The sequence below is a fragment of the Acinetobacter sp. ANC_7511 genome (genome assembly GCF_056779975.1).
On the sequence record NZ_JBWYIY010000013.1, the window covers coordinates 55,518 to 110,278 of the forward strand.

Genomic DNA, 54,761 nt, shown 5'->3' on the forward strand with positions numbered 1-54,761 from the left:
TGATTTTAAATATTCATAACAACTTCCGAACCCTTCACCAGCAATATGCTGAAAGTAATGCACTTTTAATGGCTTCATTTTCCAACCCGAACTTTTCTTATATTGCACTAGCAGTTGCAAAAATGAAGCCAACCTATAGGTTGTTAAATAATTTTAAACAAAGCACAGCTATGCAGTTTTTTAGTAGTATGTTTTGTTAGTTATAAAATGACGGTTTATACAGGTAAATTGTGAAAATAAATACGCAAACTCAACTCATACATAGCCCTAGAAAAGCACCTCAACTTTTAAATAGTATTCAACCCCCTATTTATCGTGCATCAACGATCATTTTTGAAAATACCGATGCTCTTTTCAATCGCCATTGGACCGATGCTTATGACTATAGTTACGGAACGCATGGCACCCCTACCACGTTTACGCTAGGCGACAATATTGCACAATTAGAAGGCGGAGAATACTGTCTACTTGCACCAAGCGGACTCTCTGCAATCAACTTGGTGAATTCTTGTTTTTTAGCACATGGTGATGAAGTTTGGGTCGCGGACAATATTTACGGTCCAAATATGGAGCATTTGCGAAACCTAGAATCACGTTATGGGATTGCCGTTAAGGTCTATAACCCAATTGATGTTGAGAGCTTTAAACCCAGTGATAAAGCTAAGTTAATTTGGTTAGAGGCTGCAGGATCTGTAACACTCGAATTTCCAGATTTAACGAATCTGGTCAAAAAAGCTCAAACGCATAAGATCCTTACCGCACTTGATAATACTTGGGGAGCGGGTCTAGCTTTTAATGCTTTTGATTTTGGTACAGAACACTTAGCAGTCGATATTACCGTCCATGCACTCACCAAATATCCAAGCGGTGGTGGTGACATTCTCATGGGGAGTGTCGTAACAAAAAACAAGGATTTATACCACAAGCTATTTCGCATGCATGCAATTCAAGGGATTTCTATATCAGGCGATGACACCGCACAGATTCAGCGCAGCCTATCTTCAATGGAACTCCGTTATACGCACCAATCTAAATCAGCGCTAACTTTATTAAGCTGGCTTCTACAGCAAAATGAGTTTGCACAAGTATTGCACCCTGCCAATCCAAAATCTGCAGGTCATACTTTTTGGAAAGAAGTTTGCCTATCAGAATTGAGCGCAGGTTTGATCAGTGTAATTTTTGATAAAAAATATAATCTTCAAGATATACGCAATTTTTGTGATGCGCTTAACCTGTTTAAATTAGGTTTTAGCTGGGGTGGCCCAGTGAGTTTAGTAATGCTCTATCAAATTGATCAAATGCGTGAGCTTGCACATACACATTTACAAGAAGGAATATTGGTTCGTTTTTGTATAGGACTGGAACATCCTCACGATTTGATAGAAGATATTCAACAAGCACTCAAAATAATGCAACAACAAAAGATCGAATAAAAAGGAATAATTATGAGCACACCAATTGTCATCGCAAAAAAAACCTCAGATACATCCCAAGAGATTGTTTTACATTCGCAACTGGCAAACCGACATGGCTTGATTGCCGGCGCAACAGGAACAGGAAAAACAGTCACTTTAAAGGTCTTGGCAGAGAGCTTTTCTCGTATTGGTGTGCCGGTATTTTTAGCCGATGCAAAAGGTGATGTCTCTAGCCTTGCCAAAGCAGGTGAAAATAATTCAAAATTTGATGAACGCATCAAGAGCCTCAATATTGAATCAATCCCATTTAGCGCATCACCTGTGGTTTTTTGGGATTTATTTGGCGAACAAGGTCATCCGATTCGGACTACAGTATCAGAAATTGGTCCATTGCTTTTAGCCCGAATGCTGAATTTGAATGACACCCAAGAAGGTGTGCTTTCTGCGATTTTCCGCATCGCGGATGATCAAGGTTTATTACTGATCGACTTTAAAGACCTCAAGGCGATGATCACTTATGTGACTGAGCATGCAGCTGACTTTAAAGCAGAATACGGCAATCTTTCTCCTGCCAGCTTGGGTGCAATCCAACGTAATTTGCTAGCACTGGCCGATCAAGGCGGTGATCAATTTTTTGGTGAGCCTGCATTAGACCTCATGGATTTTATCCAAACCGATACACAAGGACACGGCAATATTAATTTGCTCGCTGCCGACAAATTAATGAACACACCAAAGCTTTATGCGACTTTCTTACTCTGGATGCTTTCCGAACTGTTTGAACAATTACCTGAAGTCGGCGATATGGATAAACCGAAATTGGTATTTTTCTTCGATGAAGCTCATTTACTGTTTGACAATGCCAGCCCTGCTTTGCAAGAAAAGATCGAACAAGTGGTACGCTTAATCCGCTCTAAGGGAGTAGGTATTTATTTTGTCACCCAAAATCCTCTGGATTTACCTGAAAGTGTTTTAGGACAACTGGGCAACCGTGTTCAGCATGCACTTCGAGCCTTCACACCAAAAGATCAAAAAGCAGTAAAAACTGCAGCTGATACTTTTAGAGCAAATCCTGCATTCAAAGTACAAGATGCTATTACGGAGCTGGCAGTTGGTGAAGCGCTGATTAGCTGTCTAGATGAGCAAGGTACGCCACAAATAGTTGAACGCGGTTGGGTTATGCCCCCATATTCATCTTTTACACCTATCACGCTTGAAGAGCGTAAGACGCTCATGACAAACAGTGTGGTTGCAGGTGTTTATGAGCAAGTACTTGATCGAGAAAGTGCTTTTGAAATGCTGCAAAACAAAGTAGTTCAGCGTCAACAACAAGCCGAACAAGAAGCGTTAGCAAAACAACAAGCTAAGGAACAAGAGGCCTACGCGAAGCAAATTGCTAAAGAGCAAGAAGCTTTCGCAAAACAGCAAGCCAAAGAACAAGAACGCCTTGCCCGTGAACAACAAAAAGAAGCAGAACGTGCAGCCAAACAACGCGAAAAACTCACCCAAGATATTGTCGGTACGTTTGCTAAAAGTGCTGCACGAAGCCTCGGCGGAAGCACTGGGCAAAAAATCGTCCGCGGTCTACTGGGCTCATTATTTGGAAAAAAATAGCCCTCCCTTTACCCATCATTTTTAACTTCATTATGGGATATTTTAATATCCCATAATTATTTTAAGGTTTTCTATGCAAGTCATATTGCAGCTCGACCCTAAAAGATGTATTTTAAATATATCTTTTAATAAAACTAAAGTTGAAGCTCATGACGCCACAACATATTGAACTTGTAAAAGCGACTGTTCCCGTCCTGCGTGAGAATGGTGTTGCCCTTACAACCTATTTCTATAATCGCATGCTGAACAACAACCCCGAGTTAAAAAATACATTTAACATGGATCATCAAAGTACTGGTCGTCAGCCACGTGCTTTAGCTGCTGCTGTTTTGGCATATGCTGAAAATATTGAAAATCCTACAGTTTTGGCAAAAGCGATTGAGCGAATTACCACTAAACACGTAAGTTTAGACATTCAAGCGGATCAATACTCGATTGTGGGTGAAAACCTTCTGCATTCAATCAGCGAAGTATTAGATGTGCCAATGGACTCTGATCTGATTGCTGCTTGGAAAGCCGCGTATATGCAATTGGCAGACATTTTAATTGGTGTCGAAAAATCAAAATATGAAGCTTTGACTGCACAAAATGGCGGTTGGGCTGGCTGGCGTGAATTTAAAATTACAGCGATTGAAGCTGAAGCTAACGCCAAAACCTTAACTTTAGCTGCCAAGGACGGTCAAACCATTGCGACGGCTGAAGCAGGTGAATATATTTCGGTACGAGTCCAAGTACCGGGGCAAGAGATGCGCCAACCACAACAATTTAGCTTTGATGCTGCACAAGCTGACCAGTATCAAATCACAGTAAAAGCGGTAGATGAAGCAACTGAATATTCTGTGGCAAATATCTTATTAAACCACTATCAAGTAGGTGATGTGGTTGAGGTGTCTGCACCACTAAAAAATTAATTCATCTAAATCTTTAACCTAAATAAGATTTTAAGAGATCATTGAAAGCTCCGTTCACTGGGCTTTCAATGTTAAGATAGAAATAAGCTATCTTTTATGACGATCTATGCAACTGAATAAATTTACCGACTATGCCCTGCGTATATTGATGTATGTCGCACAACCTCGTGACTTGCCTTATACCATTGCAGAACTGGCAAACCAATTGCAGGTCTCAGAAAACCACGCCATGAAAATCGTTCACTTTATGGCAAAACAAAATTGGCTAATGACCACTCGAGGCAAAGGTGGCGGTATACGTCTAGCCCCTCAAACTCTGAATATCTCATTAGGGACTTTAGTGAGAACACTTCAAGGCGATCAGCAAATTGTAGAGTGTCATAACCCACCATGCGTATTAAGAAGTGACTGTGGCTTAAAAGGCATTTTAGATCATGCAGTCAAACAGTTTTATCAGCATTTAGATCAATTTAAACTGAAGGATGTTATACCCACCTCAGGTACAAAATTCAATTCAGATTCACCCATTCCTTTCATTCAAGTTACACCATAGATTGACTCAATTCGATTGAGTATTCGCTTGCATGCGCGACTTCCTTTATAATAGCTGATTGTAAATTGAGTTATTGAAGTTGAGCTATGCATCACAGCAGAGGAAAGTCGAAAAACAGTAAGGCGTCAAATGCCCCAAAGCAAAAGATCAGCTATGAGAAAAAAGCCGATCCAGCGATTACTGAATATTCGGTTCAAGCGCTCAACTGGTTGCGCAAAGCCGAATTCTTAATGAGTGCACCAAAACTGAATTTATGTGTAGAAGACACAGGTTATGAGATTGCTTTTGCAGGTCGCTCGAATGCTGGTAAATCGAGTGCGATTAATGCATTAACCAATCAAAAACAACTTGCACGTGCGTCTAAAAAACCTGGTCGCACACAAATGATTAACTTTTTTAGCATGGGCAATGCCGAACAAAGATTAGTTGACCTTCCTGGATATGGCTATGCTGCTGTACCTGAAAGCATGAAAATCGTTTGGCAAAAAGAGCTTGAAAACTACCTCATTCATCGTGAAAGTTTACAAGGGCTTGTACTGTTAATGGACATACGACACCCTTTACAACATTTCGATGTTATGATGTTAGAATGGGCTTATTCACGTAAATTATTTGTCCATGTTTTATTAACAAAATCAGATAAGTTAAATCGTGGTCCAGCTTCCAAAGCATTGCAAGAAGTCAAAGCTCAATTAAAGAAAATGAAGCTTAACTTCTCTATCCAATTGTTCTCATCCCTCAATAAGCATGGTCTTGAAGAACTCGCAAGCGTTATTGCTGGTCGTTTAAATTTTACGCTTGAGCAGCCTAACGGATTTGATCTAAGTGCAATTCCTGAAGTAAGTGAATCAGACATCGATGAAGATTTTGATCATGTTATTCAAGAAGATGATGAATCACCAAGCGAAACAACCGAACTAAAATCCAACAAAGCCGAATAGTATCTACCCTACCGAATGGTTAAATCATTACATTCACTAATTGATATATCAATGTCCTCAAATGCTAAGGTTATTTGAGGGCATTTTTTTATACTGAAAAATGATAATCACAACAAAAATTCAGGAAAGTGTGATGAAATTATTGTCTCGATTAAGAAATAGTAAGATTGGATCTTCTATTGAGTATCACATCAAACCTCGTAAAGTTAAATTTGAGTGGGCGGATACACCAGTAGATTGGGTTCCAAATCAGCCTTTCGTTAGTTATTTTATCAATGAAATTAATAACATCTTACCAGCAGGCGAATTTTGGTTTTGTCGTCTGTACAACAAAGTTTTGCCGAAAATTACTGATGAAAAACTTGCAGAAGATGTGAAAGCTTTTATTCGCCAAGAAGCAATGCACGCTCAAGCACATAATTCAGCAAATAAAGAATATCTCAGCGCACGTCATATCGATATTCAACGTAACCTCGATATCATGGACTTTCTTTTTGGAAAACTTTTAGCGGATAAACCTTTAGGTCTAAACATCCCAAAAGCCTTAGATCATCAGTGGGATTTATTCAGATTAGGTATTATTGCTACTGTTGAACATATGACTTGTGTCCTCGGCAAATATGCCTTGTACAACAAAAAATGGGGTGAATTGGGCGCTGATGCCAATATGCTCGATCTCGTAAAATGGCATGGAGCTGAAGAAATTGAACACCGTACCGTTGCATTTGACTTATATCGTCATCTCGGCGGTGGTTATATTTCTCGCTATTATCAAAGTGTAGTTGTGATTGCTGCTGTATTAGGTTTATGGGTTGATGGGGCTGCTCATATTATGGGTCAAGACCCTCGCTTTAAATCAATTAAACCAGCTGTTTACAAACCTTGGATTTGGCGTGAATGGGCACGAATTGCCCAAAAAGACAATGGTTTACTACCTCACCCATTCTGGCTTGTTTCTCAACAACTCGGCTATTTAATGCCTTGGTATGACCCTGTTCATGAAGCAAAAACTGAAGATGCGATTAACTATCTAAATCAATCACCAGCAGCAGAACGCGCAGCACTGAAAGTTGCATAATGTATTTAATAAAAAAGCAGGGTGATCCCTGCTTTTTTATATCTGATCTAATCTTTTAAGCTGTATTTTTTTCAATGGGTTCATGATCAGGATTCGTGTAACGATCTACAACAACACTAATCATCATATCCCCCTGCACATTAACCACTGTTCTGACAGTATCTAACAAACGGTCAATCGGCAATAATATCGCGATTGCTTCTGCTGGAAGTCCAACTGATTGTAAAACCATAATCATGGTAACCATACCTGCGCTAGGTATACCTGGTGCCCCTAAAGATGCAATCATTGCTGTCGCACACACAATCAATTGTTGTCCTAACGTTAAGTCAAGCCCCATTAAATTCGCAATAAACAGCGCCGCCGCAGCCTCATATAATGCCGTCCCATCCATATTCAACTGTGTCCCGAGAGGGATCACAAATCCTGCAGTCTGGGGTCTTACTCCTAAATTTTCCTGAGCACACTTCATTGATAGCGGCATGGTTGCGGAACTTGAGCTGGTAGCAAACGCCGTAATCAAGGCTGCTCGTGTTCCCTTAAAAAATGTAATTGGATTCATTCTCCCGAAAATCCAGAGCAACAAAGGCAAAACAACAAGACCATGAAAGATGGTCGTTCCCGTGACTACTGCTGCGAATTCTGCTAATCGACTCAGAACGGATAGGTCCTCCGTCGCGATTAACTTTGCCAGTAACGCAAAAATCCCTATTGGTGCGAGCTTCATCACCCAACCAATCATCAACATCATGATTTCAAAAAATTGCTGACTCAACGCTTTCACTGTTTTAAATTTTTCACCACCTTTAACGAGAGCCACCCCAATTAAAAGTGCAAAAACGACAACGGCTAACACATTACCTTCAGCAAATGCTTTAAACGGGTTTATTAGTGTATTTTGGATAAAGTTGGTAAAAAAACTCGAGGGCGTCAAAGTATCAGGCGTCTGATGCTGATTCATGGTCTCTTGAAAAATGGTGATGTCTACACCCTTCCCGACCTCGAAAAGATGCGCACACGCAAGCCCCAAAATCAGTGCCAAAGTTGTGGTTGTGACACAACAAGCGAGGGTAATTTTCCAAGTTCTACCAAGTTGGCCACCAGTCTGTAGATTGGAAACTCCGACAACAATAGAACTAAAAATGAGAGGAATCAGTAATAGTTTAAGTAGACCAATAAAAATACTACTGGCAATCCCTAAGCCATATAAACTTCCGTTAAAAAATGCTGTATCAGGGAATACATTTAACAAGAAGCCAAAAGCCACACCTAGAATTGCAGCAATTAAAATTTGCGTATTTAGACTCATGTCCTGTGCTTTTCATTTTGATTTATTAGTCGCACTATGCCATGAGCGACTTCAAGAATCGATCATTTTTTCTTGTTAGCTTTGCAACCGAAACGAATAATTTATAAATACAAATATGAAGTAAAAAAGCCAAATCTGAAGATTTGGCTTGAAGCATAGATCAATTATCTTATTGCGTTTCGATTTCACGAATTCGAATTAGACCTTCTTGTACTGTACTACAGACCAATTGGCCATTTTGCCACATTCGTCCAAAGTTCAATCCTCTAGAACTTGCACTAATCGTTGCTTCCATGTCATAGAGCATCCAATCATCTACACGAAATGGTTTATGAAAGTACATGGTATGGTCAATGCTGGCACATTGTAAACTCGGTGAAATATAACTGAGTCCGTGTGGTCGTAGTGCAGTTGTCATCAAAGTAAAGTCTGAATAAAAAGCAGCGATCGCCTGATGTAATGCATTTTCATCTACATCATCAGCCAAACGATCGTGTGTACGAATATAGTGCGCGTAAGACGGCGCTTCAGGTTGTGGTTGGAATGGATTGACTGGCATTACAGGCTTAATTTCAACATGACGATCACGCATAAAGCTGGCACGCACATTCTCTGGTACGAAATCGACAATCATTTTCTTGAGTTCAGCTTCAGATTTTAGCCCATCTACTGGCGGGTATTCTGGTTCAGCAACTTGATAATTGAGACCCTCTTCTTGGTCTGCAAAAGATACCATACACATGAATATCGTCTTGCCATGTTGAATCGCACGAACTTGGCGACTCACGAAACTACGCCCATCTCGGATTCGATCTACTTCATAAATAATGGGTGCATTAACATCCCCACCAAATAAGAAATATGCATGCAATGAGTGTGCAGGGCGATCAGTTGTATATGAAGCAGCACGTAACGCTTGACCTAGAACTTGCCCACCAAAGACACGTTTGCCAACCAAATTTTGGCTTTTGCCTCTAAAAATGTTTTCTTCAAGTCTTTCTAGCGTGAGTAAATCTACGAGTTCTTGCGTGAGCTGATTCATATCGGACCTATATATTTCATTGCTACGACATTAAATTGGGCCTGTTGAATTTAAACAGATTTTCCAATTTAATGACTCAATCTTTATATTGCCATAATTTCCGAGTAAACAACTAAACTTTGCTTGACTATATTGTCATAAAACAAATTTGATATTTTGGCTAAAAATACGATTATTAACGAAAATTCATCCAAATTCTGTGCATTTTGTTAGAAAATGACATATTGTTTTGATCACAGATTTAAGAAAATAATTGCCTTCATTCGCGTCATGCGAAATTCGTCTTTGGCTAGGAGTATGTATGTCCAAGAATGGCTTTGGTCAAATGTATCGTCGACTTTCCAGTAAGTTGCTTGACCTCGTAGTAACACCGCATGTTCTTGGAGAGGTTCCTACTGAAACCCAACCTTCAACACCACCCACTGAAAATAATACGACTCACAAAAAAGTGGTGTGCTATGTATTACAAAATTACTCGCGTAGTAATGCGTTAGTGGTTGACGGCGAAACTCGTCGATTAAATCTCGCGCCAGCACTTGACCCACTCATGATCGGGGACCATAAAGAGAAAGCTGCTGTATTATTTTTACAACACCAAGATGAAACAAACTTACTTAATCCGCCACCCCATGCATTTCCACCTCGTCTCCTCAGATTGATCGAGATATTGGATAAGCATCCAGATACTGACATTGAACTTATACCTGTGACTGTATTGTGGGGCCGCTCACCGGACAAAGAAGATTCATTATTTAAATTGCTATTTACGGACACTTGGGCAACGCCAAGTACTGTTAAACAACTGATGAATATTGGTTTACATGGTCGCCAATCTTTTCTTGAATTTCATGAACCAAAATCACTGCGCGAATTGGTAGATTACGCACGTGTAACACATCCAAACTTGTCTCCTGCAACATATATCGTCAATCAACTCAATGATTATCTAGATCGTCAGCGTGAAGTTGTATTAGGTCCAGATTTGTCAGATCGTCGAAACGTGATGCAATCATTGATTAAATCTCAAGATGTTCAGGACGGAATTCGCAAAGAAAGTATTCGCTCTAAAATCAGTTTGATTGAAGCTGAGCGCCGTGCGATCGGCTACGTGAATGAAATTGCATCAGACTATTCTCATGCAACCGTACGTTTTGCAGAACAAGCCCTGACGCGTCTTTGGACTCAACTCTATGACGGCGTAGAAGTACATAATTTCAATACAGTTCGTGAATTAGCGAAAGACTACGAAATTATTTATACACCTTGTCATCGTAGCCATATTGACTACCTATTACTCTCTTATGTGATTTATAAGCGTGGGATGATGGTACCGTACATTGCTGCAGGTGATAACCTGAATATGCCATTCGTTGGACAGCTTTTACGTGGTGGCGGTGCATTCTTTATACGTCGAACCTTCCGTGGAAATGCGTTATACACCACTGTATTCAAAGAATATCTATACAGTATCCTATCGCGCAACACGCCATTAGAATACTTTATTGAAGGTGGACGTTCACGTACTGGACGTTTATTACCGCCGAAAACAGGTATGTTGGCAATGACTGTGCATAGTCATTTGCGTGGTCGTGCTAAACCTATTGTATTTGTCCCGACCTATTTTGGTTATGAACGCCTGATGGAAGGTGCAACTTACGTCGGTGAAATGAATGGTAAGCCTAAAGAGGCCGAATCTATCTTTGGTATTTTACAAACCTTAAGAAAGATTGAACGCATCTTCGGTAAAGTACACGTAAACTTTGGTGAACCCGTCTTCCTTGATGAGATTTTGAAACAGCATGGTGCTGAACATATCAAAATTGAGAAGAATGATGACCCGATTCCTCAAGAAGTTTCTGATGCAGTCAACACCTCAGCAAATGCAATTCTTGAAAATATTAACCGTGCTGCTGTTATCAACCCAGTTTCGTTATTGTCACTTATTCTTCTATCGACTTCCAAGCACACGCTTGATGAAGAGATTTGTATTAAACAGTTAGATACCTATCGCAATCTTCTAACAGCTTTACCTTATGATCATCGAGTTCAAATCACACCACTGTCTGGTAAAGAAATCATTGCTTATGGTTTAAAACTCAAGTTGATTAAGCGTGTAAAACATGTCCTTGGCGACATCATTGCGATTGAAGATGGTCAAGCAGTATTACTGACATATTTCCGCAATAATATTTTGCATGCTTATGTCTTGCCATCACTGATTGCTGCGATGGTCGAGCACAATGGTAAAATTTCACAGGGCGATTTGATTAATGTCATTCGTACACTTTATCCATTCTTGAAAGCTGAACTTTTCCTTAAGTGGAATACGGATGAGCTTAAAGAACAGATCTGTAACTATGTTCAAGGTCTGGTAGAAGCACAGTTGATTACGATTGATGAACATGGAAATTTATGTAGCCCTGCACCTAACTCTGAACAACACAATCAGTTAGTCGTGCTTGCTGCTCCAGTGAAGCAAAGTATTGAACGCTACTACATGACACTTGCCCTAATTACTCAACGTGGCTCTGGAAATATTACGACCAAGCAGGTCGAAGATTTAAGCCATCTATTAGGTCAGCGTTTATCTGTACTTTATGAGTTCAACTCACCTGAATTCTTTGATAAAGCGCTCTTCCAAAGTTTTATCAAAGTTCTGACTCAACAAGGCTATATCAGTAATAACGAAGAAGGCGCAATAGTCTTTGATGCACAATTCAAAGAGGTTGCTCAATATGCCAACTTGGTACTAGATGATGTAACCTTACAAATGTTGCAACATATCACTTCATTTAACGATGAAGAGCTCAAAGAAGCTTTGGATGCAGTTGCTGATCAACAAGCCAAAAAACGCTTAAAACGCAAGAAAAAATAGTATCTAAAACCCTCCCCAGCGAGGGTTTTTTTATGCCTAAATGAGTTCTCGATAATCCTTAAAAAATTGATTATGTTTCAATTTAAAACCAGTGCTTAACATTCGAGAGGCATAAATTTTCTTTCCATGCTGTGCCTCACTCAATAATTTTAATGGAAGGATGTTTAACTGCTTTTGGAACCACAGAATAATTTCATGTAATGGAATGGGTTGATTATTACTACAAATATAAGTTTTTTCTGGATGTTCCACGTGAAGTAAATGGACAAGAAAACCCGCTAAATCTTCGATATGAATTCGATTCGACCAATGCACATTGGGATAGGTCATTGTATTTTGAGCAAGCTGCATCATTCTCTTCACGGATACGCCATAAATACCAGTGGGTCTCACAATGATACATTGCTGTGGGAAGGCGTCTTGCCAAAGTTTCTCCATTGTGGCTAACACTAATGCTTTCTCATCTTTCGGATTGATCTCTGTTTGGTCATCAATCTCCTCCCCTTGATCTTGTCCGTAAACGCGTGTTGATGAGACAACAATAATCTTTTGGATGGGATGCAATGCCAGCTGATTTCTCATATGTGGAATCGCATCTATGAAAGCAGCTTTATACCCGTCTAGTGATGGGTCTTTGGGTGCAATCAACACGTATACTGCATCAATAGGCGACAATGTCGATAAATCAAGTTGGTGTATATCTTGTTGAAGATGCATAGCACCTGCTTGATCTTTCCTGCTTAAACTGACTGTGGTAATTTGATGTCTTTGTTGAAATAATTGTTTAGCAACATGTTGGGATGTTTTACCATAACCGATAAATAGAATATGCATGTAAGACCTATTCTCTAGTGTTATAAAGTCAATTTAAGCAAAGTTGAGGGGACATGACTGCAGTCCATCAGTTGCAAGGTGTAGGAAACGCCGCTGCCGCTTTACTCGAAAAATTAAATATCTGGAATACGGATGATCTTTTGTTTCATCTGCCTCGAGATTATGAAGATCGCAGTACTATTGTGCCCATGAATCAACTTCAAGTAGGTCGAAGCTATTTACTTGAAGGCACTGTCGCATCAATGGATATGCCGCCCGGTAAACGCAAATCCATGGCAATATTATTACAAGATGATTTTGGAAAAGTCACCTTACGTTTTTATCATATTTATAAAGCATTGATGGATCGCGCAAAGCCTGGAAATCGTTTAAGAGTGTTTGGTGAAGTCCGAGTAGGCGCTCGTGGCCTAGAAATGTATCACCCAGAAATTCAATTGATTACGGAGCATACCCCACTTCCAAAAACGCAGCTAACCGCAATTTACCCATCAACGGAAGGACTCACTCAACCTAAACTGCGCGAATATATTAAACAAGCTTTAGCACAACATGCCCATGATTTACCAGAACTGATTCCTGCAAAATTTACCAATGGGTATGCTTTAAAAGAAGCACTAGAATATATTCATCACCCTCCCACCGATGCCAATATGTTGCAACTGGCTGAAGGGCAGCATCCTGCGCAGCAACGTCTCATCTTTGAAGAATTAGTCAGTCATCAAATTAGTTTGTTGACTCGTCGTGCATACATTCAACAGATCTCCGCACCTGCATTTTCAGCCAGTCGAACATTTGCCAAACAACTTCTCTCCACACTTCCCTTTGAAATGACGAATGCTCAAAAACGTGTTTCAAATGAAATTGTGAAAGATCTTAAACAAAACAAACCGATGCTCAGACTGGTGCAAGGTGATGTAGGCGCAGGCAAAACCCTAGTAGCAGGCATTGCGGCATGTCATCCACTCGAAGAGGGATGGCAAGTTGCTCTTATGGCACCGACTGAAATCCTCGCAGAACAACATTATTTAAATTTTAAAAAATGGTTCGAACCACTCAGCATCCAAGTTTCTTGGTTATCAGGCAAACAAAAAGGGAAAGCACGCGCTGCTGCAGAACAGCAGATTAGAGAAGGCTCTGCCCAATTGGTCGTCGGCACTCATGCACTATTTCAGGATAACGTCCAGTTTCATAAATTGGGTCTTGTCATCATTGATGAACAGCATCGGTTTGGAGTTGACCAGCGTCTAGCATTACGAAATAAAGGGGCACAGGATACGACACCACATCAGTTAGTAATGACCGCCACCCCTATCCCACGTACGTTAGCAATGTCAGCGTACGGAGATTTAGATACTTCTGTGATTGATGAGTTACCCCCAGGGCGTACCCCAATCCAAACAGTCACTATTCCACTCGATCGTCGTGAAGAGGTCCTGCAGCGTATTGCGACAAACTGCGCTGAAGGTAAGCAGGCTTATTGGGTCTGTACATTAGTGGAACAATCAGAGACGTTAGATGCCCAAGCTGCTGAAGCGACTTATCAGGAGATTAAAGAACGCTTTCCGCACCTCAATATTGGTTTGGTTCATGGCAAAATGAAAGCTGATGAAAAACAAGCTGTCATGCAACAGTTCAAAGACAATCAATTACAACTGCTGATCGCAACAACTGTGATCGAAGTTGGAGTGGATGTACCAAATGCATCCATCATGGTCATTGAAAATGCGGAGCGACTGGGTCTATCTCAACTACATCAATTAAGGGGGCGTGTGGGTCGAGGTGCTAAAGCAAGTTTTTGCGCATTATTGTATAAAAGTCCTTTATCGCAGAATGGACAAGAGCGTTTACGCATTATGCGTGAAACCAATGATGGCTTTTTAATAGCAGAAAAAGATTTGGAAATCCGTGGCCCAGGCGAACTGTTAGGAACGAAACAAACTGGAGACATGGGCTTTCGCGTGGCTAAATTGGAACGTGATGACCATCTGTTAACTCAAGCGCACTATGTCGCGACTCAAATTTTAAAAGATTACCCACATCAAGCGGATGCTCTTCTTAAACGATGGTTACCAGAAGCACCTAGATATGCGTATGTTTAATATGTTCCTTAATCAACGAGCTCAGCTATAATCATAGGTACTCACAATAAAAATAACTTGAGCCATGATGCTGAGCCCTATTCATAACCTCTATCACACATTATTATCACGACGCGCTTGCCAATTATGTGGATTCTCTCCAACTCAAACCCACAGATTATGTGATGACTGTTGGACAATGCTCCCATGGAAAAGCCCTTCACTCATTCATCGACATGAAAGAAATATTTATGCTTGTTTCGACTATAGCTTTCCTATAGATCGCATTATTCACTTATTCAAATATGAACAACAACTTCATTATCAAACTTTTCTAGCACACACATTGCTAGAACTTAAACTGAAACGTTTTCAAGCGATTGTACCTATGCCTATTTCAAACGAGCGCTTGAAAGAGCGTGGTTATAATCAAATGATGGTCATCGGAAAAATGCTTTCCAAAAAACTGCAAATACCCATTTGGCAGCCAATTGAACGTTCAGCACAACACTCACAGAAAGGCTTAACACGTGTAGAAAGAATCGAGGATATTCAATCTCAATTCAAACCAATACGTTCAGAAAAAGGAAAGTTTAGAAATATCCTGATTATTGACGATGTCGTGACCACAGGGAGTTCAGTCAATGCGTTGGCCAATGCACTAGAAAAGCTCGGCTGTCAGAACGTTCAGATCGCATGCATTGCAGCCGCAGAATATTGACACAGTCACTTTAAGTTTTAATTGGCATTAAAATGCTGCCTACACCAAGGAATCACGATTTCTCGAGTTAACGGTGCTAAAGGCGTAGCATCATCATCTAAATCGATCCATTTCATTTCAGCAATTTCTGCATGAATATGAGGCTCTTGTTTAAGCTGAACTCGATAGAGATAACTAATCAACTGATGATCCGCTTCATTTGCAGCTTTGGTTTCAAAACGACCTATATATTGATCTATTACTGCCTCAGCGCCAATTTCTTCTTTAATTTCTCGCAGAATCGTGTCCTCAGAAGGCTCATTCTCCTCTAACTTCCCACCAACTTGCATGAAAAACTGGGTATTCTTTTTTCGAACCAACAACAACTGCTGATCCTCATTGGAAATAATCGCTGCTGCGACAGTAATGACTTTGCTCATGTATCTAGTTTCACCAAATCTTCTCGATCTTGGACACCCCATTTCGGTTGTGGTGCCTGATAAGACTCGAATTTTGACACAATATCCTCGATTGAAGTTGAATTGATTAATGCATTGGTAAAGCGAGCTCGAGTAAACTCTTGATCTGTCGTATGTTGAATGAATTGTAATAGAACATCATAAAACCCGTTAATGTTTAAAAATGCGCAAGGTTTAAGATGAATACCGAGTTGCGCCCATGTCCATTGTTCAAAAATTTCTTCAATTGTTCCTGCACCACCCGGTAAGGCAATAAAACCATCCGACAAATCTGCCATCAGCGTTTTACGCTCATGCATACTGGTAACAACGTGAAGTTCAGTCAAATTTGGATGTGCTAATTCACGATCCACCAATCCTTGTGGAATCACGCCAATGACCTTTCCACCAGCCTCTAATGCACTATCCGCAACAATCCCCATTAATCCTGAACGACCGCCACCATACACCAAGTTCTTGCCTTGTTGCGCTAAATATTTCCCTGTTTTCTTTGCTGCATCAGCATAAACAGGATCGGAACCTAATGTTGAACCACAAAATATTGCAATAGAATTCATTTAAAATTAGCCTTAAGTTTTTATAACAACAATTAAAATGATATGTTCTGTGTTTTTTAACCTAATTAATGATGGAATCAGTTTTTTTTCATGGCATCCTTGTCTAAAATACACCCATCGTTCACACACAAACTGCGCAAGGGAGAAAAGATAAAATGCTTGAAGCCTTTTATGCCACAGAGCGCGGTAGTCTAGAAGATGCAACGATCAATGGTGGGTTTGATTTACACCCTGAATTGGTTTGGATCGATTTAATTGCACCCTCTCAAGATGAGCAAGAATGGGTTTTAGATGCCTATAAACAAAATCTTCCAACACTAAAATCATTAGAAGATATTTCTTCATCTGCACGATTCTACCGTGATGATGATGGCATTTTACATATCAGTACGTATTTTTTAACGAAAAATAAAAACTACCAAGTCGATGGTGACCCTGAAGAGTCATCCAATATGCTAGGAACGGTTCAAACCGTTGCATTTATTTTACATAAAGATCGACTATTTACTTTACGTGGTGAAAAGCTCGTTGCTTTCCGTGCCTTTCGAGCACGTGCTCGCCGTAATGATTACGACATTGACTATAAAGATCCGACTTGGATACTTTTGGGTTTACTCGAAGCTAAACTCGATGAGCTTGCGGATATCTTAGAAGATATCCACAAGGATCTAGAACTCTACTCTACAGAAGTATTGAATGTTCGCCACCGTGAACAAATTCTTGATCTCGATGATATGATTACCCGTCTTGCTCAAAAAGAAGATATGTTGGGTAAAGCACAACTCTGTTTGATTGACTTACGCCGCGTTCTGACCTTCTTAGCAAGACCTCGTGCCTTAGGCAGTCATATTTATGATGCTGATATTCGAGAACTCAGTGAGGATGTTCGCTCATTAGTAGAACATGATGCATTCTTGTTCCAGAAGGTTCGATTCCTATTGGATACCACTTCGGGTTTCATTAATACTGAACAGAATGATACGATTCGTCGATTCTCGATTTTACCTAGCATGCTTGCTCCCCCGATGTTGGTGGCCAGTATTTATGGTATGAACACTGATGTACTGCCCTTTGCTCAAGGAACGACGAGCTTTGTTGTTGTCAGTCTGATTATCCTAGTATTCTTATTTGGACCACTGATTTATTTTAGATGGAAAAAATGGATTTGAGCACGCTTGGATGTTGTGTTTTTTAAACAACGTATGAAGTACCTTCTGTTGAGTAAATTACTATTTTAAAGCGATAAAAAAGCACCCTAAGGTGCTTTTTTATTTTTCAATCAAATCAATTTTAAATCATTTTCTAAATGGCAAGATTGAATGATTTTCATCATTTTTTCTGGCACAGATTTAAACTGTAAACTCGATATTCCAGGTGCTTGACGCAATAAACGCACTAAAACAGCTAGCGCCAGAGTACTACCATGTTCAAGACCTGATAAATTTACAGTAAGTGGAAACTGCTTTGCCTGCTGAATCAACATTAAACCTTGTTGATAATACTGTTCAGCATTGTCGAAACTAATTTTTCCAGAAACTATAATTTCTTGATCTTTGAGTGAAATCACAATTGTTCTCTGTTATTTTTTCTCAACTGCAGCTTCAGCATCAGGCTTAAAGTTTGCAATTGCTTTATTGATATCGCCACCATTACGCTTCACAGTAGCAGCAAACTGATTACGGAATTGCAAACCTAAGTCAATTCCAGAAACGTTGATATTGCGAATCTTCCACTGATCACCTTTATCAGCCAATTGGAACGATACAGGGATCTTCTCACCTTTGTTAATAAAATCAATCGTTACAACAGGGTTTTTAGTGTTAGATGCTTTATAGGGACGAATTGTATATGTCTGATTAGAAAACTTAGAGAAAGCACTACCATAGTTTTCAATCAATGTTTCACGGAAGTTCTTCTCAAACTGTGCGCGTTGAGCAGCATTACTATATTGATTCGTCGCATAAGTTCCCATCACGATACGAGTAAATGATTGCGAATCAATATATGGATCTAAATTTTGACGAACAATTGCGCGTACCGCAGCAGGGTTATTTTGTAACTTAGCTTGGTCTGCTTTTAAACGTGAAATTAAGCCATCAGCTACTTTTTTGATAAATGCAGGAGGAGTCTCCGTAGGTGCAGCAAATGCTGTACTCGCAATCATCGTCGATAAAACGCTAACAGTCAGTGTTTGCTTGACGAACGTATTCATTTATTTTTCCTCTATTTAATCATTCAACAAAAGAAGCAGTTTCATCTGTGAACTCCACAGTTTCTGCATCTGATGAACCATTTGAATCTTTTTTCGCAGCTGAATCACCAGCACCACCTGTCACAAATTTAGACACTAAGTCTTCAATTTCCATTGTGCTTTGTGTGTTGCCAATTTGATCACCACGTTTTAAATAATTTAAACCACCACCTGGAACAATTTTGAGATACTTCTCGCCCAGTAAGCCATTTGTCGCTACCATAATGTAAGCATCTTCATCAATATTGGTGATGGAGTTCATGTTAGCGATCAGTTGCTTTTCCATTTCTTTTTGTTGCGATGGCGTCGCAGCTTCATAGTCACTGCTATAACGCAACTCTTCTAAAGCACCTTCTTGCACAGTTTTAAGTTGTTCATCATTGAAAGATGTCAGCTCACCATCTAAATTAATTTTCACTGTTGCAAGACGTGTTAACGGATCTAATGTGATTGACTCAACTTCACCAACTTTTACACCGCTCAGTGCAACTTTAGCACGTGGTTTAATACCATTCACATTATCAAAAGTTGCGGTCATGCTATAACTGTCTTTTAAATTTGTCCCAGCTAAGCCACTTACTTTCATTGCCAAGAAAAATAATGCACAACCAAATAGAATCACGAATATTCCAACTGCGAGCTCACTCGTACGTGATTTCATTACACACCTCCAAACATGACCGCAGTCAAAACAAAATCAAATCCTAAAACACATAGTGATGAATACACTACCGTTCTTGTTGTTGCTGTCGCAATGCCTTCTGATGTAGGCTCGCATGAATATCCCTGATATACGGCAATCCACGTACAGATTAAAGCAAATACAAAGCTTTTGATGATCGTGCCATTAAAGACATCTTTATAAAATTGAACGGCACTTTCCATACCACTCCAATACGAACCTTCATCAGCACCTAAAAAATCCACACCGACCATTTTTCCGCCCATGATCCCCACAGCAGCAAAAATTACGGCAAGCATAGGCAAACTAAATATACCCGCCCATAAACGTGGTGAAATAATGCGTTTAAGTGGATCAACACCGATCATTTCCATACTAGACAATTGCTCAGTCGCTTTCATCAAACCAATTTCGGCGGTTAAAGCAGATCCTGCACGCCCCGCAAAAAGAAGTGCAGCAACCACTGGCGCAAGTTCACGCAACAAGGTCAACGAAACTGCTGCACCAAGCATCGCTTCACTGCCGAAAGTGACCAAAATGCTATACATCTGTAAACCCAAGACTGCACCTATAAACAGCCCTGACACCACAATGATAAGCAATGATAATACGCCAACACGATACATTTGATAGATAAAGAGTTTGACTCCAATCCAAGTCGGTATCGAAAATAAAATTTGAACTAGCATAATGGCTGCAACGCCAATACCTTGAACACGTTCTATAACGCGTCTACCTAGTGAGGCTATCGCATTCATGTACGCACCTCATCACTTAAATATGCTTGATGACTAAATTGATAATCCACAGGACCTTCGACCGAACCTGTTAAGAATTGACGGACGAAAGGCGAACTATGATTCTTTAACTGATCAGGTGTGCCCTCGCCTTGTACTTTACCTTCCGCAACCACATAAATGTAATCTGCGATCGATAATGTTTCAGCAACATCGTGAGACACGATAATGGTCGTTAGGTCTAACGCTTCTCGTAAAGAACGAATCAATCGGGTTAAAACCCCCATTACGATGGGATCCTGACCAGCAAATGGTTCATCGTACATAATCAAATCTGGATCTAGTGCAATTGCACGAGCTAACGCCACACGGCGATTCATCCCCCCTGAAAGCTCAGAAGGCATCATTTGCTCAGCGCCACGTAATCCCACAGATTCGAGTTTTAAAGCGACCAGTTCTGCAATCAAATGTTCAGGCAATTGAGTATGGGCGCGGATAGGGAAAGCTACATTTTCATAGACAGTCATATCAGTGAAAAGCGCACCACTCTGAAAGAGCATCCCCATACGAGCACGAGCTTTAAACAATTCCTGACGACTCATTTGGCTAATATTTTTACCATCCAACAAGACCTCGCCTGCATCAGGTACAAGTTGCCCCCCAATGAGTCTAAGAAGCGTGGTTTTCCCCGTCCCTGAAGGCCCCATAATGGCAGTAATTTGACCCTTACGAATCTTTAAATTGACTTGGTCGTAAATAACACGATCACCACGATTAAAGCTTAAACTTTTTACTTCGATCAACGCTTGCTCATCGATTTGTATTTGATTATTCATAGCTGAGCGTGTTCCTACAATTTTTCAGCTTGCATACTATACTCTGAAATAACTGAATTTAAATGTTATTTATAAAATACAAGGTTAAGCGGACATTGTAGCATTATTGATCATTTTTATTAATTTTGCTTATAGAAAGATGTGTTTTATTTATGAAACAATGATTTGAAATTATTCTTTTTTATAAATTTATAATGTGATACTAAAAAAGTAATAGGCAAGATTAAGTAATACCAATAAAAAGAACACGTACATCATGATTGCACCAACATTCATTTGCTTCGTCTCAATCATTATAATCTTATTATTCATATTTTACATTTACCATAAATAATGTGAAATTATTCACTTTTATTCTAACAGATTTTTTGATATGAGCAATAAAAAACCAGCCCGAAGGCTGGTTTATTTAGCTATACCGATTAGTCGTTAAATTTACGACGTGGGCGATCGCTATTGAATTCACGCTTTGGGCGGTCATCACCAAATGTACGTTTTGGACGATCAAAACCACCTTCACGACGTGCTGGACGGTCACCGAAATCACGTTTTGGACGGTCACCAAAACTGTTTTCACGAGGTTTATAATCTACACGGTTACCACGATTGTCATCGTTAGAACGAGGGCGATCACCGAAATCACGCTTTGGACGATCATCAAATGAACGTTGCGGACGGTCACCGAAATCGCGACGTGGACGATCTTCGCCATTAAACTCACGACGTGGACGGTCATTGTTAAACTCGCGACGTGGACGATCTTCACCATTGAATTCACGACGTGGACGATCGTTGTTGAACTCGCGACGCGGACGATCTTCGGCATTAAATTCACGACGTGGACGATCGTTGTTAAACTCGCGACGTGGACGATCCTCACCATTGAATTCACGACGTGGACGATCTTCACCAAACGAACGGCGTTCGCCATCACGGTTACCTTCGCGACGTTTGAAGTTTGATTCACCTTCAAAACGACGACCACCACCGAAACCACCACGGCCACGGCCTTCACCACCACGGCCACGACCGCGACCAGCGCCATCACGACTACCGCGTGCTGGAGGTGGAGATGGCTCAAGACCTTCAATTTCAGAAACTTCTAGACGTGCATCTAAGTAGTCTTCTAAAGCACGAATTTTACCACGTTCACGGTAAGTCGCTAATGTGATTGCTTTACCAGTACGACCTGCACGACCTGTACGACCAATACGGTGTACATAATCTTCGTTCTTCATTGGAAGACCAAAGTTAATCACGTGTGAAATTGTTGGTACATCTAGACCACGTGCTGCAACATCAGTTGCAACTAAAATTTTTGCGCGACCTTCACGGATGCTGCGCAAACGACGGTTACGTACAGTCTGTGGCATTGCACCATGAAGTGCTACAACTGAAAGACCAGCTTCAGACAGTTCTTCTGCAAGCATATCTGTATCTTCTTGTGTAGAAGCAAATACAACAGCTTGATCAAGATCTTCTTCATTTAACCAATGTGTTAAAAGCTTTTTCTTGTGCTCAAAACCATCAGTCCAATGTAGAGTCTGAGTGATGTCAGTATTCGTCGTGTGACCAGTTTCAATCGCAATACGTTCTGGCTCATTCATCATACGTTCTGCCAACGTAATAATACGTGGTGCGAACGTCGCAGAGAACATTAATGTTTGATCACGGTTACCCGCTAAATCACTGATCGCCTCTAAATCTTCAGAGAAACCAAGATCAAGCATACGGTCTGCTTCATCTACGATTAATGATTTAACTTTGTCCAATTTGATTTGACGACGGTTTACTAGATCAAGTAAACGACCTGGAGTCGCCACAACAACTTGTGCACCTTTTAATTGTTGGATTTGTTTACCAAAAGGCATACCACCCATAATCGCAGCAATACGAACACCTTTCATGTGACGTACAAATGCAATCGCATCTTGGCTCACCTGTTGAGCCAATTCACGTGTAGGGCAAAGTACTAAAATTGTAGGTGCAGTTACAGCACGCATACGCTCTTTGAAAGAAAGCAACGTATCTTCACTACCCGCTAAAGCGTGAAGTGTAGGTAATAAGAATGCAGCAGTTTTACCAGAACCTGTTTGGCTTGATACTAAAAGATCTTTACCATCTAAAGCAGCAGGAATTGATTGTTCCTGAACAGGAGTAGGCGATGTAAAGCCTAATGCTTGTAATGCTTGTTGAAGTGATTCGTGTAGTGGAAAATCAGCAAAAGTTTTGCTCATAGAGTTTTTCACCCGAAAATTGGGTGCTCCATTAAATAAAGTCTGATGGACATCGGCAAAAAGCGGTACAGCAATAATCGCTGAAAATATAGAATCAGCGGCGATCCGAGAACGACGATGCGTATAACGCACACATGATTACAGCCTGAACCTGAAGGAATCGCTTTTAGCGATTGGGTGGGGCGCGAAATAATGTCCTCTCTTTGGACCGGACGCGCATACACAATATAGAAGAGAAATGTTCAGGTAATGAACGAAATTTAGTGCGTGCGCGGAGTATAACAGATTTTTTTATAATGTCATTAAGTTTAATTGCTTTTTGGTGCATTCAAGTACAAATATTCAGATTTATCATGTTTTGGACATAAAAAAGCTCCCAGTTAGGGAGCTTTCATAAATTTGATCTGCTTATTTAGCAGCAGCACCCCAAGCTGGGACAACTGCTTGCATCAATGGTTTCAATAATTTCATAGAACAAGCCAAGACTTGACCATTTTCCATTGAATTTGAACCACCGCGCGCATCAACTACTGTACCACCAGCTTCTTTTACAATTAGTTCACCCGCTGCAATATCCCATGGTTTCAAACCAAGTTCGAAATAACCATCGTAACGACCAGCAGCAACATAAGCTAAGTCGAGTGCTGCTGAACCTAAACGGCGGAATTGAGCACCTTGCTCAGATACTGCCAACAAAGAATCGAAGTGATTTTTTGCATAAGAAACTACTTCGCCATCGCGTTTAGCACGATATGCATGACCAACAGCCAAGAATGTACGATCTAAACTATCTTTTACATTCACACGAATACGACGTTGGTTCATCATTGCACCGCGACCGCGACTCGCAGAGAACAATTCATCTTTGATTGGGTCATACACAACACCGTGTTGAGTCACGCCTTTGTGTTGAACTGCAATAGAAATACAGAAGTGTGGGACACCATTAATGAAGTTTAAAGTACCATCTAAAGGATCGATCACCCAACACCAATCAGCATCGTGACCTTTACCTTCTTGCATACCAAACTCTTCACCAAGGAAGCTGTGATTTTTATAGCTTTTGCGCAAGATATCGATCGTCAATTCTTCAACATAGCGATCAACGCGAGTCACAGGACCTTCGATACCTTTTTCTTCAACTTGCAGATCAAGTTTATGACGATTCTGATGCGCTTTTAAAAGCTCTTGACCAACTGTTTGAGCCGCACGCGCAGCCATCACCACCATAGGTTCCATTGAACACCCACTACAAATTTGAAGATACTGATAAAGAATAATGCATAAAAGCGCCGACATTTTATCAAATATCGGCGCTTTTAGGTAAAAAATGTTTCTAAAATTTTATGACTTGTATTTAAACCACCTGTACAAGCTTTAACCAAGCTTGTTGAATTGAAGATTGGATACCTTCTGCATCCAATCCACAATCTTTAAGCATCTCACCATGACTGGCTTGTGCTAAGAATTGATCAGGTAAGCCTATGTTCAAAACTGGCTTGAGAATGTGTTCGGCCATTATAAATTCATTCACAGCACTTCCAGCACCACCCATGACTGCATGCTCTTCAACCGTTACAAAAAGTTGGGTTTGATCTGCATATTGTCGAATGATTTGACCATCTAGGGGTTTAACAAAACGCATATTCAAAACGCGTACTGCAACATCCAATTGATCAACTAAAAGCTGAGCAGCATTTTCTGCAACACTCACGCGGCTACCGAAAGCTAAAATAGTAATCACTTCTTCGGCTTTTACATTCAGCTCCAAAGTTAACTCAGCTTTACCAATTTCAAGCGCTGTCAGTTCTTTTTGAATTTCAACACCTAAACCATTTCCGCGTGGATAACGTACTGCAGCAGGACCCGGGTGCAAATAAGCGGTATGTAGCATTTGACGGCATTCATTTTCATCTTTTGGTGCCATAATCACGATATTCGGAACTGTACGCATAAATGCGTAATCATATGCACCAGCATGAGTTGGTCCATCCTCACCTACTAAACCTGCACGATCGATACCAAATGTGACATCAAGGTTTTGTAATGCCACATCATGAATGAGCTGATCATAACCACGCTGTAAGAAGGTTGAATAAATTGCCACTACTGGTTTTAAACCTTCACATGCCATACCAGCAGCTAAGGTCACTGCATGTTGTTCTGCAATTGCCACATCAAAGTAACGATCAGGATATTGTTTGGCGAATTGCACCATACCTGAACCTTCACACATGGCAGGTGTAATGGCTAACAACTTATCATCCAACTGGGCTTCATCACACAACCATTGCCCAAAAACATCAGAATATTTGGGTGCTTTTGTTGAAGCTGATGCAGCATTTAATTTAGCAATTGCGTGATATTTTATTTGATCTACTTCAGCAGGTGCGAAGCCCTTACCTTTCTTGGTATAGATATGAATTAAGCGCGGCCCCTTACGTTTTTTTAAGGCACTAAATACATTAACAAGTTCATCGACATTATGACCATCGAATGGACCAAAATAGTCAAATCCAATCGCTTTAAATAAGTTATCTGCAGCCTCTGTAGCAGCACAATGTAAGCGTGAAGTGTAGTCCCACTCAGGATAATCCCGAATAAATGGATTACCCTGCTCATCAATGTGTACAGATTGCCCTTTTTCCCAAATAGCAGCCAAATGTTTTGCAAAACCACCCGTGCTACATGAAATCGACATATCATTATCGTTCAGTACCACCATGAGATCAGCATTATGTGCAACAGCATCATTCATGGCTTCGAATGCCATCCCTGCTGTCATTGCACCATCACCGATAATTGCAACCACTTCACAAGGATCTTTTTGATAACGACGAGCTAAAGCCATTCCCAAACCCGCTGAAATAGCAGTTGATGAGTGGCCCACACCAAAAGTATCAAACTCAGACTCTTCACGAGCGGGGAACGCCGCTAAGCCATTTTTTGCACGAATTGTTGTTAGTTGCTCACGACGTCCAGTCAAAGCTTTATGTGGATATGCTTGATGACCCACATCCCAAATAAGACGATCATGTGGTGTATTGAAACAATAATGCAAAGCAACAGTTAATTCGATTACACCCAGATTGGCACCGAAATGCCCACCACTTTGTCCAGCAGCATACAAAATAAATTGACGTAGCTCGTCCGACACTTGACTCAATTGTTCTTTGGCTAGTTGACGCAATTGCATTGGATGATCAATCGCATCCAACAAAGGCGTAACAGGACGTTGACTAGGTATTTCGGTATACAACATATGTGGCAATGCCTTCTAAAGCCTGGCAAATCCTAAGCTAGGTAAATGGGTTAGCTCGATTCTTCTTATTGATCGAGAAATCGAAAAAAAACACCTTAAATCAACCACATTTATATTGGTCCAGTGTTGAGCTTTCGCTAAACGGGCGTTGTTAGGTAGCTAGATTATCCTGAATATCGATGCTACTTATCAACTATTATCTTGTGCTTTGCAAAAAAAAGGAAATCTTCTGTGTAAATTTGCACAATGATACTCAACTATGGTCTGATCATTCAGCTATACTTTAGCCAAATTATGAACATGTAATGGAAGTCGCTGTGCCTATAGAGTTTGTTGCCACATCTAAATTACCCACTGCCTTTGGTGATTTTAAAATCACTGTTTTTCAAGATCCTAAAACAGGTGAAGAACACGTAGCATTGTCAAAAGGATTAGATACAGCACCCACCTCTCCTGTCTTGGTACGAATCCATTCCGAATGTTTAACAGGTGATGCTTTTGCTTCATTAAAATGTGATTGTGGCCCACAACTTCAAGCAACTCAAAAACTGATTAACGAAGCAGGACAAGGCGTAATTTTATATTTACGTCAAGAAGGTCGTGGTATTGGTTTAACCAATAAAATTCGTGCTTATGCCTTGCAAGATCAAGGACATGACACAGTGGATGCCAACCTGATGCTCAACTTACCCGCTGATGCGCGTAAATACGATATGTGCAGTATCATGCTGGATCACTTACAAGTGAAAAAAGTCAAACTGGTTACGAATAATCCTCTCAAAATTAAAGCTTTAACTGATTTAGGAATTGATGTGGTTGATCGTGTCCCGTTAACGGTCGGTTTGAATAAATTCAATGAAGAATACTTAAAAACCAAACATGAGCGCATGTCACATATGTATCAAAAGGATGATTTTTAACTACAGCATAATTTAATCGTTGTAAAAAAATACCCCAATGCTTAGGGGTATTTTTTCACTTAGACTCAATCTAATTTGTGAAGATGACTATATCGTCATCGAAAATATCCGATTTTCAGGTTTGTTTCTTTTTAACCTTAAATCGAAAGCCATACAGATATTTCGTACAAATGGTTTTCCAGCTTCCGTTACCTTCAATCCATATTCACTCATCTTCACAAGTTGGTCATTTTGCATTTCAGCTAAATCTTCTAAAACTTGTGGTCGCTGTGCAAAATCCATGTCACCTTGCCAATTCGTCTCAAAGTGGCACATGAGATTTAAAATGTGTTTTCTGATTTTCAAATCTTCTTCTGTTAAAAGATGACCTTTAAAAACTGGAATTTCATTTTGTTCTAATCGAGCATAATAATTTTCAAGCGTCTTTTCATTTTGGGCAAAACCTTGCCAACAATCGCCAATAGCTGACATCCCTAAGCCAATCATCACTTCTGTTTTTGAAACGGTATATCCCATAAAATTACGATGTAATTGTTGGGCTTGAAATACCTGATACATATCATCATGCTCAAGCGCAAAATGATCCATCCCTATTTCATGATATCCAGCAGACAATAATTTTTGTTTTCCTTGCTCATAACACTGTCTTTTCTCTTCATCGCGCGGAACATCATGGTCTTTAAAACCACGTTGCCCATTACCTTTGATCCATGGTACATGTGCATAACTGTAAAAGGCTAAACGATCTGGCTTAATTTGAATGGTTTGATCAATTGTGTTTAAAACATCATCTAAATATTGAAAGGGCAGCCCGTAGACCAAATCATGCGAAATAGACGTATAACCAATTTCACGCGCCCATTCTGTAACCTGCTTTACGTGTTCAATAGGTTGAATTCGGTGGATCGCTTTCTGCACGGTTTCATTATAATCCTGCACACCAAAGCTAACGCGTCTAAAACCCAATTCAAACAGCGTCTTTAAATGTTCGTAGGAAGTATTATTAGGATGTCCTTCAAAACTAAATTGATGATCTTCAGCTACTGCTGATAACGCTAAAAGCCCATCAATCAACTGTTTAAGATGCTGAGGAGAAAAAAATGTAGGTGTCCCTCCGCCTAGATGTATCTCTTTAATCAAAGGACGCTCTACAAATAACTCACAATACAATTTCCATTCTTTTAACAGAGCCAAAATATAGGGCTGTTCCATTTCATGTTTTTTAGTGATTTTTTTATGACATCCACAAAAAGTACATAAGGACTCGCAAAAAGGTAAGTGAATGTAAAGGCTAATACCATGTTGGCTATTCGATTTATCAAAACGTATTTTTAGTTTTTGCTGCCATAGTACTCGATCAAAAGTCGACTGCTCCCAATACGGAACTGTGGGATAGCTCGTATATCGAGGACCTGGAACATTATATTTTTGCACCAGTGAAACAACGTTTTCGAACATATCCCCACCTTTAAAATCACCACATATTAAAAGCTTAACTGCTTTCAGTCGTCCTATTTTGAGGAGCTTATTCTTTTAATTCAACCTAGTATCTTGATCAGGATTCATAAGCAAATTCAAATCACAAAGTACGTTTACCCTGACTAAACTTAAATCTCGATCTGCTATATCGATAAAATCACCTTAATCTTTCATACAATTTATGTTTTGATGTAGCTAGTTTTTCATTGCCCAAGAGGCTTGGTATGTCACACCCGACTTCTGCAGATATTCAACGTGTTCGTGAATTTTTACTCGACTTACAAACTCGAATTTGTGCTGCGCTTGAACAACAAGAACAACAAGGTGGCGGTAATGCCCAATTTGAGATCGATGATTGGGAACGTCCCGAAGGTGGTGGTGGCAGATCACGCGTATTGCAAGATGGTACAGTGATCGAAAAAGGTGGTGTGATGTTCTCGCACATCAATATCTCAAAGTTACCAGCATCTGCTACCGAACGGCACCCACATATAGCTGGCGCACAAGCACAAGCCATGGGGGTTTCTTTAGTGATCCATCCTAGAAATCCAAATGTGCCGACCTCACATGCCAACGTAAGACTATTTGTCGCAGAAAAAGAAGGACAAGATCCTATTTGGTGGTTTGGCGGCGGTTTTGATTTAACGCCATTTTATCCGAATGATGAAGATGTTAAATCATGGCATCAAACTGCGCACGATCTTTGTGCACCTTTTGGCGATCATGTCTACCAAGATCATAAAAAATGGTGTGATGATTATTTTTATTTGAAGCATCGTGATGAACAACGTGGTGTCGGTGGGTTATTTTTTGATGACTTAAATCAGTGGGATTTCGAAACTTGTTTTAAATACATGCAAGCTGTAGGCAATGGATATCTCAATGCGATTCTACCAATCTTCCAACGTAATCAAGATAAACCCTATAGTGAAGCTCAACGCGATTTCCAATTGTATCGTCGTGGGCGCTATGTGGAATATAACTTAGTTTACGATCGAGGGACGTTATTTGGATTACAAACTGGCGGTCGAATTGAGTCTATTTTAGTAAGTCTTCCTCCATTAACGGGTTGGAAATACAGACCTGAATGGGATGAAGGCTCTGCTGAAAAAAAATTAACCGACTACTATTTAAAACCGAGAGATTGGCTCGCTGAACTGCATTAAATGTAAATCACTCGCCCTGTTAAAACAGGGCTTTTTTGTTGAGCAATATATTCATCCCATTGTCTAACGAAATTGAATAATTCCATTACATTCTCTTAAAAAAAAAGGCACAATAGATAAAATTGATTAAATTTTGTCACACTTCTGACACACCTCTTAAGTTTAATTTAAGCAAAGTACTGTACAATCAATTCTTACTTGTATTACTCATGGAAGTTTTTACTTCTGCATAAGGAATCGATATGCAACACAACTCTATTCGCGCACGTGTTGTCGTATTTTGGACACTGGTTATTGCTCTTTTGAGTGCAATCAGTACCACTATATTTTCAGAAACACTACTCAATGATAGCTTTGGTTTTAGCTTGATGGTGTTTGCAGCTGTTGGTCTACTGCTCAACATTGCGCATATTTTACTTCATACCCTATTTGAAATTTGTAACCCAAGTCATTAATACACTTCATTGAATATGTTCATATTGGGAACTTTCTGCATTTGACGTATATTGTTTGCCACTTCTTCATCAGGAATTAGAGCAATGCGCAAACAATTTGCCGTAATTGGAAATCCCATTGAACAATCTCGATCTCCAGAGCTTCATCATGCGTTCGCACAAAAGACTGGGGTGATCCTTGAATATAGCAAACGCCTTGCTCCTCTCGATGGTTTTACACAGAGTATCAATGAATTTTTTAAGGCTGGTGGTATTGGTCTGAATGTCACGGTGCCGTTTAAAGAACAAGCTTTTGCACAATGTGATGTACTCACTGAACGTGCCAAAATTGCAAAAGCAGTAAATACACTATGGATGAAAGATGGTGTATTGCATGGCGACAATACCGATGGCCAAGGACTTGTTGCAGCCATTCAACATTTAAATTGGCCTCTTGAGCAAGCAAGCGTGCTTATTTTAGGCGCAGGTGGTGCAACACGTGGCGTGATTTATCCACTGCATAAAGCTGGTGTAAATAAAATCATGATTGCTAATCGAACGGTTGCTCGCGCAGAGCAATTGATTCAGGACTTACAACCTGCTGTCCCAGATCTAGAGCTAAACGCTTGTGGTCTTGATCACATAGCAGGTGAATTTGATATTGTTATTAATGCTACCTCGGCAAGCTTATCTGGCGATGCAATCAATCTACCTCAACAGTTAAAATTCAAATATGCCTATGAAATGGCCTATGGCAAACCTTCAACTTTCCTTGATCAAGCGAAAAAGCGTGGAATTCCGACTGCAGAAGGATTTGGAATGCTCGTTGGACAAGCGATTGAATCATTCGCGATTTGGAATGGTGTGCGTCCAGAATTAAAAGATTTTATTTAGTTTTTGCACACGTTTAGTGCCTTGTGAACCGTGCAATTTTTTAAATTGCACTTTTTTCTGTCTAGAATATCGATTAAATCTCTTCGAATTGATTTTAGTGACATATTTTTAGTGCATATTCAAATTGAATAAATTCAAATTAAACATATGGTCATCCATACAACAAAATCAACCTAAGCTTATGTATTAATAATATTATTTTTTCTAATAAACTCCTACTACAACAAATGAATTCAGTTTATATTCATTCAAGAGCCTAAACACTAATTCGCAATTCTGACATTTATTTCCGTGACTTACATCAATGTTTTTTTAGTGTTGTAGGTCAATAATCGGATCATCTAACAAGTATTTTCTCTATTCAAATTAGGAAAAGTTCAATGCCTGCATATAAAGCGCCCGTACGTGATATTCGTTTCTTAATGAACGAAGTTTTTGATTATCCTGCGCACTATAAAACTCTAAGCAACGGCGAAGCTGCTGACTCTGATACTGTCGATATGATTATCGAAGGTGCTGCAGATTTCTGTGAAAATGTATTATCTCCACTTAATCAGTCTGGAGATGAAGAAGGCTGTCATTTTAAAGATGGCGAAGTCAAAACGCCTAAAGGTTTCAAAGAAGCTTACGAGCAGTTTGTACAAGGTGGCTGGCAAGGTCTTTCTTATCCTGAAGAGTTTGGTGGTCAAGCACTGCCTATGTCGCTGAACCTGATCAAATCAGAAATGATGGGTACAGCAAACTGGTCTTTCACGATGTATCCGGGCTTAAGTATGGGTTGTATGAATACCATCATGCAATTTGGTACTGAAGAACAGAAAAACACCTACATGCCTCACCTCACTGCTGGTACATGGTCAGGCACAATGTGTTTAACTGAACCACAATGTGGTACAGACTTGGGTCAAGTTAAAACTAAAGCTGAGCCTAAAGGTGACGGTACTTATGCTATCACAGGTACTAAAATCTTTATTTCTGCGGGTGAACACGATTTAACTGAAAATATCATTCATATTGTGTTGGCACGTCTTCCAGACTCTCCAGCTGGTACGCGTGGTATTTCATTATTCATCGTTCCAAAATTCATCCCAACTGCTGATGGTGGTGTAGGCGAACGCAATCCTGTGACTTGCGGTTCTATTGAACACAAAATGGGGATCAGAGCATCTGCTACTGCCGTACTGAACTTTGATGCTGCAACGGGTTATCTGATTGGTGAAGTCAACAAAGGCTTACACGCAATGTTTACCTTCATGAATACGGCGCGTATCGGAACTGCTGTTCAAGGTTTAGCACATGCAGAACTTTCATTCCAAGGTGCATTACCTTATGCAAAAGAACGTATGTCAATGCGCGCACTCTCAGGTAAAAAAGAGCCTGAAAAAGTAGCTGACTCAATTATCCATCATGCTGATGTTCGTCGTATGCTTTTGACTCAAAAAGCGATTGCTGAAGGTGGCCGTGCAATGATCTATCATGCTGCACAGCTTGCTGACAAAATGACTGATGCTTTAGCTCAAGGTGATCAAGCGAAGTTTGATGATTACGATGATAAACTAGGTTTCTACACACCAATTTTGAAAGGCTTCTTAACTGAGTTAGGCTTAGAAGCAGCAAACCACGGTATGCAAGTCTTTGGTGGCCATGGTTATATCAAAGAACATGGTATGGAGCAGATCGTTCGTGACGCGCGTATTTCAACGCTTTACGAAGGTACAACTGGCGTTCAAGCACTAGACTTAATCGGTCGTAAAGTACTGCTATCTTCTAAAGGTAAAGTCGTTCGTGACTATACAGCTGAAATCTTAAAATTCTGTGGCCAGCACGCACGCAATAAATACATGCGCCGTTTTGCTTGGGACTTAACTAAGATTTGTGCACAATGGAACGCATTAACTGTACGTATTATGCTTGCTGCACGCAAAGATCGCGACATCGTTTCAAGTGCTTCTGTGGATTACTTAATGTTCTCTGGTTATGCAATGATGGCATACTACTGGGCTCAACAAGCGGCAGTGGCATCAGCGAAGTTAGCATCAGGTGATGGTCAAGAAACTCCTGAGTTTTATAAAGCGAAAATCAAAGTTGCAGATTTCTACTTTGAGCGTTTACTTCCACGTGCCCAAGGTCATGCTGAATCTATGGTTAACCCTTCGAAAACTTTAATGTCTTTAGAAGCTGAACACTTCAGTTTTGATTACTAAGATTTCATAGAAAAAAAGACCGCCAAAGCGGTCTTTTTTTATTAATTCAATAAACCATTGTACTTTAAGAATACGAAATTACATTTAGAGCAAGAATACAACAGTGGTATCTTGATCAAGCGATATAAATATTCCAAATGAGCTTTTATCAATATACAAAAAGGAAAATAATATGCATAAGACATTGATCTCCTTCTCTTTACTCAGTGCAGTCTTTCTTGCTACAAATAGCTTCGCTGAATCGGATATTAAAAATCACAAAAAACCACGACGTATTCAACAAAGCATTTGAATTACTCGACGAGTGGATCTGCTGAGGTCATTATTCATCGCCCTGTGAGTGAAGTCTTCAATATTTTAACCAATGTGAATCTTTGGCCAAAAATTAATGTGGGTGCAACTCAAGCCATTGAGCCTAAGAATATTCGTGTTCAAAAAGGTACGACTTTCAAAGAATTTATTAGCAGCCCGATTCCAGGCATAAAAGATTGGAGTAATGAATGGCATGTGATTGAGTTTGAGAAAGATAAGAAGTTTGTTATCGCAACCATAGAACAATTTGCTCAAGTCCCAATCCATTCAAAAATTACCTATGAATTTGATCGTATCAACGCCAATAGCACAGAATTTGAACGAACTATTGAAGTAACTTTAGACGATCAATTTATTCAAGGCGCGACAAAACAAGAAGTTGAAGCCCTGTATCGTTTTATTGGTTCTCAGTGGGAAATGGCCAATCATTTAAAAAAGTATGTTGAAGATCAAAGCTCAAATTAAGGAATTAAAAAAGCACCTGATTGAACAACCAATCAGGTGTTGTAAATTAATGCATATATTTTAATGCTCACGGTACTCTTTAATCTCTATGGGCTTATCTTTCACGAGTTCAACTGTTCCCTCATTCAAACCATTGAAATTTTTAAAATGAATTGAAATACCATCTCTATTTGCAAGTTTTACACCACTTGCAGCAACCGCGCTCTTCAAGTGATAAACCGCATCCGAGTTATCCCTGAGTTCTGCCGTCTGAAAATTGTCTTTTGTTTTTAGCTCTAATGTTAAATCCATTGGTCCAGTAAAATGGATCACCTGTTCACCTTCAGCACGAGCAACTTGATCAACAGGCGCTGAAGCTTCAGCATTTAAATGCGCTGGTCTCTCTTGTTCTGACATTTGATCACTATTTTTGTTTTTATCAGCACAACCAACGAATGCCAATCCCAAGATTGAAGCCACTAGAACCAATTTCATTTTTAATACCTATCGTGATGAGAACCATTAAAAGACTCATCATTATTTTCACAGTAAAAAAGCGAAATAAATGTGGATTTAACAGTTTCAGTGTTAAAAATTACATTGGAGTTTAACTATAGAACTTACAGAAACTCCTCAAGCAATGAGTTCAAATATAAATGTCCTTGAGCAGTGCATGACAAACGATTTCGATCATCTACCATTAATTTTCTGTCAATCAATGATTGAACTTGATCTTGGATTGTTTGCAAAGATAAACCTGTACGAGCTTCATAATGTGAGGTTGGTACACCTTGATTAAGTCGAAGTGCATTCATCATAAATTCGAATGGCATTTCATCAGCTTCAATTTTCTTAAACTGCAAATGCTCTGCAGGGACTTTCGCTAGATAATCTTTCGGTAATCGTGTTTTTTGGTAACGATATACACCATCACTTAGCGTCACTTTAGCATGCGCACCAGCACCAATTGCTAAGTAATCGCCAAATTGCCAATAATTTAAATTATGTGCTGAAGGTTTTTCTTTACGCCAAGCCGACACTTCGTAGTTAGTAAAACCATTTTCGATTAAATAGGCCTCACCCTGTACCTGAATTTCTTCTAATACATCATCGACAGGCAATATAGGTTGAGTTCGAAAAAATACGGTATTGGGCTCAATGGTTAACTGATACCACGAGATATGTGTAGCACCGTGCTCCACGGCAAGTTTTAAGTCAAGTAATGCTTGTTCAAGCGTTTGTTCAGGTAAGCCGTGCATTAAATCGACATTAATTCGCTTAAAGCCTGCATCTTTCGCCAAACCAATTGCTGAAATTGCATCTTGGTTGGAATGAATACGCCCCAGTTTTTGAAGATGATTCGAGTTAAAGCTTTGGACACCTAAAGACAACCGATTGATCCCCGCCTTTAAATAATCTGCAAATGGATCATGTTCTACCGTTCCCGGGTTGGCTTCTAAGGTAATTTCACAATCATCCTCAAACGGAATCAAAGCGCTTAGCTGAGCAAATAGCCATTGATACCCTTGAGCAGAAATGAGAGAAGGAGTACCTCCACCTATGAACACGCTATGAATTTGACGACCCTGAGCAAAATTTATCTGTGTTTTGAAATCCTCAACCAATGCTTGTAAATATTCTTTCTCCAACGCCATGGACAATGCCCCATTGGGTACTGCATGCGAATTAAAGTCGCAATATGGACATTTACGCACACACCACGGCATATGAATATAAAGTGACAATGGAATATCTTGTGGATTCAAAGTAGCCAAACGTACAGCTCAAAACTTAAAAAACGTATTTTAACATGACTACACCATAACGCTCAGAACTGATTCAGTTTTTACTTTACACTCAATATAAAACAAGGACGTGGGTGCATTTATGTTTAAAGTCGCGAGCCAATTTTTATTCTTTATCCCTTTAGCGCTGGGGATCGGAATCGCAATGACCTTCCAAACTGCGATTAACACACAATTACGTGAATATTTATATTCTCCATTACAAGCTGCACTTTTATCATTTTTGATTGGTACAATAGTTCTCGCAATACTGGTTTTTTTTCAACAGACTGAAAAACCACAATTGAGCGAAATTGTACAAATTCCTTGGCATCTTTGGCTTGGCGGTTTTTTAGGTGTTTATGCCATCAGTATTAGTATTTATTCCGCACCTAAATTAGGTTTCTTAACCTTATCGGCATTAATTATTTTTGGACAGATTGTTATGTCCATGATAGTCGACCATTTTGGAATTTTAGGTACAGAAAAAATTGCCATTAATTGGCAGCGCATTTTGGGTGGCGTGGTGATTTTTATAGGTGTGCTTCTCACTTTACAACGCTAAACCTTCATTCTAAGCACATAAAAACGATGAGTAATTTTTGTGTCTAATGTGACTGCAACTTCCAACATCAGTTATGAATTAAAAAAACTATTTCATCTCATGATCCCAATCTTGATTACGCAATTTTCGCAAGCAGGATTAGGACTGATTGATACCATTATGGCAGGACATTTATCTGCATTAGACTTAGCAGCAATCGCTGTCGGGGTCGGTCTTTGGATTCCTGTCATGTTGCTATTTAGCGGCATTATGATTGCAACAACACCGTTGGTTGCTGAAGCGAACGGTGCGCGGACTCCAGAGAAAATTGCCACTATTACACGACAAGCATTATGGGTAGCCTTAGTTCTCGGGACTATTGCTGGTCTAGTCTTACAGATTCTCCCCTATACCCTTCCCCTTCTTGGCGTTCCAGATTCACTTCACCCTAAAGCTGGTCTATTCTTACATGCGATTGGATTCGGTATGCCAGCAGTCACCATGTTTGCTGCACTACGAGGATACTCTGAGGCGATTGGTAATCCACGCCCAGTGACTGTGATCAGTTTAATGGCCTTAGTCGTACTTATTCCGCTTAATTTTGTGTTTATGTATGGTCTAGGTCCAATTCCTGCATTAGGAAGTGCTGGATGTGGATTTGCAACGGCAATTCTACAGTGGCTGATGCTGATCACGTTGGCATTGTATATCTTGAATAATCAGGCATATCAAAAAACCCAACCCTTTAGTCATTTTGAAAAAATTGATCGCTACTGGTTAAAACGCATCCTTGCTTTAGGTTTCCCAATTGGCTTGGCTATCTTCTTTGAAGTCAGTATTTTCAGTACTGCAGCAATTGTATTGAGTCCATTGGGTGAAATTACGGTAGCAGCGCATCAGATCGCCATCTCCATTACGTCACAATTATTTATGATCCCGATGTCTCTCGCGATCGCACTTACCATCCGAGTGGGAACGTATTATGGTGAAAAGGATTACCAATCTATGCGTAAAGTCCAATGGTTGGGTTTAGCAACAAGTACTGTACTGGCAGTAATGACCATGGTTTTATTGTGGGTCTTCCGCCATCAAATTGTCGCGTTGTATACCTCTGATGTATTGGTGACTCAAATTGCGGTTTACTTGGTGCTATTCGCTGTTGCTTACCAACTGATGGACGCTTGGCAAATCAGTGCTGCAGGTTGTCTAAGAGGCATGCAAGATACAAAGGGTCCTATGTGGATTACTATGCTTGCCTATTGGGTGATTGCATTCCCTGTAGGCGTATATCTCTCTAGATTTACCAACATTGGCCCTGCGGGTGTATGGATTGGATTGATCGTGGGGTTAAGTATTGCCTGTGTACTCTTACTCGGACGTTTATATATGAATAATCAGCGACTTGAGCGTAGTCAATCATCATGAACAATAAATCCCGGATGCTCGGGATTTATTTTTTTATGCCAATCATTTACTTACAACTCATTAACAATTTCAAATATGCATCTTTTGATTTGTCGCCTATGATCAAATCAGAAGATGAAAATAATGAATCGAGGTTCTCAACTCATGGCAAACAAAGCGAGCTCTCCCGGCCGTCGTTTCATGAAACTCGCAGGTATGACTGCAAGTATTGCTACTAAAACCGTGTCCAACTCTATCCGCACCTTTAATGCAGATGATGATAAAAAAAACGAAGCACGCAGTAAGCTATTTCAAGACATTGGTGTTCAAATTGCAGATACCCTTGGGGAAATGAAAGGTGCTGTAATGAAAGTTGGTCAAATTGCATCACAATATAAAGATATTTTCCCGCCTGAAGTCGCGAAGGCTATTGCTAAATTACAACGTCAAGCCCCTGCGATGCCCTTCCAACAAATCAAGCAACAAGTAGAAAAAGAACTTGGTCAGCCACTGTTAGAGGTTTTTAAAACATTCGATGAACAACCTTTTGCAGCAGCTTCGATTGGGCAAGTTCATAAAGCAACCTTAAAAAATGGCCAAGAAGTCGTTGTGAAAGTACAGTACCCAGGCGTAGATGAAGCATGCGAAAGCGATCTAAAACAAGTTCGCTTGGCTTTACGTTTGATGGGTGTATTAAAAGTCGATAAAAAATTACAAGATCGATTATTTGCAGAAATTCAAGACAGCTTACACGAAGAGCTCAACTATGAAATTGAAGCGCAGAATTTAGAGGTATTTAGAACCTTCCATCAAGCATTGGATTCTAAAATTATTATCCCACAAGTGTTCAAAGATTATTCCAGCAGACGAGTTCTAACATTGAGCTTAGAAGCAGGTGACAATATTGAAACCGCAAGCACTTGGCCGCTTGATACACGCAACGAAATTGGTCGTCGACTTATTCAAGCTCTTGGTCATCAGATTTTCTATCTAAAACGTTTTCATTGTGATCCGCATCCTGGCAATTTTGCTTTTCGCTCCGACGGTAGTGTCATCATCTATGATTTCGGTGGTGTTAAAACATTATCTTCTGAACTGGTAGATCGATTTAAAAAATTAGTTCGCGCTGGTCGTGCTGAAAATATCCAAGAGATTGAACAGCATCTATTCGCATTGGATGCTCTGGCTGAAACAGGAAAATTCCCTGAGGAACTTTATAAACAATGGTTAGAAGTGTTGCTCAGACCCCTTACCACTCAATACAATTTTGCTGAAAACTCATCTCATCATGATGGCGTCATTTTAGTGAAAAAATCACTTAAGTATTGGGATACATTTAAGCCCTCTCCAGACACATTAATGGTCAATCGTACGATTTCTGGACACTATTGGAATCTGATTAACTTAAAAGTCGATGACAATCTCAATGATTTGTTTGAAACGCTCGTTCCTATTTGAAAAATTAACAAGACCTTACAATCCTTATTATTGTTATGTTATATTATAACATTATATAAATAATTCGGAGTGTTTCCATGCGTCCCAATATTCATCCTGAATACCATGAAGTACTTTTTCATGATACCAACGCAGATCAGTATTTCATCATCGGTAGTACGATTCAGTCAAAGCAAACCAAAGAATATCAAGGGAAAACTTACCCCTATGTCACGCTAGATATTTCAAGTGCTTCGCACCCTTTCTATACTGGTGAAGTCCGTCAAGCTAATAATGAAGGACGTGTGGCAAGTTTCAATAAGCGTTTCGGTCGCTTTAAACGTAAATAATAAAATTTTCGACTCTCACTATTTTAAAGCCTAAATTTACTCCTCCAATTTAGGCTTTTTTTTATTCTTATCGTTATTTATGGGTTAAATAAAATTGAGTAAAGGAAAAACTCAAAACCAATCCCAAGAGTCCAATCATGATACTACTCACAACATACATCAGTGCCAAATTGTATTGCCCAGATTTTATCAATTGAAAAGTTTCCAAACCAAAACTTGAGAATGTGGTAAAACCACCTAATATGCCAACCATAAAAAATAGGCGAGCCTCATGTTGTAATACAGGATATTGTAAACTGAATGCAAAAAATCCCCCTGCTAGAACACAGCCCAAGATATTCACAATCCAAGTTGCCCATGGAAATTGATCTGCATTTTGCATGAACCACATACTGGTCATATATCGAAGTGTTGCACCAATCGCTCCACCACATGCTACCCATAACCAACTCATATTATGTCCGTTCTCGTGTATTGATCATATTTCCCCCTTAAAAAGTAACGAATTATTGTCTTGGATTCACGCGTTTTTTCGTTAAGATGTAGCAAATTTAAACGTGTAAGGACTCAATTATGGCTCAAGCATTATTGGAACAATTAAAAAATGGCGAAGCAAAATTTGCCGACGTAATTTCATTTATTGAAGCAGGTTATACACATACGCCAACCGCATTTAGTAATGGTCAACAATATAATGCCAGTAATGAAAATCAAGGGAGTGCTAAAGTTTTTTCCTTTGCCAAATTAAATGGTCTTTCTCAAGAACAAACATTACAGCTTTTTGCAGAACACTACGCTTCTGTTCTGGCGACACCTGAAGCATCAGATCATCAAAATATCCGTCAATTCATGATTCATGGATGGGATGGCATTAAATTTGAAGGAAATGCACTCACTGCGAAATAATCATAAATAAAGACTAGCGCTTGGCTAGTCTTTTTCAACAGTTTTATTTAGGTATTCAATTACACCTAATCCTGCTGCTCGACCTGTTGCAAAACATGCTGTAAGTAAATAACCACCTGTCGGGGCATCCCAATCCAACATCTCTCCACAGCAGAAAACAATTGGATTACTTTTCAACTGTAACTGTTTAGTCAAGGCAATTTCCCGTACACCACCTGCGCAGCTAATGGCTTCTTCAATGGGTCTAAAACCATCTAGTTTGATAGATAAATGTTTAATATGCTGAGCCATTTTCTCTGCAATCGCCCAATCATGCTTTGGGGTCAATTCACGTAATAAATTTGACTTTGCAGTGTCTAATCCCAATTTTCGCCAAATATTATTAATACTTTGCTTCTTAGCATTCTTAAGTTTAGAGATGATTTCATGCTCAGATAATTCTGGCAGTAAATCTAAATTTAAAACCATGGAATCTTGATATTGCAATTGTGTTCGAAGTGCCCGACCATGCTTATAGACCAACCCACTCTCCAAACCATAATGGGTGATCACGATATCCCCCTTAGCTTTGGGCTGATGATCCACCCAAGCTTCAACTCGTTTGAGTGGCGAGCCAAATATAGGTTCCATATACGAAGACCAAGCTCTGACTACACCAGCATTACTCGGGGAAAACGCTTTTAACTCTTCTTTAGCCAACCATGACTGCCAAGCCCCATCACTACCCAACTGCGCCCATGACACAGCGCCACACGCCAATACAATCGCATCAAATTGATCAGTTCGTATTGAATTGGCTTGAGTATCAAAAACTGTCAGTTCATTTTGATTAAGCGCGGTAATTTGATGCCGATAATGAAAATTGACCTTGGTATCTACTAAACTTTTTAACCAAGCACGCAGTAATGGAGCTGCTTTCATTTCATTGGGAAATATACGACCAGAGCTTCCAACATAGGATTCAATCCCTAGGTTTTTCATCCAATTTCGAATCCAACGCGCATCCCATTTTTTTAACCAAGGTGCAAGCCATTCGGCATGATCATAACGACCAATAAATTGATCGATAGGTTCGGCATGAGAAATATTTAAACCTGTTTTACCTGCCATCAAAAATTTACGTGCAGCTGAAGGCTTTTGTTCAAAAATATGAACTTCAAATGCAGGATGAGCAGATAAAACTTCAGCAGCCATTAAACCTGCTGGACCTGCGCCTACGATTGCGATTCGCTTTGAATATTCCAAATTCATAGATTATTCGTTTGTTGATTTTCAGAAGAGATGGGCATTTGCCCTTGCAGAGGCATAAAGTGATCGAAGCGAGTTTGGTACGCTTCTGGTTTTTGAATAATCAACTGCTGGCATAATTGACCACGCTCTAGATACTTTACTTCAAAGTGCGTTCTTGCCGAAGTTGAAGGGATTCTTTCTTTAACATACGAAAGGTTCCAAACATTAAGCAGTTGTTGCTCTGCCTCGTCAATATATTCAGGAATATTGCTGGCTAAAGTGATCGTACCATTCGGTTGCAATCGAGACAGTAAAAATTCAAAAAAAGGCATATTCAACCAACGTTGCGCTGGATTATGAGGTTCAGGATTCGGATATAAAATAAAAAAATCTTCAACTTGCTGTGGAAATAGCGCATGTACGATCCAAGGGATTGCATCTGCATGTACAGGTCGCAAATTGGTTTGTCCCTCTAGTTGATGCTGTTTTTGCATCGCTAGAAATTTTTCTCTAGTTCGTTCAATCGCGATTAGTTGTCTTTGCGGATTTTGTTGCGCAAACAATAAAGCATGTTTACCTTTACCCGCCCCAATCTCAACACATAGTGGTTCAGCTAGAATCGGTAGAAAGTCGCGTGGCGCATGCATACGCTGTGCTTGAAATTGACGAATCGGCATAATCAGATCAAACTTATGAAAACGCGACAAGTCTAGCAACTCTAGATGCTTTTGCCTATTTTAGCTGTTTTATTTTACTAGGATTGATTTATGCCAAAAACATTTCCGTGCCCACGCTGTGGACAGCCTAGTCAATGGACTGGCAATGAATTTCGTCCATTTTGTTCTGAACGATGCAAACTTATCGATTTAGGGGCTTGGGCAAATGATGAATATCGCCTTCCGACACAGGATTCTCCTCAAGCTGATCAAGGGGAATATCATGAATAATGCCAACTTTGCTCAATATTAAAAGAATAATTCAATTATATTTACACAAACAAAAAATTAGCTTTTTTAAGAAAACTCAATAAATGTGATTTTATTTAAGTTTGTGTTGTGATATTGTGATAACAATCACATTAAAACAACAATTCTACTTTCATAAATACATGAGACTTTATAAATTCACATTCACACTCAGTATAATTTTAACTTGCCTAGGCCTCCTTTTTGCAGGTCTAGGCATTTATCAACATGATTTCGTCTTGATTTTAATCTCTGCACTATTTGTGTTAGCCGCTGCCCTTCTCTTTTGGGAATTGAATGACATCAATCGAGATCACTTTTTTCGTTTTTAATTAACCAGCTTTACCTGCCACAAACGGGTTAAACTTTTTCTCATAGCCAATGGTACTGATTGGACCATGCCCTGAAATAAACTGTGTTTCATCTGGCAAACTAAAACATTCTCTCTCAATGGAATCTAGCAACTGTTGATGATTTCCCTTGGGAAAATCTGTTCGACCAATTGAACCCTTGAAAAGAACATCGCCAGTCCATAACAAGCCATAGTTAGCATTATAGAACATGACGTGGCCAGGCGTATGACCGGGAGCGAATCGAACCTCAAAGGATTCATCCCCTAATTTTAAAGTTTCACCACCTTCAAGCCACTGATCAACCACAACAGGTTCAGGTATCGGAAACCCATATCGTGCTGAAACTTCCTGAATCATATCTAACCAAAATGCATCTTCTTTATGAGGACCAATTACTGGAATACCCCACTCTCTCGCCAATGCTCCGACCGCACCAGCATGATCAAGATGACCATGAGTTAACCATAGCTCCTTCACTGTTAAGTCTAACTCTTGCACAACTTGCATAATTTTTTCAGGCTCACCACCTGCATCAATTAACACAGCTTCTTTGGTCTCTTGATCCCAAACCAATGAACAATTTTGCTGAAATGCTGTCACAGGAATAATTTTAACTTGAAGCATAGGAACCTTTAAATTTACGCAGAATGTTGGAGGGTAATCTTGAGTGCATCCAGTTGAGCTTCTACTAAATCGACCAACAAATCAATATGTGCTGCATCAGTGTTTAACGCTGGAATATAGGCATAGTCTTTCCCGCCCGCTGTTTTAAAGGTTTCGGCATTTTCCACAGCCAACTCTTCTAAAGTCTCTAAGCAATCTGCTGAAAAAGCAGGGCTGAGAACATGGACAGATTGAACTCCTTGTTGTCCCCACTCAGTCAGCAACGCATCTGTATATGGCTTGACCCACTCTTGTTTACCGAATCGTGATTGGAAGCTGATAGCCCATTCATCGTCACGTAATCCCAGAGCCTCTGCGACTTTTTTCGCTGTAACCCTACAACGGTCGGCATATGGATCACCTTTATCTGCATAAGGCTGAGGAATCCCATGGAAAGACATTAATAATTTTTCCGCTTTACCGTGTTGCGCCTGAAAAACCTGAACACTCTTTGCCAAAGCCTGAATAAATTTTGGATGTTGATAATAATCGCGTATTAAACTTAAGCCAGGTAAATTTCTCTGCGTTAAAACCCATTTCGCCAATGCATCATACAAAGGTGCTGTAGATGTCGCTGAATATTGAGGAAAAAGTGGAAATAAAATGACGTGATCTTGCGGTGTCTGAGTAAGTTTTTTTAGAACCTCATGAATACTAGGATGACCATAAGTCATCGCAGGAACGACCTGAACATCAAAATCTGGATAATCTTGAATAACTTTTTGACGGATTAAATCTGTTTGCTTCAACAGAATTTCACGCATAGGGGAATCTCCATTCCACACCTGCGCATATGCTTCAGAAACATGCTTTGGTCGAAATGGTAAAACAAAACAATGTAAGATAATTTTCCACAAAAACGATGGAATCTCAATCACACGCTGATCAGATAAAAACTGTTTTAGAAAAGTTCGTACCGCAGGCACTGTAGGGGCATCTGGTGTTCCCAAGTTGGCAATAATTACGGTGATTTTCGGCTTTAACTCAGACATCTGATCCACATCAATTCACTGTTTAATTAAGAAATACTTTATCAGAGTCTAAGTAAATTCGGCGTGATTTTATGATTGCTTTTTAAAATGTGAATGAAAGAGAAAAACTATCATATGAACTTGATCTATTTATTCATGCATTTCCATAACATCCGCTGACGATCATCTCGTCCTACAGGAACGATCCATTCATTATTACGCATTTGTTGCTTGATGGTATGCAATGCACGTACATTAATCTGTGCTCTAGATACCATATGTGCCTTAGGAAGTTGCAATTGAGCATCGACCAGCCCCGTATCAGTCAAATACTGATTCAACACTTTAGAATAAAAATCTTCTGGTGTTGCTTGGGAAAATTGAGACTCAAGAACAGTATAAATTTCATGCCATCGCATGGAACGTATACAAATAATTTCTTTAAAATGACTATCAACATAGGCATGCATACGATAATCAAAACTGAATTGATCATCCCACTCTATTCTAGGCAAAGATAGAAAAGGATCGACTTCAGATTTGGCTTGTTCCATTTTTGCTTGTGCCAGCTGAGCTCTTAATCGATCAATCTCATCTTGTTTTGCTTGAATGCTTTGTGGTCTTACCCAACCCAAAACAGGGTAACGTTCAAGCATTTGAGGCATATGAGACCTGAGTGCTAGCTCTAATTCACGAGCACTTTTAAAAAATACGACCTGATCAACTTCTCGAATGATCTGTTGACGGAAATTTTGAAAGCGCTGTTGAAGATCCACTTCATGCTCTCGTAAATGCTCCTCACGCGATTCTGGCTGTTCATGCATAAATACAATAATGGGCTTTTGCTTAGTCACGGCATAGATATATTCCAAGTGCATGTAACTAATACCAGAGACAGATTGCTCACCATACTGGCTTCCTAAAAGCAGAAGTACATAATCACAATCATCAATTTGACGGCGTGCAAAAGCGGTTGTTACAGGTGTTCTTTGTTCTAAACCCCATGAAAAAAAACCCATACCGATCAGCGTTTGAGACACAACCATACGCTCTGGCTGCATCTCTTTACCAGAAGTTGTAATAAACACTTGGTAACGCTTATCTAGCATGCCTTAATCCAATCCTGCATCTAGGTAAAAATGCCTTACTCATAAGGCTTAAAATATATAGCTTGATATTGATCATTCTTCTTCGAATGTATCAGTTAAATTTTCAATTGACCATAGTATTTCATGCCCGATCATATTTTGAAGTACAGGCTGAAGTTCAAGCGCATTTCCGCCACTGACGACACAACGCAACTGCACTGATTTGTCATATGGTTGAGTAGCATTGAATTTATTTTTGATAAGGACTCTTGCTGTTTGGCGTGCAACAGCAAATCCTGAATCAACCAAAGTCAGTCGCTCTGTATAAAGATGCTCAATTGCTGATTTTAAAAATGGATAATGCGTACAACCCAACACCAAATAATCGGCTTGATCTTGCATGACGGGATCAAGTATCCGTTGTAATGTTGCAATACAGGCTTGCGAATTTTGTTGCCCTGCTTCCACGAAAGGAACCAAATCCAAACTGGTGACTTGATGAACTTTAACACCTAAAGGATCTGCAAAATTCTGCATTACATCCTTGATTAACTGGCCTCTAAAAGTCGCTGGAGTCGCCAATACAGCCACCACTTTAGACTGTGTCTGTAACACTGCAGGTTTTAACGCAGGAACCAACCCAATGATCGGAAATCGCTCACCATAATGTGTCCTTAAGTAATCCAGACTAAAAGCTGATGCCGTATTACACGCAACAACCGCAACTTTACATCCTTGACGATACAACCACTCAATTGCATGTGCTGTGAGCTGACGAATATCTTGATCTTCGCGCGGACCATAAGGGACATGAGCTGTATCTGCATAGTAAAGGATATGCTCATTGGGTAAATATTTTGCTATTTCCAATGCAACTGATAAACCACCAATCCCCGAGTCGAAAATCCCAATAGGGGCATGTTCAAGTGCATGAGGCATAGGCTCATTAGAGCTCGGTTGGGGTAAAATTGCAGACATCTCAACGACTACTTTTATAATGCTTAAATGAATGGGCTAAGCTTAAACCTCAAGTCTCTAATTGCAATAGCAGATTACCACTTTTTAAATTCAAAACTGATTCACCTTGCTCATTTTCGCTCAACTCCCCCATTTCAACTAAATGAAAAAAAGTTGATCGTTGTATCAATGCGTTGATGCCGAAACGCACATGCACGTAAGGACGCATCTCTCCTTGAAAATCACGCATAAAGATTGGATGATCTTGATCCACAATAATGAGATCTTGAGTGGTCGTTGTTAGCTGTAGATAAGAAAGCCCTTGAATCTCGACTTGATCTACCTGATTGACCAATAAAGGTTCATCTTCGACTTCAATTTCGATTTGCTCAACGGGTGTTTTTAAGTAAAATTTGTTGTCTTCTTTCCACAGTACTGTCGAGAATAGGTCAATGAGGCTTTGTCTTTTAATCAATTGACCTTCGTGCCACCATTCACCATTCGCTTTTACTTTCAAATCCATTGAGCCACAATGCTTTGGGTTCCATTGTTCAAGAGGTGGGATTGACCTTTTGTGACTTGACTGTGCATCTTTTAGATATTGTACGATATTGATTAAGTTTTTATCATCAGGTACAAGTGAATCAGGCTGTGCTGTTATAGAATCATTTTGTTTTACCATGGTTTATGCCCTGCTGACGGAAAATAAAGCGACTCAGCCAATTGGCTTGATCAAGGTTTGAACCTATACTAGCGCAAAATATATAAAAGGTACGAGAGCAAAATTGTACCTGCAACTAAGAACACTCATGGCAGCACCGTCGGAATTATCGGTTGCCACCCTTTACTTTATGAGGAGTCCTTTATGGAACACATCGAACGTGAATCGATGGAGTTTGACGTTGTAATCGTTGGAGCGGGCCCTGCGGGTCTTTCAGCTGCGATCAAAATCCGTCAACTTGCAATTGAAAACAACCTCAACGATTTATCTGTATGTGTCGTTGAAAAAGGCTCTGAAGTAGGTGCGCATATTCTTTCTGGTGCTGTGCTTGAACCACGCGCTATTAATGAATTGTTCCCAAATTGGAAAGAAGAAGGTGCGCCTTTAAACGTACCTGTTACAGAAGATGAAACGTACTTCCTTCTTTCAGATCAAAAATCTCAAAAAATGCCTCATGCTTTTGTGCCTAAAACAATGCACAACGACGGTAACTATGTCATCTCTCTTGGTAACGTCGTACGCTGGTTAGGACAAAAAGCTGAAGAGCTTGAAGTATCCATTTTCCCGGGCTTCGCAGCAGCGGAAATTCTGTATCATGCTGATGGTACTGTAAAAGGTATCCAAACAGGTGATATGGGTATTGGTAAAGATGGTGAGCCAACACATAACTTTACCCCAGGCTATGAGCTCCATGCGAAATACACGTTATTCGCTGAAGGCTGCCGTGGTCATTTAGGTAAGCGCCTAATCGCTCAATTCGGCTTAGATAAAGATGCTGATCCTCAACATTACGGTATCGGTATTAAAGAACTTTGGGAAATTGATCCAGCGAAGCACAAACCAGGTAAAGTCATGCACGGTGCGGGTTGGCCTTTAACTGAAACTGGTTCATCTGGTGGTTGGTGGTTATATCACGCTGAAAATAACCAAGTATCATTGGGTATGATTGTCGACTTATCTTACCAAAACCCTCATATGTATCCATTCATGGAAATGCAACGTTGGAAAACACATCCATTAATTAAAGATGTATTGGAAGGCGGTAAACGTATTTCTTACGGTGCACGTGCAGTAGTTAAAGGTGGTTTTAACTCTCTTCCTAAATTTACCTTCCCAGGCGGAAGCTTAATTGGTGATGATGCTGGTTTCTTGAACTTTGCAAAAATTAAAGGTTCACACACTGCTATGAAATCAGGCATGTTATGTGGTGAAGCTGTATTTGAAGCAATTAAAGCTGGTGTAGAAAAAGGCGGCGACCTTGCAATTGCTCGTGTGACAGAAGGCGAAGATTTCTTTGCTAAAGAGTTAACGTCATATACAGAGAAATTTAACAACAGTTGGTTAAAAGAAGAGTTATATAATGCTCGTAACTTTGGCCCTGCAATGCATAAGTTTGGTACATTCTTCGGTGGTGCATTCAACTTTATCGATCAAAATGTATTTAAAGTTCCGTTCACTTTACGTGATTTGACACCTGACTACAGTGCTTTAAAAACTGTTGATGCTGTGAATTTCAAACCAAACTATCCAAAACCAGATGGTAAGCTTACATTTGACCGTTTATCTTCAGTGTTTGTTTCAAATACAGTACACGAAGAAAACCAGCCAGCGCATTTAAAATTAACTGATCCATCAATTCCAGTAAACGTTAACCTTCCTCAATGGGATGAGCCTGCTCAGCGCTACTGCCCTGCTGGCGTATACGAAATCATGGAAAATGATGATGGTTCTAAGCGTTTCCAAATTAATGCTGCGAACTGTGTTCACTGTAAGACTTGTGATATTAAAGATCCGTCACAAAACATTACTTGGGTTGTACCTGAGGGTGCGGGTGGTCCGAACTATCCGAATATGTAATCTCGTTTGAGATCAAAAAAAACCCGCGAAAGCGGGTTTTTTATTAAACTGCGATAAATACGAAAGTTTCCCCTTGAGCGATATAGTTTTATTCTTCACCATCAAAATACCAATATACTTCACCCCAGTCTTGTTCTGAAAGCATTGGTAAAATGTCATCTCTATCAAAATATTGACGCTCATTTGGTTGGGCTGGAGTCGTCCAATAACCTGTTTGTGGACATTTATCCCCACCTTTGATTTTAATTTTTTCTACTGAATCTTGTGTTTGTACTTTTTCTGATTGTGCTTTAGAAAAATCAACTAAATCTTTCGGATAAAATTGATGCTCTCGATAAGTTGTATCATCAATATCTAACAACCATGTAACAGCTGCCGCTTCCCATGACCAATAACCAAAATAACTGATACCTGATCTAATATCAGGTTGTGGATGTTGATCATGATAAGGTTCACGACGACTGGCTTCATACCAATCTTCTAAGTATTGCAACATCATCGCTGGACGTTTTTCAGGTGCAGCATCAAAAACTTTAATGAGCTTGCGATAAGGCAAATGTCGACGTGCATCATTCGGTGGTATGCCTCGATCTGTTACAAATGGAGCAACCAATCGCTCGATTAAGCCATCTTTTTCTTGTCCTTCAGGTGTTGCTTCTGTGTAGTCGATAATCGTCATAATTCGACTCATTTGATCTGCATACCCTGTCAGTAAACCAAAGCATATCAATCGTAAAGCAATATACCAATAATCTTCAGTTCCCAAGGAAATATGCCAGACATAACGTCCACCTGCATCAGGGCTTAAATTATAAAGATGACTCGTTTCAGCATATTCTTCTGCCCAATGAAGAAGATACGGGTAAAGTTCTTTTATAGAATTTAAATCTCCGCCTGCTGAATATTGTAAAGATATCAAGTTCAGAGCATCTTTTAATCTTTGATGACCAGATGCTATATATCCACCAAATTTAGAATCATTTTTATAATCGCTAAATCCATCAACAACTGTATATATACCATTAACAAACGTATCAAATCTCTTGTGATACATTTCTTGCTCAAGCAGCTTATCTCTAAATAAACTTGTATCTTTTACTTCTAAACTCAACCATTTTTGCCAATCTATTTCTTGATCATCTACTTGTGTTGACATTCTTTAATCTCTCCAACATCTCTTTTGGTAAAACAAATTCTAATTTAATACCGTGTGCAGTTACTGTCCGTGTACACTTAGGTTTATTTAAGCCTATACATTTTTCATGATGATCGAATTTATCACCTGTAATCGTTACTAAACTACGATCATAAGGACATCGAATCGCAACAGTTTGACCTTTACCATTTTTAAATACTCTTTCAGTAGATGGTTTAAATTCAACTCGTCTCCAAGCTTCTATATCCTCTAATAATTTATTTTTATGTGAATTTATAAGTCCTGCTGTCCTAATTTTTTGTGAAACCCAACGGTATGACATTTGTATGCCATCACTTTTTGTATTGCCAACAGAACGCTTAACCTTATCATCTTGGTCTGATGCCATATAAACATCTAACCCTTTCTTAATACCATCATGGCTGCTTTAGGTATCATCAGTGTTCGCTGGCTCAGTGCATTTTGTCAGCTTATCTATATTTGATGCGATGTATCTTGGTTTCTACCAAACTGCGACGATGATAAACCAACCATTATTTTCATAGGTTTCTGCCTAAACCTAAGCAGTGAATTATTCGAAGTAACTCATTACGTTCTAGGAACTCAGTTTTATCTTTCCAAGGTTTGCATTTTTTCTTAGCGGAACTACTGCAGTAATTTTGTGCACCATTGAGTCTGAAGATCGAAACAAATCGAAATATTTCCACGATTAATTAAAACTTTTTATTGTAATTAGGCCAGTTGGATGTCGAATAGATTTTAGGTGTGGGCTTACTCGTCTCACAATTATATTGCTAAATTAAACCTAACAAACAACTTTGTGAAACAAAGCCGACCAAATATCCTATCTCATATATTGCCAAACATCAGGGTCTACATAGCTGCCATCAATATGATAGCCTTCCAGTTTAATTTTTTGTTCCTTAAATTTACGATCTTTTTCATTTTCCCTCCTTTCATCTAAAAAGGCTTGTTTTAACTGTTCTGCTGTCATTTCATCTGAGTTAGAAATAGCATTAAAACCAGTATATCTAAAATGCTCAAAACTGTATCTCAGCATATACTGTTCTTTTTTATCATCTTTATATGTTTTAGAAAGAGATATCCCCAAATTAATATTACTATTATATAAATTAAAATACATATGGCCATTAGTCAGATCCATCATTTCTTGCCACTCTTTAAAACTTAAAATATAGCTAGGGTCAATAACCTCTCCCATGTTTTGACTCATATATTTTAAATTATCTTTTTTATCTATACGTTCCGAATAAGGTAAAAAATACTGCTTCCAGTTTTTCTCACTCATTTGCTTCATAAGTTTTACATAAGCCTGATATGCATCTTCTCTAGTCGTATATTCATTAGCATGTAAACTAGCGGTTACATCCATAATCAAAACACCATCATTGCCCATTCGTGCAATTTGCGTCCCCATTACACTAATAACATTATCAATTTCAAAGTTACTTTGTTCAGTTACAATTTTAACCTGTCCCAGTTTGGGCGGTCTCCAATCTAGTGACAAAAAATTCATCCCCGCAGGTTGGCGGTCTATTGACGCATTACTATATTGAATAAAATCTTTTAATCCTTGCTGTCCAAAATGTAAAATAGCACTTTGTAGTGGCATGATTTCATTTCCTTTACTTTTCGTATTTGGAGTACAAGCCAATAATAGGCAACATATCGAAAATCCAAAAATTAAACTCAGATAATTTTTCATATTGAAACTTTTGTTAAAAAAATCGTTATTTTTTCCCTTCATTACTACTTGGATGTATTGCAAAGAGAAAGTTTGCTTTGCTCTGACTTCACCCCGTTATTGTTTTTAATTCCTGATGTAAAAAGGCACGCCTTTATCATCCAACATTAAACGGTGATATTTTTCCGCAGCCAAATTAATCTTAACTAAAGATCCGTTATAAAAAATTACTTAGGTTCCACCTGAGGGTGCAGGTAGTGTGAGCTATTCGAATATGTAATGTCTTTTTAAAAAAACCGCTAAAGAGCTCTTTCTCGTTAATTTATCAATCAATTTTTAAAGTTAATCGGTTAAAATTCAGATCATTGCCTTTGAATTCTATGTTTGAGAAAAATCTCATCACTACTTTCTTAGTATTTAGATTGATTGAAAATACATGTACATATATGTAATCTTGATTATTTTTTAGCTCTGTATTGATATATCTGATATTAAGATTATTAATGCAATTTGCATTTAAAATTAAGTCATTTTTGAAGTGATGCCTTGCATTAGGTGATAAAATCATCTCACTTGCAACTCCACCATCTAGATACACAACAATTTTACCAGGAGTACCCAATATACTCTTTGATAATCTATACATACCCCAATTAGAAGGACGACCATCTTTGAGAACATGCAATTGAAATGGTCCTAAATTTTTAGCACTATTTAAATTCTGACTTTCAGATACTTTAAATATCTCATTCAAAACAGTGCAGAAATTTTGATTATCTATCACAATAGCCTCACGATTTGATTCTTTAATTATATTTGATGCTGTAACATTTGAGTAAAAACAAAGTAGAGTTAGAAACATATATGTGAGAAATTTATTCATTTATATAGCCCCAATCTACTAACGGATCAACATCACCCACTCCCAAAACCCAATACTCTTCTTTTGTGGCATCATCACCTTCTCTCCAGATGATATCTTCTGAATTATAATAATGAGTCAAATTTCTTCCATAAAGTCTATGGACATAGTTTGGTTCATTATCTTTCATTATTTTTCCAAGCATTGATTTAGCAATACCAAGCTCGGGATATTGTGGATATTTAAATTTATTTAACGATGACTTTTGTAATTTTTCCCACCAAGAATATGGATTGACTGCAGGAATTGATATAGGACCGTACTTTACGAAACCTTTCCCATCTGGAATTATATCACCTAAGTTTTTTTTTAGAATTTTCTCAGCTTCTTTTGCACAAGTTGAATTCGTTAAAGCCCTATACTTTTTTTCAGAGGAATTATTTTCAATGTATTCTTGTTTTTCCTCATCAAAAATCATACTCAAGCTTTTTTTTCTAATCTGATTTACATCAAACATAATTTTTCTTGCACTATCTTCATTTATTTTAGCACGATATAAATAGCTAACTTCGGTTATAGGATAATCACAGGTTGATAAGTTGCCTATAATATTACTTCCATTAGCTGCAGGCCCAAAACTAAAAAATGTTAATACCTCTTGATTTTTCGTGATATAAAAAAATGCATGACCCCATTCGCCACTATTATTATTTTCAGGGAACTCTGATTTCAAATCGTGATGATTTTTACTTTTCAAAGCAAAGGTTCTTTTAGGTAAATAAGCCAATTCTGGCAAATTAGTCTCTGTTCCAATAACCACATAATATTCATCTAAGGCTACTTCAGATATGGGATTATCTAAATCAGTTTGATATTGTTTATTATTCATTTTAAATATCTACGTCCAAATTGAAATTTTCTTTTTCAGAAGTATAAATTCTCTTTGTTTTTCCTTCTCTGTCCGTAATACCTCTGATCAATTTACCATTTTTACCTGTTAGTACATATTTAGTATTCGTTAGAACCAACCCAAATTTGTTTTTTAAAATGAATTGATGCGAATAAATATCTGTAATAGGTAGTAACGGAATTTCATAACTTATAGAACTGGCCCCCACAAACTGATGCTGCCCTGCCTTAACCTCAAACTTACTTGCAGTCGTAGGAAATACCCCTGAAGCATTTATTTTTAGCTGTGAACCGCCTGCGGTCAGTACGACTTCTTTCGCACTCGTGATGTCGACATTTGCCTCCGTGGAAATAATCTGCACACCCTTTCTAGCAATCAGATCAGCACCATCCCCTTGAGCTTGAATCTCGATCTTACCTTTCCCTGCATACAGTCGTGCCCCTTCTTGCGCGGCAAATAAACTGATCTTTTTGCTGGCATGTCCGATGATGCTGTCTTGCGTGCTGGTGTTAATGCTTCCTTGTGCAATCTGGTTGATCTGCCCATCTGCACTGAGGTGGATGTCTTCGTTACTTTCTACGGCAATTGAACTTGGTGAAGCCAAGAGCATGATCGCTTGTTTAAAAGCCGCGGCTTTGCTTTGGTCTTCGCTCT

At 39.3% G+C, this 54,761-nt stretch carries 53 protein-coding genes and 1 pseudogene (1 of these 54 only partly in view); 23 read left to right on the forward strand and 31 right to left on the reverse strand.

Annotation, left to right across the window (positions count from 1 at the left end; all coding sequences use genetic code 11):
• Positions 1–78: the beginning of a type 1 glutamine amidotransferase gene (locus AC1M9L_RS10260; RefSeq protein WP_035265089.1), read on the reverse strand. Its footprint begins 681 nt before the window's first position; only the first 78 of its 759 coding nucleotides appear in the window; it begins with the start codon at positions 76–78; its stop codon lies off the left edge, out of view.
• Positions 79–230: 152 nt separating this feature from the next.
• Here AC1M9L_RS10260 and AC1M9L_RS10265 point away from each other — a divergent pair, with 152 nt between their 5' ends.
• The 6 genes from AC1M9L_RS10265 (at position 231) to AC1M9L_RS10290 (ending at position 6,512) form a co-directional block, all read left to right on the forward strand.
• Entirely contained in the window at positions 231–1,433 is a 1,203-nt protein-coding gene (locus tag AC1M9L_RS10265) for a PLP-dependent transferase (protein WP_481590830.1), read from the forward strand.
• Between the two features lie 12 nt (positions 1,434–1,445).
• The gene (locus AC1M9L_RS10270) at positions 1,446–3,029 is read left to right on the forward strand and encodes a helicase HerA-like domain-containing protein (protein ID WP_481592040.1); all 1,584 of its coding nucleotides are present in this window, start codon (positions 1,446–1,448) and stop codon (positions 3,027–3,029) included.
• Between the two features lie 149 nt (positions 3,030–3,178).
• A complete protein-coding gene (locus tag AC1M9L_RS10275; protein WP_481592041.1) occupies positions 3,179–3,940 on the forward strand; it encodes a globin domain-containing protein in 762 nt (253 codons plus the stop codon).
• Positions 3,941–4,046: 106 nt separating this feature from the next.
• Positions 4,047–4,493 (forward strand): RrF2 family transcriptional regulator, encoded by a 447-nt coding sequence (locus AC1M9L_RS10280; protein WP_481592042.1) that lies wholly within the window; start codon positions 4,047–4,049, stop codon positions 4,491–4,493.
• Positions 4,494–4,579: 86 nt separating this feature from the next.
• Positions 4,580–5,434, forward strand: coding sequence for a ribosome biogenesis GTP-binding protein YihA/YsxC (gene yihA / locus AC1M9L_RS10285; protein WP_481592043.1), 855 nt, complete (start codon positions 4,580–4,582; stop codon positions 5,432–5,434).
• A gap of 133 nt (positions 5,435–5,567) precedes the next feature.
• Positions 5,568–6,512: a metal-dependent hydrolase gene (locus tag AC1M9L_RS10290; protein WP_481592044.1), complete on the forward strand. Its 945-nt coding sequence runs from the start codon at positions 5,568–5,570 to the stop codon at positions 6,510–6,512.
• Positions 6,513–6,567: 55 nt separating this feature from the next.
• On the opposite strand, the gene AC1M9L_RS10295 is transcribed toward AC1M9L_RS10290, so the two are convergent.
• Together AC1M9L_RS10295 and AC1M9L_RS10300 are read right to left on the reverse strand one after the other, a co-directional pair.
• Positions 6,568–7,821, reverse strand: coding sequence for a dicarboxylate/amino acid:cation symporter (locus tag AC1M9L_RS10295; RefSeq protein WP_481592045.1), 1,254 nt, complete (start codon positions 7,819–7,821; stop codon positions 6,568–6,570).
• A gap of 169 nt (positions 7,822–7,990) precedes the next feature.
• Positions 7,991–8,863, reverse strand: coding sequence for an acyl-CoA thioesterase (locus AC1M9L_RS10300; RefSeq protein WP_035265059.1), 873 nt, complete (start codon positions 8,861–8,863; stop codon positions 7,991–7,993).
• Positions 8,864–9,164: 301 nt separating this feature from the next.
• Here AC1M9L_RS10300 and plsB point away from each other — a divergent pair, with 301 nt between their 5' ends.
• On the forward strand, positions 9,165–11,738 hold the full coding sequence (gene plsB, locus AC1M9L_RS10305; protein WP_035265057.1) for a glycerol-3-phosphate 1-O-acyltransferase PlsB: 2,574 nt from the start codon (positions 9,165–9,167) through the stop codon (positions 11,736–11,738).
• 36 nt (positions 11,739–11,774) lie between these two features.
• Here plsB and AC1M9L_RS10310 read toward each other — a convergent pair whose 3' ends face one another.
• The gene (locus AC1M9L_RS10310; RefSeq protein WP_481592046.1) at positions 11,775–12,572 is read right to left on the reverse strand and encodes a Rossmann-fold NAD(P)-binding domain-containing protein; all 798 of its coding nucleotides are present in this window, start codon (positions 12,570–12,572) and stop codon (positions 11,775–11,777) included.
• 53 nt (positions 12,573–12,625) lie between these two features.
• Between AC1M9L_RS10310 and recG the strand changes: the two genes are divergently transcribed.
• Together recG and AC1M9L_RS10320 are read left to right on the forward strand one after the other, a co-directional pair.
• Positions 12,626–14,671 (forward strand): ATP-dependent DNA helicase RecG, encoded by a 2,046-nt coding sequence (gene recG, locus AC1M9L_RS10315; protein ID WP_481592047.1) that lies wholly within the window; start codon positions 12,626–12,628, stop codon positions 14,669–14,671.
• A gap of 67 nt (positions 14,672–14,738) precedes the next feature.
• The gene (locus AC1M9L_RS10320; protein WP_481592048.1) at positions 14,739–15,371 is read left to right on the forward strand and encodes a ComF family protein; all 633 of its coding nucleotides are present in this window, start codon (positions 14,739–14,741) and stop codon (positions 15,369–15,371) included.
• A 17-nt stretch (positions 15,372–15,388) separates the two neighbouring features.
• Here the strand turns inward: AC1M9L_RS10320 and AC1M9L_RS10325 are convergent, their stop codons facing one another.
• Together AC1M9L_RS10325 and AC1M9L_RS10330 are read right to left on the reverse strand one after the other, a co-directional pair.
• On the reverse strand, positions 15,389–15,790 hold the full coding sequence (locus AC1M9L_RS10325) for an NUDIX hydrolase (protein ID WP_481586778.1): 402 nt from the start codon (positions 15,788–15,790) through the stop codon (positions 15,389–15,391).
• The gene (locus tag AC1M9L_RS10330; protein ID WP_481592049.1) at positions 15,787–16,386 is read right to left on the reverse strand and encodes an LOG family protein; all 600 of its coding nucleotides are present in this window, start codon (positions 16,384–16,386) and stop codon (positions 15,787–15,789) included. Before AC1M9L_RS10330 ends, AC1M9L_RS10325 begins: the two co-directional genes overlap by 4 nt.
• 155 nt (positions 16,387–16,541) lie before the next feature.
• On the opposite strand from AC1M9L_RS10330, the gene AC1M9L_RS10335 reads away from it, so the two are divergent.
• Complete coding sequence (locus AC1M9L_RS10335) at positions 16,542–17,555, forward strand: CorA family divalent cation transporter (RefSeq protein ID WP_035265042.1); 1,014 nt, start codon at positions 16,542–16,544, stop codon at positions 17,553–17,555.
• Between the two features lie 110 nt (positions 17,556–17,665).
• Here the strand turns inward: AC1M9L_RS10335 and AC1M9L_RS10340 are convergent, their stop codons facing one another.
• The 8 genes from AC1M9L_RS10340 to dxs form a co-directional block, all read right to left on the reverse strand.
• Positions 17,666–17,953: an STAS domain-containing protein gene (locus tag AC1M9L_RS10340; protein WP_481592050.1), complete on the reverse strand. Its 288-nt coding sequence runs from the start codon at positions 17,951–17,953 to the stop codon at positions 17,666–17,668.
• Positions 17,954–17,965: 12 nt separating this feature from the next.
• On the reverse strand, positions 17,966–18,598 hold the full coding sequence (locus tag AC1M9L_RS10345; protein WP_035265038.1) for an MlaC/ttg2D family ABC transporter substrate-binding protein: 633 nt from the start codon (positions 18,596–18,598) through the stop codon (positions 17,966–17,968).
• A 19-nt stretch (positions 18,599–18,617) separates the two neighbouring features.
• Positions 18,618–19,298 carry an outer membrane lipid asymmetry maintenance protein MlaD gene (mlaD, locus tag AC1M9L_RS10350; RefSeq protein ID WP_180028249.1) on the reverse strand — a complete coding sequence of 227 codons (681 nt, stop codon included), beginning with the start codon at positions 19,296–19,298 and terminating at the stop codon, positions 18,618–18,620.
• On the reverse strand, positions 19,298–20,077 hold the full coding sequence (gene mlaE, locus AC1M9L_RS10355) for a lipid asymmetry maintenance ABC transporter permease subunit MlaE (protein ID WP_481592051.1): 780 nt from the start codon (positions 20,075–20,077) through the stop codon (positions 19,298–19,300). Before mlaE ends, mlaD begins: the two co-directional genes overlap by 1 nt.
• Entirely contained in the window at positions 20,074–20,892 is an 819-nt protein-coding gene (locus AC1M9L_RS10360; RefSeq protein WP_481592052.1) for an ABC transporter ATP-binding protein, read from the reverse strand. The genes mlaE and AC1M9L_RS10360 overlap by 4 nt, the downstream gene beginning before the upstream one ends.
• A gap of 422 nt (positions 20,893–21,314) precedes the next feature.
• Positions 21,315–23,129, reverse strand: a complete 1,815-nt coding sequence (locus tag AC1M9L_RS10365) for a DEAD/DEAH box helicase (protein ID WP_481592072.1) — start codon at positions 23,127–23,129, stop codon at positions 21,315–21,317.
• Positions 23,130–23,537: 408 nt separating this feature from the next.
• Positions 23,538–24,368 (reverse strand): inositol monophosphatase family protein, encoded by an 831-nt coding sequence (locus AC1M9L_RS10370; protein ID WP_035265030.1) that lies wholly within the window; start codon positions 24,366–24,368, stop codon positions 23,538–23,540.
• 118 nt (positions 24,369–24,486) lie between these two features.
• On the reverse strand, positions 24,487–26,391 hold the full coding sequence (gene dxs / locus AC1M9L_RS10375) for a 1-deoxy-D-xylulose-5-phosphate synthase (RefSeq protein ID WP_481592053.1): 1,905 nt from the start codon (positions 26,389–26,391) through the stop codon (positions 24,487–24,489).
• Positions 26,392–26,708: 317 nt separating this feature from the next.
• Here dxs and ribA point away from each other — a divergent pair, with 317 nt between their 5' ends.
• Positions 26,709–27,311: a GTP cyclohydrolase II gene (gene ribA / locus AC1M9L_RS10380; RefSeq protein ID WP_180028265.1), complete on the forward strand. Its 603-nt coding sequence runs from the start codon at positions 26,709–26,711 to the stop codon at positions 27,309–27,311.
• A gap of 87 nt (positions 27,312–27,398) precedes the next feature.
• Here the strand turns inward: ribA and hemN are convergent, their stop codons facing one another.
• On the reverse strand, positions 27,399–28,769 hold the full coding sequence (gene hemN / locus AC1M9L_RS10385) for an oxygen-independent coproporphyrinogen III oxidase (protein ID WP_481592054.1): 1,371 nt from the start codon (positions 28,767–28,769) through the stop codon (positions 27,399–27,401).
• Positions 28,770–29,014: 245 nt separating this feature from the next.
• On the opposite strand from hemN, the gene hemF reads away from it, so the two are divergent.
• The 5 genes from hemF (at position 29,015) to AC1M9L_RS10410 (ending at position 34,265) form a co-directional block, all read left to right on the forward strand.
• Positions 29,015–29,956, forward strand: a complete 942-nt coding sequence (gene hemF, locus AC1M9L_RS10390; RefSeq protein WP_035265021.1) for an oxygen-dependent coproporphyrinogen oxidase — start codon at positions 29,015–29,017, stop codon at positions 29,954–29,956.
• Between the two features lie 242 nt (positions 29,957–30,198).
• Entirely contained in the window at positions 30,199–30,411 is a 213-nt protein-coding gene (locus AC1M9L_RS10395; RefSeq protein WP_035265018.1) for a hypothetical protein, read from the forward strand.
• Between the two features lie 84 nt (positions 30,412–30,495).
• Positions 30,496–31,284 carry a shikimate dehydrogenase gene (aroE, locus tag AC1M9L_RS10400; RefSeq protein WP_481592055.1) on the forward strand — a complete coding sequence of 263 codons (789 nt, stop codon included), beginning with the start codon at positions 30,496–30,498 and terminating at the stop codon, positions 31,282–31,284.
• Between the two features lie 380 nt (positions 31,285–31,664).
• Positions 31,665–33,488 (forward strand): acyl-CoA dehydrogenase C-terminal domain-containing protein, encoded by a 1,824-nt coding sequence (locus AC1M9L_RS10405; RefSeq protein WP_481592056.1) that lies wholly within the window; start codon positions 31,665–31,667, stop codon positions 33,486–33,488.
• A gap of 288 nt (positions 33,489–33,776) precedes the next feature.
• A complete protein-coding gene (locus tag AC1M9L_RS10410) occupies positions 33,777–34,265 on the forward strand; it encodes an SRPBCC family protein (RefSeq protein ID WP_481592057.1) in 489 nt (162 codons plus the stop codon).
• A 60-nt stretch (positions 34,266–34,325) separates the two neighbouring features.
• On the opposite strand, the gene AC1M9L_RS10415 is transcribed toward AC1M9L_RS10410, so the two are convergent.
• Both AC1M9L_RS10415 and hemW read right to left on the reverse strand, forming a co-directional pair.
• On the reverse strand, positions 34,326–34,739 hold the full coding sequence (locus tag AC1M9L_RS10415; RefSeq protein ID WP_481592058.1) for a hypothetical protein: 414 nt from the start codon (positions 34,737–34,739) through the stop codon (positions 34,326–34,328).
• Positions 34,740–34,864: 125 nt separating this feature from the next.
• Positions 34,865–36,019 carry a radical SAM family heme chaperone HemW gene (hemW, locus tag AC1M9L_RS10420; RefSeq protein ID WP_481592059.1) on the reverse strand — a complete coding sequence of 385 codons (1,155 nt, stop codon included), beginning with the start codon at positions 36,017–36,019 and terminating at the stop codon, positions 34,865–34,867.
• A 112-nt stretch (positions 36,020–36,131) separates the two neighbouring features.
• Here hemW and AC1M9L_RS10425 point away from each other — a divergent pair, with 112 nt between their 5' ends.
• The 4 genes from AC1M9L_RS10425 (at position 36,132) to AC1M9L_RS10440 (ending at position 39,763) form a co-directional block, all read left to right on the forward strand.
• On the forward strand, positions 36,132–36,593 hold the full coding sequence (locus AC1M9L_RS10425; protein WP_035264998.1) for a DMT family transporter: 462 nt from the start codon (positions 36,132–36,134) through the stop codon (positions 36,591–36,593).
• Between the two features lie 99 nt (positions 36,594–36,692).
• Positions 36,693–37,997 (forward strand): MATE family efflux transporter, encoded by a 1,305-nt coding sequence (locus AC1M9L_RS10430; RefSeq protein ID WP_481592073.1) that lies wholly within the window; start codon positions 36,693–36,695, stop codon positions 37,995–37,997.
• Between the two features lie 144 nt (positions 37,998–38,141).
• Positions 38,142–39,434, forward strand: coding sequence for an ABC1 kinase family protein (locus AC1M9L_RS10435; protein WP_481592060.1), 1,293 nt, complete (start codon positions 38,142–38,144; stop codon positions 39,432–39,434).
• A gap of 77 nt (positions 39,435–39,511) precedes the next feature.
• Entirely contained in the window at positions 39,512–39,763 is a 252-nt protein-coding gene (locus AC1M9L_RS10440) for a type B 50S ribosomal protein L31 (protein ID WP_035264993.1), read from the forward strand.
• A gap of 73 nt (positions 39,764–39,836) precedes the next feature.
• On the opposite strand, the gene crcB is transcribed toward AC1M9L_RS10440, so the two are convergent.
• Entirely contained in the window at positions 39,837–40,217 is a 381-nt protein-coding gene (gene crcB, locus AC1M9L_RS10445; RefSeq protein WP_481586767.1) for a fluoride efflux transporter CrcB, read from the reverse strand.
• A gap of 119 nt (positions 40,218–40,336) precedes the next feature.
• Here crcB and AC1M9L_RS10450 point away from each other — a divergent pair, with 119 nt between their 5' ends.
• Entirely contained in the window at positions 40,337–40,669 is a 333-nt protein-coding gene (locus AC1M9L_RS10450; RefSeq protein ID WP_035264987.1) for a HopJ type III effector protein, read from the forward strand.
• 24 nt (positions 40,670–40,693) lie between these two features.
• On the opposite strand, the gene AC1M9L_RS10455 is transcribed toward AC1M9L_RS10450, so the two are convergent.
• The gene (locus AC1M9L_RS10455) at positions 40,694–41,920 is read right to left on the reverse strand and encodes a TIGR03862 family flavoprotein (RefSeq protein WP_481592061.1); all 1,227 of its coding nucleotides are present in this window, start codon (positions 41,918–41,920) and stop codon (positions 40,694–40,696) included.
• On the reverse strand, positions 41,917–42,582 hold the full coding sequence (locus AC1M9L_RS10460) for a class I SAM-dependent methyltransferase (RefSeq protein ID WP_481592074.1): 666 nt from the start codon (positions 42,580–42,582) through the stop codon (positions 41,917–41,919). Before AC1M9L_RS10460 ends, AC1M9L_RS10455 begins: the two co-directional genes overlap by 4 nt.
• A gap of 84 nt (positions 42,583–42,666) precedes the next feature.
• On the opposite strand from AC1M9L_RS10460, the gene AC1M9L_RS10465 reads away from it, so the two are divergent.
• Positions 42,667–42,846 (forward strand): DNA gyrase inhibitor YacG, encoded by a 180-nt coding sequence (locus AC1M9L_RS10465; protein WP_035264978.1) that lies wholly within the window; start codon positions 42,667–42,669, stop codon positions 42,844–42,846.
• Positions 42,847–43,196: 350 nt separating this feature from the next.
• Here AC1M9L_RS10465 and AC1M9L_RS10470 read toward each other — a convergent pair whose 3' ends face one another.
• From AC1M9L_RS10470 to AC1M9L_RS10490, 5 genes are all read right to left on the reverse strand, one after another.
• A complete protein-coding gene (locus AC1M9L_RS10470; RefSeq protein ID WP_092768141.1) occupies positions 43,197–43,841 on the reverse strand; it encodes an MBL fold metallo-hydrolase in 645 nt (214 codons plus the stop codon).
• Between the two features lie 14 nt (positions 43,842–43,855).
• Positions 43,856–44,872, reverse strand: a complete 1,017-nt coding sequence (gene hemH, locus AC1M9L_RS10475; RefSeq protein ID WP_035264970.1) for a ferrochelatase — start codon at positions 44,870–44,872, stop codon at positions 43,856–43,858.
• 125 nt (positions 44,873–44,997) lie between these two features.
• A complete protein-coding gene (locus tag AC1M9L_RS10480) occupies positions 44,998–45,960 on the reverse strand; it encodes a DUF4062 domain-containing protein (protein WP_481586764.1) in 963 nt (320 codons plus the stop codon).
• A 72-nt stretch (positions 45,961–46,032) separates the two neighbouring features.
• Positions 46,033–46,917 (reverse strand): glutamate racemase, encoded by an 885-nt coding sequence (murI, locus tag AC1M9L_RS10485; protein ID WP_481592062.1) that lies wholly within the window; start codon positions 46,915–46,917, stop codon positions 46,033–46,035.
• A gap of 49 nt (positions 46,918–46,966) precedes the next feature.
• Entirely contained in the window at positions 46,967–47,578 is a 612-nt protein-coding gene (locus AC1M9L_RS10490) for a DUF1285 domain-containing protein (protein ID WP_481592063.1), read from the reverse strand.
• A gap of 183 nt (positions 47,579–47,761) precedes the next feature.
• Between AC1M9L_RS10490 and AC1M9L_RS10495 the strand changes: the two genes are divergently transcribed.
• On the forward strand, positions 47,762–49,474 hold the full coding sequence (locus AC1M9L_RS10495) for an electron transfer flavoprotein-ubiquinone oxidoreductase (protein WP_481592064.1): 1,713 nt from the start codon (positions 47,762–47,764) through the stop codon (positions 49,472–49,474).
• An 88-nt stretch (positions 49,475–49,562) separates the two neighbouring features.
• Here the strand turns inward: AC1M9L_RS10495 and AC1M9L_RS10500 are convergent, their stop codons facing one another.
• The 6 genes and pseudogenes from AC1M9L_RS10500 to AC1M9L_RS10525 all read right to left on the reverse strand — a co-directional run.
• Complete coding sequence (locus AC1M9L_RS10500) at positions 49,563–50,630, reverse strand: PoNe immunity protein domain-containing protein (protein WP_481592065.1); 1,068 nt, start codon at positions 50,628–50,630, stop codon at positions 49,563–49,565.
• Positions 50,611–51,092 (reverse strand): annotated as a pseudogene (locus AC1M9L_RS10505) (hypothetical protein); the annotation flags it as partial. The gene AC1M9L_RS10500 and the pseudogene AC1M9L_RS10505, both read right to left, overlap by 20 nt.
• 382 nt (positions 51,093–51,474) lie before the next feature.
• On the reverse strand, positions 51,475–52,263 hold the full coding sequence (locus AC1M9L_RS10510) for a hypothetical protein (RefSeq protein WP_481592066.1): 789 nt from the start codon (positions 52,261–52,263) through the stop codon (positions 51,475–51,477).
• A 397-nt stretch (positions 52,264–52,660) separates the two neighbouring features.
• Complete coding sequence (locus AC1M9L_RS10515; RefSeq protein WP_481592067.1) at positions 52,661–53,218, reverse strand: hypothetical protein; 558 nt, start codon at positions 53,216–53,218, stop codon at positions 52,661–52,663.
• Positions 53,211–54,086 (reverse strand): hypothetical protein, encoded by an 876-nt coding sequence (locus AC1M9L_RS10520; RefSeq protein WP_481592068.1) that lies wholly within the window; start codon positions 54,084–54,086, stop codon positions 53,211–53,213. The genes AC1M9L_RS10515 and AC1M9L_RS10520 overlap by 8 nt, the downstream gene beginning before the upstream one ends.
• Position 54,087: 1 nt before the next feature.
• Positions 54,088–54,761 (reverse strand): DUF2345 domain-containing protein (locus AC1M9L_RS10525; RefSeq protein ID WP_481592069.1); only part of this gene is annotated, 674 nt, incomplete at its 5' end.

Bases quoted from the DNA above. Each gene is read 5' to 3' on its own strand.
- AC1M9L_RS10270 (WP_481592040.1), top strand. From the start codon at position 1,446: ATGAGCACACCAATTGTCATCGCAAAAAAAACCTCAGATACATCCCAA.
- AC1M9L_RS10275 (WP_481592041.1), top strand. From the start codon at position 3,179: ATGACGCCACAACATATTGAACTTGTAAAAGCGACTGTTCCCGTCCTG.
- AC1M9L_RS10280 (WP_481592042.1), top strand. From the start codon at position 4,047: ATGCAACTGAATAAATTTACCGACTATGCCCTGCGTATATTGATGTAT.
- yihA (WP_481592043.1), top strand. From the start codon at position 4,580: ATGCATCACAGCAGAGGAAAGTCGAAAAACAGTAAGGCGTCAAATGCC.
- AC1M9L_RS10290 (WP_481592044.1), top strand. From the start codon at position 5,568: ATGAAATTATTGTCTCGATTAAGAAATAGTAAGATTGGATCTTCTATT.
- AC1M9L_RS10295 (WP_481592045.1), bottom strand. From the start codon at position 7,821: ATGAGTCTAAATACGCAAATTTTAATTGCTGCAATTCTAGGTGTGGCT.
- AC1M9L_RS10300 (WP_035265059.1), bottom strand. From the start codon at position 8,863: ATGAATCAGCTCACGCAAGAACTCGTAGATTTACTCACGCTAGAAAGA.
- plsB (WP_035265057.1), top strand. From the start codon at position 9,165: ATGTCCAAGAATGGCTTTGGTCAAATGTATCGTCGACTTTCCAGTAAG.
- AC1M9L_RS10310 (WP_481592046.1), bottom strand. From the start codon at position 12,572: ATGCATATTCTATTTATCGGTTATGGTAAAACATCCCAACATGTTGCT.
- recG (WP_481592047.1), top strand. From the start codon at position 12,626: ATGACTGCAGTCCATCAGTTGCAAGGTGTAGGAAACGCCGCTGCCGCT.
- AC1M9L_RS10320 (WP_481592048.1), top strand. From the start codon at position 14,739: ATGCTGAGCCCTATTCATAACCTCTATCACACATTATTATCACGACGC.
- AC1M9L_RS10325 (WP_481586778.1), bottom strand. From the start codon at position 15,790: ATGAGCAAAGTCATTACTGTCGCAGCAGCGATTATTTCCAATGAGGAT.
- AC1M9L_RS10330 (WP_481592049.1), bottom strand. From the start codon at position 16,386: ATGAATTCTATTGCAATATTTTGTGGTTCAACATTAGGTTCCGATCCT.
- AC1M9L_RS10335 (WP_035265042.1), top strand. From the start codon at position 16,542: ATGCTTGAAGCCTTTTATGCCACAGAGCGCGGTAGTCTAGAAGATGCA.
- AC1M9L_RS10345 (WP_035265038.1), bottom strand. From the start codon at position 18,598: ATGAATACGTTCGTCAAGCAAACACTGACTGTTAGCGTTTTATCGACG.
- mlaD (WP_180028249.1), bottom strand. From the start codon at position 19,298: ATGAAATCACGTACGAGTGAGCTCGCAGTTGGAATATTCGTGATTCTA.
- mlaE (WP_481592051.1), bottom strand. From the start codon at position 20,077: ATGAATGCGATAGCCTCACTAGGTAGACGCGTTATAGAACGTGTTCAA.
- AC1M9L_RS10360 (WP_481592052.1), bottom strand. From the start codon at position 20,892: ATGAATAATCAAATACAAATCGATGAGCAAGCGTTGATCGAAGTAAAA.
- AC1M9L_RS10365 (WP_481592072.1), bottom strand. From the start codon at position 23,129: ATGAGCAAAACTTTTGCTGATTTTCCACTACACGAATCACTTCAACAA.
- AC1M9L_RS10370 (WP_035265030.1), bottom strand. From the start codon at position 24,368: ATGGAACCTATGGTGGTGATGGCTGCGCGTGCGGCTCAAACAGTTGGT.
- dxs (WP_481592053.1), bottom strand. From the start codon at position 26,391: ATGTTGTATACCGAAATACCTAGTCAACGTCCTGTTACGCCTTTGTTG.
- hemN (WP_481592054.1), bottom strand. From the start codon at position 28,769: ATGTTCGAAAACGTTGTTTCACTGGTGCAAAAATATAATGTTCCAGGT.
- hemF (WP_035265021.1), top strand. From the start codon at position 29,015: ATGTCACACCCGACTTCTGCAGATATTCAACGTGTTCGTGAATTTTTA.
- AC1M9L_RS10395 (WP_035265018.1), top strand. From the start codon at position 30,199: ATGCAACACAACTCTATTCGCGCACGTGTTGTCGTATTTTGGACACTG.
- aroE (WP_481592055.1), top strand. From the start codon at position 30,496: ATGCGCAAACAATTTGCCGTAATTGGAAATCCCATTGAACAATCTCGA.
- AC1M9L_RS10405 (WP_481592056.1), top strand. From the start codon at position 31,665: ATGCCTGCATATAAAGCGCCCGTACGTGATATTCGTTTCTTAATGAAC.
- AC1M9L_RS10415 (WP_481592058.1), bottom strand. From the start codon at position 34,739: ATGAAATTGGTTCTAGTGGCTTCAATCTTGGGATTGGCATTCGTTGGT.
- AC1M9L_RS10425 (WP_035264998.1), top strand. From the start codon at position 36,132: ATGTTTAAAGTCGCGAGCCAATTTTTATTCTTTATCCCTTTAGCGCTG.
- AC1M9L_RS10430 (WP_481592073.1), top strand. From the start codon at position 36,693: ATGATCCCAATCTTGATTACGCAATTTTCGCAAGCAGGATTAGGACTG.
- AC1M9L_RS10435 (WP_481592060.1), top strand. From the start codon at position 38,142: ATGGCAAACAAAGCGAGCTCTCCCGGCCGTCGTTTCATGAAACTCGCA.
- AC1M9L_RS10440 (WP_035264993.1), top strand. From the start codon at position 39,512: ATGCGTCCCAATATTCATCCTGAATACCATGAAGTACTTTTTCATGAT.
- crcB (WP_481586767.1), bottom strand. From the start codon at position 40,217: ATGAGTTGGTTATGGGTAGCATGTGGTGGAGCGATTGGTGCAACACTT.
- AC1M9L_RS10450 (WP_035264987.1), top strand. From the start codon at position 40,337: ATGGCTCAAGCATTATTGGAACAATTAAAAAATGGCGAAGCAAAATTT.
- AC1M9L_RS10455 (WP_481592061.1), bottom strand. From the start codon at position 41,920: ATGAATTTGGAATATTCAAAGCGAATCGCAATCGTAGGCGCAGGTCCA.
- AC1M9L_RS10465 (WP_035264978.1), top strand. From the start codon at position 42,667: ATGCCAAAAACATTTCCGTGCCCACGCTGTGGACAGCCTAGTCAATGG.
- AC1M9L_RS10470 (WP_092768141.1), bottom strand. From the start codon at position 43,841: ATGCTTCAAGTTAAAATTATTCCTGTGACAGCATTTCAGCAAAATTGT.
- hemH (WP_035264970.1), bottom strand. From the start codon at position 44,872: ATGTCTGAGTTAAAGCCGAAAATCACCGTAATTATTGCCAACTTGGGA.
- AC1M9L_RS10480 (WP_481586764.1), bottom strand. From the start codon at position 45,960: ATGCTAGATAAGCGTTACCAAGTGTTTATTACAACTTCTGGTAAAGAG.
- murI (WP_481592062.1), bottom strand. From the start codon at position 46,917: ATGTCTGCAATTTTACCCCAACCGAGCTCTAATGAGCCTATGCCTCAT.
- AC1M9L_RS10490 (WP_481592063.1), bottom strand. From the start codon at position 47,578: ATGGTAAAACAAAATGATTCTATAACAGCACAGCCTGATTCACTTGTA.
- AC1M9L_RS10495 (WP_481592064.1), top strand. From the start codon at position 47,762: ATGGAACACATCGAACGTGAATCGATGGAGTTTGACGTTGTAATCGTT.
- AC1M9L_RS10500 (WP_481592065.1), bottom strand. From the start codon at position 50,630: ATGTCAACACAAGTAGATGATCAAGAAATAGATTGGCAAAAATGGTTG.
- AC1M9L_RS10510 (WP_481592066.1), bottom strand. From the start codon at position 52,263: ATGCCACTACAAAGTGCTATTTTACATTTTGGACAGCAAGGATTAAAA.
- AC1M9L_RS10515 (WP_481592067.1), bottom strand. From the start codon at position 53,218: ATGAATAAATTTCTCACATATATGTTTCTAACTCTACTTTGTTTTTAC.
- AC1M9L_RS10520 (WP_481592068.1), bottom strand. From the start codon at position 54,086: ATGAATAATAAACAATATCAAACTGATTTAGATAATCCCATATCTGAA.